Below are 54,889 nucleotides of genomic sequence, written 5' to 3' on the forward strand. Positions count from 1 at the left end.
GCGCCGTCACCGAAGATGATGCAGGTGGAGCGGTCCGTCCAGTCGATGAACTCGGAGAGCTTCTCGGCCCCGATCACGATGGCGTTGCGGCTGGCACCGGCCCGGATTGCATGATCGACCGTGCCGAGGGCGTACGAGAAACCGGAGCAGGCGGTGTTGAGGTCGAAGGCCCCCGGGGCCTGGATGCCCAGCTTGGCGGCTACCCGGCAGGCCACGTTCGGGCTGCGGTCGACCGAGGTGCAGGTGGCGACCACGACCAGATCGATGTCGGCGGCGGTCAGGCCGGAGTTCGCCAGCGCCTTGTCGGCGGCGGCGGCGGCCATGTCGGCGACCGTCTCGTCACCGGCGATGCGCCGACTGGCGATGCCGACCCGGTCGCGGATCCACTCGTCGTTGGTGTCGACCAACTGGGCGAGGTCGTCGTTGGTCACCACCTGGGACGGCTGGTAGTGACCCATTGAGATGATCCTGCTGCCGCTCATGCCGAACCCTCCGTGTGGTCGGTCTCGTCGCGAGACCCGTTCTGGCTGGCGGTCGTGCCATGCCGGGCGATCAGGTCCCTGGCGGCGGGCAGGTCGTCCGGGGTGTTCAGGGTGACGATCTCCGGGACGCCGGTGGCCTTGAGTTCCCGTTTGACCATGCCGGCGAGGGTGCCGGCGGGGGGCAATTCGATCACCGCGGTCACCCCCAGGTCGGCGAGGGTGGCCGTGCACAGGTCCCAGCGCACCGGGGCGGTGACCTGGCGGACCAGCCGTTGCAGGACCTCGCGGCCGTCGCGGACCGGACCGCCGTCGAGGTTGGACAACAGGATCCGGGCGGGGTCGTTCGGGGTGATCTCCTCCGCGACCGAGGTCAGCGCGGCCTCCGCCGGCGCCATGAACGGGGTGTGGAAGGCGCCGGCCACCTTGAGGCGGATGATCCGGGCCCGGGTCGGCGGCTCGGCGGCCAGCTTGTCCAACCCGGCGACCGAGCCGGCGGCCACGATCTGACCGGCGCCGTTGCGGTTGGCCGGGTACAGACCGTGTCCGTCGATCGCGGCGATCACCTCGTCCGGGTCGCCACCGAGCACGGCGGCCATCCCGGTCGGCTCCAGGGCGCAGGCCGCGGCCATCTCCCGGCCGCGTACCCCGGCCAGGGTGATCGCCGCCTGGGTCGGCAGGGTGCCGGCCAGCGCGGCGGCGGCGAGTTCCCCGACGCTGTGCCCGGCGGTCAGGGCCACCTCCGACAGCGGCAGGTGCTCGGCGGCCAGCAGCGCGGCGGCCACCAGCAGCGGCTGGGTGCGGGCGGTGTCGAGGATCTCGTCGGCGTCGGCCTCGGTGCCCAGCCACACCAGATCCACCCCGGCCAGTGTCGACCACTCCCGCAGCCGGGCCTCGGCGCCGGGCAGGTCGATCCAGGGGGTGAGGAAGCCGGGTTTCTGAGAACCCTGGCCGGGGCAGAGTACGGCTAGCACGTGTATGACTCTCCCGGATCGCCACTCGTAACGCTGTGTCGACTGACACCAAACCGCACTAGGACCTTTGGAGGAATCCTACAAAGGTTGGTGGTTGTCGTCGCTAGCCTGTGATCTTTTACCGGCGGCCGGGGGCATTGTCTGGGTGGGTACCACCGGGTCCAGCCGACCCACCGTCAGCGCCACCCGCAGGGCGAAGGCGTCCCGGGAGATCAGCGGGCTGAACCCGGTGACATCGGAGATCCGCCGCAGCCGGTAGCGCACCGTGTTCGGGTGCACGTACAGCGACCGGGCGGCGCTCTCCAGGGTGCCGCCCGCCGCGAAGAAGGCGTCCAGGGTCTCCAGCAGCTCACCGCCGGCCCGCACCAGGGTCGCGTACACGTCGTGACGCAGCCGCCGCCGGGCCTCCGCGTCACCGGCCAGGGCCCGCTCCGGCAGCAGGTCACCGGCGGGCACCGGGCGGGGGGCGGCCGGCCAGGCCGGGGCCGCGCGGTAACCGGCCAGAGCCGCCCGCGCCGACTCGGTGGCCTCGTCCAGGCTAGGCACCGCCGGACCCACCACCACCGGCCCCGGGCCGAAGGCGGTCAGCAGCTTGGCGGTGGCCGCCACCGGTTCGGCCGCGCCGCCGAGCACGATCACCAGCCGGTCGCCGTGCACCCCGCCGATCACCTCCACCCCGATGCGCCGCGCCTGGCGGTAGACGGTGTGCAGCACGGCGGCCACCTCGCCGCCGGGGGAGGTGCCGACCGCCACCGCCACCGGTGGCGCGTCCGTCCAGCCGAGGGCCGCGGCGCGACTGGCCAGCACGTCCGGGGAGTCACCGCGCAACAGGGCGTCCACCAGCAGGGCCTGCAACCGGGCGTCCCAGGAGCCACGGGACTCCGCCGCCCGCGCGTACACCCGGGCGGCGGCGAAGGCGATCTCCCGGGAGAAGCGCAGCACCGCCTCCCGTAGCTGCGGCTCCTCACCCGGGGCGGCGAGCTCGCTGACCTGCTCCTCGACCACGTCGATGGTGACCTTGATCAGGGCCACGGTCTGCTGGAGGGTGATCGAGCGGGCCAGCGCCTGCGGGGCGGTGGCGAACACCTCGTCGGAGACCTCCTGGGTGCCCTCCCCGGCACCGGCGCCCGAGCAGAGCCACTGCACCAGGGAGCGGACGCCGGCCTGGGCCACCAACATCACCCAGGAGCGCTGGTCGGCCGGCAACGCCCGGAACCAGGGCAGGGTCTCGTCCATTCGGGCCACGCTGGCGGTGGCCAGGGAGCCGGCCGCCCGCTCGATCCGGCGCAGTGTGGCCGACAGCTCCATCCCGCCCGATTCGCTCACCCGCCTAGCCTGACATGTCCTGAACTGGCCCTCTACGGCAGCCGCCGGCAGGCGTCCCGGCTGGTCAACCCGGTACGCGGTGCGTGGGCGGTCGGTATCGGCCAGTACGGTGTCAGGACACGTCGGGTGGGCACCGGCGTGCGGGCGAGAGGTGAGGAGAAGCCGATGGCGCAGGGGGACGCCGAACACGGCTGCGCTCAGGAGGAGCCGAGTCGACCGGGCACTCACGAACAGCCGATGACCGGCAAGCATCACCATCACCGCCGACCGACCGGTCTCACCCCGGCGGCCGAGCCGCACGCCGGCTGGACCCCGGAGCGCGGTGACGAGGAGCCGGGTGCCGTACGACCCGGCCCGGCCGAGCCGGTGGTGCCCCGGCAACGGGCCGCCGAACCGCCGGTTGAGCCGGTCGAGTCGGTCGAGTCGACCGTTGCCGGGTGCCTCAGCGAGCGGCCGGGCTGGGCCGGCGCCCACCGGCACGCCCCGGTACGCCCGGCCCGCCGCACCACCCGACGGGAACGCCCGCCCCGACGCTGGTGCTGATCACCTGGACGCTGCGGTCAGCGGGTGCGGCGGCGGACCAGCAGGGCGATGCCGGCCAGGCCGAAGGTGATCACGAGGACCACGGCGACGTTGAGCAGCAGGAGGCGGCGCAGATCGCCGAAGGCCTCGTTGAGGTCCTGCGCCGGGTTCAGGGCCTCCTCCGGGATGATCCGTTCGCCCCCGCCGATGCCCCCACTGACCGACTCGAATGTGCGCTCCAGCGGCACCCCGACGGCGCGCAGGGTCTCGGACATGCTGACCCGTCCGAGGAACCAGGCCGCGGTGGTCTTGCGGGAGTCCGGCTGCTTGGCCGGACGGAAGACCCGGGGCCCGCCGACCGCCTTCGGGTAGAGGTCGTAGGTCTGCTTGGGCACGTCACCGGCCAGCACCACGACGGTGTACTTCGGACCCAGGGTGGCCTTCTTCGGGCTGCTTGACTGGCGTACCAGCGCTCGGGGGCTCACCTGGTCGACGATGGCCTTGACCTGGTCGGGCTGTTGCTCGGCGCGCAGTCGCAACGGTTCGGCGAGACCGTCCCCGGTGATGTCCACCCCGGCCGGCGGCGACTTCGGTGCCGCCGGAGCCGGCTGTGCGACCGTGAGGGACAGCAGAAGCGCCGCCAACCCACCCACCGTCAGTACGGCCAGTCGCCTCATCCGTCGGACCATGCCGCCTCCTCGCCCCGTTCGATGGGTGGCTCCGCTGCAGGGGTCACTCGCCGGAAGCCGGCGGTGGTGACCGTGCCCGCAGGACGGGTACCCACCTAAAGACTCCGCCGAACGTCGATCGGTTGCAGCCGGTGGAACACTTATTTGGACTATCTGCGATCTCGACTCGGCATGGTAGCGGCCGTGGAGCAGTGGGCGGATTTACCGGTGCCGTGGCCGGTGATGCAGGCAGGATAACCCGTCCCGGCAACCCGGGGGGTGCCGGTGCCGGCTAGACCAGGCGCAACCGGGCGGCCCGCAACCGGGTCAGGGTGCGCTCGGCGCCCAGCACCTCAAGGGACTCGAACAGCGGCAGACCGACCGTGCGGCCGGTGACGGCCACCCGTACCGGCGCCTGGGCTTTGCCCAGCTTGAGGCCGCGTTCCGCACCGACGGCCTCCAAGGTGGCCTTGAGGGTTTCCGCGTCCCAGGAGTCGACCGCCTCGAAGGCCGCGATGCTCGCCTCCAGCAACTCCGCGGAGCCCTCCTTCATGGCCTTCGTCCAGGCCGCCTCGTCGATCATCGGGGTGGCCAGGAACAGGAAGTCGACATTCGGCACGATCTCGCTGAGCACCGCGATCCGGGTCTGGGCCAGGGGGGCCACCGCGGCGAAGACGGCCGGGTCGAACTCCTCGGGCTGCCAGGGCGGCGGCGCGATCGTGCCGGTGCCGGTCAGCCACGGCCGGCAGGCCTCGATGAACTCCTCGACCGGCAGCGCCCGGATGTACTCGCCGTTGAAGGCGCGCAGCTTCTTCTCGTCGAAGAAAGCCGGTGAGGGGTTCACCTCCGACAGGCGGAACTCCTCCTCGATCACCGACCAGGGCACGATCTCCCGGTCCCCGGAGGGTGCCCAACCCAGCAGCATCAGGTAGTTGCGCATTGCGGCGGCCAGGTAGCCCTCGTCCCGGTACGCCTCCAGGGCCACCTTGTCGCGGCGCTTGGACAGCTTCTGCCGCTTCTCGTTGACCACCACCGGGACGTGCGCCCAGACCGGCGGCTTGACCCCGAGGGCATCCCAGAGCAACTGCTGCTTGGGGGTGTTGGGCAGGTGCTCCTCGGCCCGGATCACATGGGTGATCCCCATGGTCATGTCGTCGACGACATTGGCCAGCAGGAAGACCGGCGAGCCGTCACCACGGGCGATGACGAAGTCCTCGATGAGCTTGTTCTCGAAGGTCGGCTCGCCCCGGATCAGGTCGACCACCACGGTCGTGCCCTCGTCCGGGGTGCGGAACCGCAGGGCCCGGCCCTCACCCGGCCCCAGGTCCCGGTCGCGGCAGTAGCCGTCGTAGCCGGTGTACTGGTTGCCGGTGCGGGCCTGCACCGCGTCCCGGGTGCAGTCGCAGTAGTACGCCCGGCCGGACTCGTACAGCCGGGCGGCGGCGGCGCGGTGCTCCTGAGCGTACGCGGACTGGAAGTAGGGGCCCTCGTAGCTGCCCCGGGAGATGCCGATCCAGTCCAGGGCCGACAGGATGCCCTCGGTCCACTCGGGCTTGTTGCGGGCCGCGTCGGTGTCCTCGATGCGCAGCACGAACACCCCGCCCTGCTGCTTGGCGTAGATCCAGTTCTGCAGTGCCGAGCGGGCACCGCCGACGTGGAACATACCGGTCGGGGATGGGGCGAAGCGCACACGTACCGTCACGACGACAGCCTACCGTCAGGGCACCGAGCGGATCTTCAGCACCAGCACGCTGCCGAGGACGGTCACTGCGGCCGTGATCGCGTACAGGGCCGGGTAGCCGCCCAGATAGACCACGATCGGGGCGGAGATGGCCGGTCCGAGCACCTGGGGTGCGGAGTTGGCGATGTTGACCACCCCCAGGTCCTTGGCACGGTCGGCGGCCTTCGGCAGCACCTGGGTGATCAGGGCGGCGTCGACCGACAGGTACACGCCGTAACCGGCACCGAGCAGGGGGGCGGCGGCCAGGGCCATCGGCCAGGTGGGCACGGCGGCCAGCAGCAGCGCCGCCACCGCCATCACCATCCCGGCGGCGATCACGAAGACCTTCCGTTTGCCGGAGCGGTCCGACAGCCGCCCGGCGACCACCGTGGTGGCCATCAGCCCGGCGGTGTAGAGCAGGATCAGGATCAGCAGGCCGCCGTCGGGATCGGCCAGCCGCACCTTGTCGGTGAGGAAGTACAGCAGGTAGAGGGTGCCCAGGGCGTTGCCGAGCTGCACCAGGAACCGGGTGATCCAGGCCCAACCGAAGTCGGGATGCTGGCGCGGCGAGACCCACATGCCGGCCAGCAGCCCTCGCAACGTCGGTCGACGCGTACGCGGGAGGGGATCGTCCGTGGTGCGCAGGGTGAACGGCACCGCGAGCAGCACCACGGCGGCGGCGATCGCCAGATAGCCGGCGGCGTTGCCGGTGACCACGGCGGTGACCAGCACCACCCCGAGCACCAACCCGAGGGCCTGGGGGATGCCTACCCAGCCGGAGACCCCGCCCCGCTGGGCCACCGGCACCCGATCCGGTACGGCGGCGGTCAGGCTGGCCAGCATCGCGTTGAAGCAGGTCTGCGCGGCGATCCAGCCGACGACCACGCCGAGCATGGTCTGCGCCTGGGCGAGCAGCACCAGGGACAACGCCCCGAGCAGGGCACCGCCGAGGGTCCAGACGTGTCGGCGACCGTACTCCCGGCGGCCGATCCGCAGGCAGGTCCGGTCCGACAGGGCTCCGGCCAGCGGGTTGGCCAGCACCGCGGCCAGCGCACCCAGCCCGGTGACCACCGCCAGCATGGTCTCCTTGTCGGTCGGCGTGATCTGCTCGATCTGCTGGGGCAGCAACACCTGGATGGGGGTGAAGAAGGCCATCCAGACGCCGAGGTTCGCGGCGAACAGCAGGGCGGTCCAGCCCCGCCGTACCGGCACGGTCGGCTCGGCCAGGGCGGCCGGCAGCGAGGCCGGGGTGGGGTCGATGGTGGTCACCGGGCGGGAGTCCGCTCGGCGGCCGCGATCACCTCACGCAGCCAGGCGTACGAGGACTTCGGGGTACGCCGCTGGGTGGGGTAGTCGACATGCACCAGACCGAAGCGTTTGGTGAAACCCTCGGCCCACTCCCAGTTGTCCAGCAGGGACCAGACGAAGTAGCCGGTGACCTCTACCCCGTCGTCGATCGCGGCGCGTACCGCCCGCAGGTGGGAGTCGAGGTAGGCGATCCGGTCCGGGTCGTGCACCCGCCCGTCGGCGTCGGGCAGGTCGTCGTAGGCGCAGCCGTTCTCGGTGATCTGGATCGGGGGCAGGTCGGCGCCGTAGCGACCGTGCAGCCAGCCGAGCAGTTCGCGCAGCCCTTCCGGGGCCACCGGCCAGTCGAAGGCGGTACGCGGGTAGCCCTGAAGCGGCACCAGGTCGAAGGGCAGGGGCGATCCCGGCTCGGCTGCCCGTACCGCCGTGGGGTTGTAGTAGTTGACCCCCAGCACGTCCAGGGGGGCGGCGATCACCGCCAGGTCCCCGTCGCGGACCGCGCTCTGGTCGAAGCCCAGTTCGGTCGGGTATCCGCGCCCGAGCAGGGGATCGGTGAACAGCCGGTTGTGCAGGGCCTCGTACGCGGCCACGGCGGCCAGGTCGGCCGGGGTGTCCCCGGCGGGGCGTATGGGGGAGTAGTTGTTGGCGATGGCGACCGGGGCGGCGGTCCGGGCGCGCAGGGCGGCTACCGCCAGACCGTGGCCGAGCAGTTGGTGGTGGGCCACCGGGAAGGCGTCGAAGAGCAGGGCCCGGCCGGGTGCGTGCTCGCCCGTGCCGTAGCCCAGGCTCATGTGGATGAAGGGCTCGTTCAGGGTGATCCAGAGTCTGACCCGGTCGCCCAGGCGGTCGGCCACCAGGTCGGCGTACTCGGCGAAGCGGTCAGCGGTGTCCCGGTTCAGCCACCCGCCGGTGTCCTCCAGGGCCTGCGGCAGGTCCCAGTGGAACAGGGTGGCTACCGGGTCGATGCCCCGGTCGAGCAGCCCGTCGACCAGCCGCTCGTAGAAGTCCAGTCCAGCGGGGTTGGCCGCGCCACTGCCGGTGGGCTGCACCCGGGGCCAGGCCACCGAGAACCGGTAGGCGCTCACCCCCAGGTCGGCCATCAGGGCGATGTCCTCGGGGTACCGGTGGTAGTGGTCGCAGGCGATCTCGCCGCTGCTGCCGTCGGCGATCCGTCCCGGGGTGTCCGCGAAAGTGTCCCAGATGGAGGGTCCGCGTCCGTCCGTGCCGGCGGCGCCCTCGATCTGGTACGCCGATGTGGACACCCCCCAGCGGAAGCCGGTGGGGAAGCTGGGCATAGCTGCAATCGACATGCGCCCTCCCGGAGAAACGCGAAACGTGTTCGGCACTCTAGGGCTCGACGGGGCGCGGGTCTATAGGCCGACGTGCATGGGAAAGCAATACCTTTCGGCGTGTCTTTTGCGAACACGTCCGCATACGTCCGATTTGACGCATAGAGTGCCGATATCGTGGGATGTCCTCACTGGAGGAAGACGGATAATGATCCTCGTGGAACGCAGCGCGCACGTGGCGGCGCCGGTCGAAGCGGTCTGGGATGTGGTGCAGCGGGCCGAGCAGTTGCCCGCCTGGTTGGCCGGGGTCCGGGCGGCCGAGGTCCTCTCCGGAGAGGGCTTCGGACGGCGGCAGTTGGTCCAGGCCGGCCGGGGTGCCGCGCATGAGGCCGAGGTGATCGCCTACCAGGAACCGACCCTGATCGGCTGGCGAGAACGCGCGAAGGGCGCCGGTGCCCGAGCGGAGGCGCGCACCGAGATATACGTCCAGCTCACCGCAGACGAGGAGGCGGGCGGCACCATCGTGCGGCTGATCGTCGTACGCTGGCCGGCCGGTCCGGTCAAAGCCGCCCTGCTGCGCCTCGGCCTGCGTCGGGTCGGCGCCGACCTGGAGGACTCGCTGGCCCGGCTGACCGACCTGGCCGCCGTCGGCTGACCGGCCACGTCCTGGCGTCACCCGCGACGGTGGCGGCCCCGGTGTTCCTGCCAGGTGCACCCGGGCCGCCACCGCTTTGCGGCCGGTACTCACACGACCACGGTGAAGGCGGCTACCCGTACCTCGTCGAGATGTCGGAACTCGAAGAACAGCCGGTAGGTGCCCGCCGAGGGCACGGTGATCCCGAAGGCCACCACCGAGCTGGGTTGGCTGGCCGCCGCCGGGTGCACATGCAGGTACGCCAGGTCCCCCTGGCGCAGCGCCACCAGATGCCCGTACGCCCCCAGGTGCAGTTGCAGGTCGTTGACCGGCTGCCCGTCGCGGCCCAGCCAGACCAGCACCTGGTTGGACTCGCCGGCCCGCAGGCCCCCGTCCAGGGTGATGGTGTAGCCGTCCACCAGCACGGTCTCCTCGGGCAGGGGAAGCTCCTCGGCGGCGTACCGACCGGGAACCGGCAGGTCGATGCCGAGGGTGGTGCCCGCCGCCGCCCCGACCGGCCAGAAGTCGGCGATCGCCCGTAACGGGCCGGGGGTGGCCGGGGTGACCGTGACCCGCCAGGTGCCGTCCGGCGACATCTCCGGATGCACGTGCTGATATCCGCCGAGGTCCCGGCCCACCAGGATCAGATGCAGCGGCCGGTCGTGGACCACCTGGAAGTCGGTGAGCGCGCCACCCTGCGAATCGGTGATCCGGAAGACCAGCTCACCCGGCTTGCCGGCGCGCAGCTTCGCCTGGTCCACGGTCAGGGTCCAGCCGTCCCGGGAGACCTCCAGCCCGCCGGGCCCATGATCAGCGTGGGCCAGGGCCCCGGCCGCCGCCGGCCGGGCCGGCCCGGTAGTACCGCCGGCCCGGCCCGCGAAGAAGCCGACCGCCAGGGTCAGGCCCAGCACCAGGACGGCGGCGGCGTACCGGCCGACCCGGCCCCCCGGTGCCTCCCCGGGACCGGGGCGCCCCGGCTGGGGCGCCCCGTCCACGATCTCGGCCAGGGTCGCCGACCGCTGATCGGTCGTGGTCACGACAACCGGGGCTGCAACACGAACAGCCCCTGCTCGATGCCGCTGACCACCACGATGCCGCTGGGGAAGTAGGGGTACACGCTCCACGCCCCGTTCATCGACGCGCTGTTGCTCGACGGGTAGATGTCGAAGTAACCCGCCTCGGTGGCCCGGCCGCTGGACACGTTAGCCAGGTCCAGGATGCGCAATCCGGCCCGGTAGTTGGCCTGGTAGCTGTACCTGCCCTTGACGTACTGGTTGTGGTCGGTGGCGGAGACCCCGCTGGGCGCGCTGTAGGTGCCGATGTGCCGGGGGGCGTCCAGGTCGGCCAGGTCCCAGATGTAGGTCTGGGTGGTCACCCCGCGCCGGGACTCGTCCAACTCGTCGTCGAGCAGGAAGTACCGCTGGTCCTCGGTGAACCAACCCTGATGGGTGTACGCCCGACCGGTGTAGCCGATGCGGGCCAGCTGCCGGGGAGCGGACTTGCTGGTCACGTCGACGACGGTCACCGTGTCCTCGTTGGAGCTGACACAGATCTCCCGACCGGTGTACGCGGTGTCCGTCCCCCGGTAGACGACACACTGGGTGTCGTGGGTGTAGCCGTCGTTGCTGACACAACCCGCCGAGACCGGGGACTTCGGGGTCCGGATGTCGACCATGTGCAGGCCGCCGCTGCAGGTGTTGGTGCCCACCGCGTACGCGTATCCGGTCTGCTCGTTGATCGCGATGTTGTGGGAGTTGCCGAAGCGGCTGTAGTGGACGTCCGCCGTCCAGGTCTGCGGGCTCGTCACCCCCCGGAGCCGGGTCAGGTCGAAGACCTGCATGCCGTGCCCGGAGACGTCCGCCACCACGTACGCGTGGTCGCGGTAGACCTTGATGTCCCGCCACACCGCGGTGCGATTCTGGTACGCGGGCAGGTTGCCCAGGTAGACCGGGGCGCTCGGGTTGGACACGTCCACGAAGGAGGTGCCGTTGCGCCGGCCGACCAGCGCGTACTCCTTGCGGGTCTGGGGGTCGGTCCAGCCCCAGATGTCGTTCGCCTGGCTGCCGCCGATGTTGGCCAGCGGCATGAACGACAACAGGTCCACGTTGCGGCAGGGGTAGCCCGCCGCCTGACCGTTGGTGCAGGCGGTCGCCGCGGCGGCGACCATCTGCTGGGTGGGTTCACGCTGGGCCATGAACTCCTGAGCCGAGGCCCGCCCCGCGGGGGTAGCGGGATCATGGGCTACCGAGGGTGAGCCCGGCCCCACCATCGACACCACCAGGGCGCCGACGGCCAGAGCCAGGCCGATCCGGACACTTCGCATGTGCACTCCCTCCCGTCGCGCCGAGGCGTCGGTGGCGTCCGGGCCGACGGTGAGACGGCGCGACGGAATGTCCACCGGACCGACCCCTGCCCAAGGAGAGCAACGCCTATCGATGAGTCTGAATCACCCGTGTTACAGACAACACCCACCTTCAATACCACCTACGTCATACCACCCCCTCTGGCTGCACCCCCCAACCCACCCCTCTGAACCCCGTTGATCATGAGCTTGGCGGCACCGTGGAGATCAACAACTGCCGCCAACCTCATGATCAACGGGGGTTCAGCGGGGTGGGTTGGGGGGAAAAGGGGCGGGCCCGGCGCGGAGCGCCGGGCCCGGGGTGGGTTGGGGTGGGTCAGGTGTCGCCGCCGGTTTCGCCTACGGGGGCGGCGTTGACGTCCTCGATGGCGTACTTCTTGGCGGCCTCGGCGGGGACGTGGGCGGGTACCGCTCCGCGTAGGGCGAGCTGGCGCAGGGTCGCGACCGTGACCGACTCGGCGTCGACGTGGAAGTGTCGGCGCAGGGCGTGGCGGGTGTCGGACAGGCCGAAGCCGTCCGTGCCCAGGGAGGTCCAGTCACCCGGTACCCAGCGGGAGATCAGGTCCGGCACCGCGCGCATCCAGTCGCTGACCGCGACCTTCGGGCCCTCGGTGTCGGCCAGCTTCTGCTGGATGTACGGCACCCGCTGCTCCGCGCCCGGGTGTACGAGGTTGTACTCCTCGCACTGGATGGCGTCGCGGCGCAGCTCGGTCCAGGAGGTCACCGACCAGACGTCCGCGGCCACCCCCCAGTCCTGGGCCAGCAGTTGCTGCGCCTTGAGCGCCCACTGCATGCCGGTACCGGAGGCCAGCAGGTTCGCCCGAGGGGCGTCCCCCTCCAGCGACGGGGCGGCCGAGTAGCGGTAGATGCCCTTGAGGATGCCCTCGACGTCCACCCCCTCCGGCTCGGCCGGCTGCTGGATCGGCTCGTTGTAGACGGTGAGGTAGTAGAAGATGTTCTCCTGCTGCTCGCCGTACATGCGGTGCAGGCCGTTCTCCATGATGTGCGCGATCTCGAACGCGAAGGCCGGATCGTACGCCACGACCGCCGGGTTGGTGGCCGCGAGCAGGTGGGAGTGGCCGTCCTCGTGTTGCAGGCCTTCACCGTTGAGGGTGGTGCGGCCGGCGGTGGCCCCGAGCACGAAACCGCGCACCATCTGGTCGGCGGCGGCCCAGAAGCCGTCACCGGTGCGCTGGAACCCGAACATCGAGTAGAAGATGTACATCGGGATCATCGGCTCGTCGTGGGTGGCGTACGAGGAGCCGGCGGCGGTGAAGGAGGCGACCGAACCGGCCTCGTTGATCCCCTCGTGCAGGATCTGCCCGACGGTGGACTCCTTGTACGACAGGAACAGCTCCCGGTCGACCGCGGTGTACCGCTGACCGTGCGGCGAGTAGATCTTCGCGGTCGGGAAGATCGAGTCCAGACCGAAGGTACGCGCCTCGTCCGGGATGATCGGCACCCAGCGCTTGCCGAACTGCTTGTCCTTCATCAGGTCCTTGAGCAGGCGGACGAAGGCCATCGTGGTGGCGACCTTCTGCTTGCCGGAACCGCGCTTGATGTCGGCGAACCGCTCGCTGCCCGGGATCGGCAGGGACTTGGCCCTGGTACGCCGCGAGGGCAGGTAGCCGCCGAGCTGCTGGCGCCGCTCGTGCAGGTACTGCATCTCGGCGGACTTCTCCTCCGGACGGTAGTACGGCGGCAGGTAGGGGTTGTCCTCCAGCGCCGAGTCCGGGATGTCCAGGTAGAGCCGGTCGCGGAAGGTCTTCAGGTCCTCCAGCGTCAGCTTCTTCATCTGGTGGGTCGCGTTGCGGCCCTCGAAGTGCGAGCCGAGGGTCCAGCCCTTGATCGTCTTGGCCAGGATCACCGTCGGCTGACCGGTGTGCTCCGTGGCCGCCTTGTAGGCCGCGTAGAGCTTGCGGTAGTCGTGCCCGCCCCGCTTGAGGTTCCAGATCTCGTCGTCGCTGAGACCCTCGACCATCTTGCGGGTCCGCGGGTCACGGCCGAAGAAGTGCTCCCGCACGTACGCCCCGGACTCCGCCTTGTAGGTCTGGTAGTCGCCGTCGGGAGTGGTGTTCATGAGGTTGACCAGCGCACCGTCGGTGTCGGCGGCGAGCAGTGGGTCCCACTCCCGGCCCCAGACCACCTTGATCACGTTCCAGCCGGCACCCCGGAAGAAGGCCTCCAGCTCCTGCATCACCTTGCCGTTGCCCCGCACCGGCCCGTCGAGCCGCTGAAGGTTGCAGTTGATCACGAAGGTGAGGTTGTCCAGCTCCTCGCGGGCGGCCACCCCGATCGCGCCGAGGGTCTCCGGCTCATCCATCTCACCGTCGCCGAGGAACGCCCAGACGTGCTGGTCGGAGGTGTCCTTGATGCCCCGGTGCTGCAGGTACCGGTTGAACCGGGCCTGGTAGATGGCGTTCAGCCCACCCAGCCCCATGGACACCGTGGGGAACTCCCAGAAGTCCGGCATCAGCCGCGGGTGCGGGTACGACGGCAGGCCGCCGCCGGGGTGCGACAGCTCCTGCCGGAAGCCGTCTAGCTGGTTCTCGCTGAGCCGGCCCTCCAGGAACGCCCGGGCGTACATGCCGGGGGAGGCGTGACCCTGGTAGAAGATGTGGTCGCCGCCGCCCGGGTGGTTCTTGCCCCGGAAGAAGTGGTTGAAGCCCACCTCGTACAGCGAGGCGGAGCTGGCGAAGGTGGAGATGTGGCCGCCGACACCGATCTCCGGCCGCTGGGCGCGGTGCACCAGCATCGCCGCGTTCCACCGCACGTAGGCCCGGATGCGCCGCTCGACGTGCTCGTCGCCGGGGAACCACGGTTCCCGCTCCGGCGGGATGGTGTTGATGTAGTCGGTGGTGGTCAGCGACGGCACCCCGACCTGGCGCTCACGAGCGCGCTCCAGCAGACGCAGCATCACGTAGCGGGCCCGCTTGGCGCCGCGCTCGTCGATGACACCGTCAAGCGACTCGACCCACTCGCTGGTCTCTTCGGGGTCGATGTCCGGAAGCTGGCTAGGCAGGCCGGCCGTGATCACCGGGCGCTTGCGTTCCGTAGCCACAGGCGTTCCCTCGGTTGTGTGTGGGATAGGTCTCTAGCGCCATCCTGCCCCGTCACGGCACGTGTCGTCACGTCCACCCGTGTCAAGGGCGACGCGCGACACAGGTACTCATTAGTAACATTGTCGTTTCCGGACTTACCGCCTCCGAGCTGTGGCCCGAGCGGCTGACCAGCCGATCCGACCTGTTGGCGAAGATCATCGTCGGTGGGAGCGCCGGTCGGCCGATTGCGGCAGAATGCGAAGCATGCGTAGTGAGGTGATCACCGTCCGGACCGGCTCCCGGCCCACCGTGCAGGACATCACCGTCGAGGCGGAACAGTTCGTCGCCGGACAGGGTGACGGGCTGCTGCACGTGTTCGTGCCGCACGCCACCGCCGGGCTGGCCATCATCGAGACCGGCGCCGGCTCGGACGACGACCTGCTCACCGCGCTGGACGCGGTGCTGCCCACGGACAACCGCTGGCGGCACCGGCACGGCTCCCCGGGCCACGGGCGCGATCACGTACTGCCCGCCTTCATCGCCCCGTACGCGACCCTGCCGGTGCTCGACGGTCGGCTGGCCCTGGGCACCTGGCAGTCGATCTGCCTGGTGGACACCAACGGCGACAACACCACCCGCCAGGTCCGGTTCTCCTTCCTACCGGGCTGAGGCATCCGTCGATCGGGTCGACCGGTGAACCCGAGCGGGGTTCGAGTGGGCGAGGTGTGCTCCGGTCGGTAATGCTGTCGGACGTGACCACCCCGCAGGATCTTGACGACCGACTCCGGGAGTCCCTGGCCGCGCTGACCGCGCCGCGGCACCGTACCGACCCGGCCCGACCGGTGGCCGAGGGCGCGACCTTGACCGGCGCCCAACTGCTGGAACTCTTCGACGCGCAGGTCACCAGCCGGCAGCTCGACCTGGCCGGGCGTTGGCTGCGCAGCTTCGGCGAGGGGTACCACACGATCAGCTCGGCGGGCCACGAGGGCAACGCCGCGGTCGCGGCCGCCCTGCGCCCCACCGACCCGGCGCTGCTGCACTACCGCTCGGGCGCCTTCTACTGCGTCCGCGCTGCCCAGGCCGCCGACCCCGCCGCCGGGTCGGTGTTGCTGACGGCCGACGACGACCCGGACGGTACGCCGACACCCCCGACCGCCCCCACCGACCCGGCCGACGGAGGCGACTCGGCCGACGGAGCCGATTCGCCCGATCCCACCGACCCGGGTGACCTGTCCGACTCGGCCGACTCGGCCGGAGATTCGCCGACAGTGCTGGACACCGACCCGACCGATGACGGGGGTGACGGTCGGGCTCGGTTGGCTGTGGTGCGGCGGCCGGTGGCGGCGGCGTACCTCGAGGCGGCGCGGGACGCCCTGCGGGGGATGGTGGCCTCCGGCCAGGATCCGATCGCCGGTGGCCGGCAGAAGGTCTTCGGCCGTGCCGACCTGGCCGTGGTGCCGACCACCTCCACGGCGGCCTCGCACCTGCCCCGGGCGGTGGGCATGGGGTTGGCGGTGGAACGGCTGCGTCGACTGGACGCCCGAGGGGCCCCGACGCAGGCCGACCCGAGTTTCCGGGCCTCCTGGGCGCCGGACGCGATCGTGGTCTGCTCCTTCGGCGACGCCGCGATCAACCATGCCAGCGCCACGGCCGCGTTCAACACCGCCGGCTGGTACGACCACACCGGCCTGCGGATTCCGGTGCTGTTCGTCTGCGAGGACAACGGCCTGGGCGGCAGCCTGCGATCCCCGCAGGGCTGGGTGGCGACCGCCCTGCGGTCCAAGCCGGGCATCCGCTACTTCGCCGCGGACGGTGCCGACCTGGTGGAGGCGTACCAGGCGGCGCGCGAGGCGGCGGCCTGGGTACGGCGACACCGCCGCCCGGCCGTGCTGCACCTGAGCACCGTCCGGCTGCTGGGCCACGTCGGGGCGGAGGCCGAGAGCGCATACCGGGACGCCGAGGAGATCGCCGCCGACCTGGCCGCCGACCCGGTGGTCGCCACCGCGCGGCGGCTGGTCGAGGCGGGCCTGGCCGGTGGCGGCGAACTGCTCGACCGGTACGACGAGATCGGCTGGCAGATCCGTAGACTCGCCGAACAGGTGCTCGACGAGCCGAAACTGGGCAGCGCGGCCGAGGTGGTGGCCCCGCTGGCCCCACGCCGTCCGGTCCGGGTGACCCAGGCGGTGGCCGACGCGGGCCTGTACGCGGCCGGGCCGGGTGCCGGGGCCCGCCTGGAGGCCTTCGGCGGCAAGCCGCCGGAACTGTCCGGCCCCCTGACCCTCGCGCAGAGCATCAACGCCGCCCTCACCGACGGGCTGCTGGCGTACCCCCAGATGGCCGTCTTCGGCGAGGACGTCGCCGCCAAGGGCGGACGGTACGGGGTGACCGGCGGGTTGCGTGACCGGTTCGGTCCGGCCCGGGTGTTCGACACCCTGCTGGACGAGACCTCGGTGCTCGGTCTGGGGCTCGGCGCGGGACTGGCCGGGCTGCTGCCGGTGCCGGAGATCCAGTATCTGGCGTACCTGCACAGCGCCGAGGACCAGGTCCGCGGCGAGGCGGCCACGATGGGGTTCTTCTCCCAGGGTGCGCTGCGTAACCCGATGGTGGTGCGGGTGGCCGGCCTGGCGTACCAGGAGGGCCTGGGCGGGCACTTCCACAACGACAACTCGGTGGCCTTCCTGCGGGACGTACCCGGACTGGTGGTCGCCGTGCCGGCCCGGCCGGACGACGCCGCGGCGATGCTGCGTACCTGCCTGGCCAGCGCGGTGGTGGACGGCAGCGTCTGCGTGTTCCTGGAGCCGATCGCCCTCTACCACGCCCGCGACCTCTACGGCGACGGTGACGGTGAGTGGCTGGCCGGCTATGCCGAGCCGGGGACCTGGGCGGCCGGGCACGTCCCGGTCGGGCGGGCGCGGGTGTACGGCGTCGGCTCGGCCGAGGACCTCACCATCGTGACCTTCGGCAACGGCGTACGGATGGCTCTGCGGGTGGCCTCGGCCCTGGCGGACGAGGGCATCGGCAGCCGGGTGGTGGATCTGCGCTGGCTTGCCCCGCTGCCGGTGGCCGACCTGATCCGGGAGGCCGCCGCCACCGGGCGGGTGCTGGTGGTGGACGAGACCCGGCGCTCGGGCGGGGTCGGCGAAGGGGTGATCGCCGCGCTGGTCGACGCCGGATATGTCGGGGCCGTACGCCGAGTGGCGGCCGTTGACTCTTTCGTGCCTCTGGGTCCGGCTGCCCGGCAGGTCCTGGTCTCCGAGGAAGCAATCACCCAGGGTGCCCGTACGCTGCTGGCACGGTAAATTTCGTTCCACCCGGTGCGCCACTTGCGCGGGACGGCACAACTGTGTGGACTTGCCTGACGGCACCGACCGGGTGCCGTGAGCTTGGACGAGATGAGGAGGCACGCGACAGTGAGCGCGACCGCTGGTCAGGCTGCCGACGGGGTACGCAGCCTGGCGGACCGGTTCGGCATCGAACCGGGCATGGTCGTCATGGAGATGGGCTACGACGACGACGTCGACTCAGATCTCCGGGACGCCCTGACCGACCGTTGTGGAGAGCTGGTCGACGAGGACACCGATGAAGTGGTCGACGCGGTGCTCGTGTGGTACCGCGACGGAGACGGTGACCTGTTCGAGCTTCTCGTCGACGCCCTCGGCCCACTGGCCGACAACGGGGTCGTGTGGCTGCTGACGCCCAAGGCCGGCCGCGACGGCCACGTCGAGCCGAGCGAGATCGCCGAGTCCGCTCCCACCGCCGGCCTTCAGCAGACCTCGACGGTCAACGCCGGCAAGGACTGGAGCGGTGCCCGTCTCGTTCTGCGTCGCGGCGCAAAGGGCAAGAAGTAGTCTGCCGCAGAACGTGACAGGCTGTTGCCTCTAGACTCGATCCAAGGAGTTCACATGCCCATCGAGGTTGGCGCCGAGGCGCCCGACTTCGTCCTCAAGGACCAGAACAACCAGGAAGTCCGACTCTCGGACTTCCGGGGTCAGCGTACGGTCCTGCTGGTCTTCTACCCGCTGGCCTTCACCGGCGTGTGCCAGGGCGAGCTGTGCGAGGTGCGGGACAACCTCAACGAGTACGTCAGCGACGACGTCCAGGTGCTGACCGTGAGCGTCGACTCGGTCTACGCCCACAAGGTCTGGGCGGACCGGGAGGGCTACCAGTTCCCGCTGCTGGCCGACTTCTGGCCGCACGGCGCGGTCGCGCAGGCGTACGGGGTCTTCAACGACACCGCCGGTATCGCCAACCGGGGCACCTTCGTCATCGACAAGGCCGGTGTCGTCCGCTTCGCCGAGATGAACATGCCGGGCGAGCCGCGCGACCAGCAGGGCTGGCGCAAGGCTCTGGCGGAGGCCACCGCCTGACCCGATCCCAACGGGTGCGACCGTCCGGCAGGGCCGGTGCGCGGCAGGGTAAGCTGCCAACCGCCGGTCCGCCGTACGGCGTTTCCGGGCGCGTAGCTCAGTGGGAGAGCACTCGCCTTACAAGCGAGGGGTCGCAGGTTCGAAACCTGCCGCGCCCACCAGTACTGACCACGACTTGGAGCGCAGATCTCCGGGTGCCCTCACCGTTACGGCGAAACGGCGGGGTCCAGGCGAGCCGGAAGCCGCCATTACGGCGTAATGGAGTTGATCACCTAGCGAAAGTCGATGCTGCCGGACGGCGTCAGGCGAGGTCGTAGGGATTCCGGGCGGCCAGTGCCTCAGCCTCTGACAACCCGAGGTGGCCGGCTGCCCGTCGCCGCATCCGGACCTGGGCGCTGGTCCGGGGCCGGAACTTTGGTTGTCGCGAGCATCCGCAGGTCTCGAAGCCCTCGTAGCGCAGTCCTGCGCCGAGCACTGCCGCAACTGCGGCCCACCCGGAGTCGTTCCGTCGACGAGGGGCGGCGAAGTCATGCCCGGCGAAGATCATCGGTTGTCGGCACGACGTGCAGAGGTGCTTCTCGCCGTCCCAGGCGTACTTGTGACTACGACGGCACGGCACGCAGACGTAGTGGACCTTGTAGGGGATCTCGGCGTACCGGCACATGCCCGCATGTTAGTGGCGTGGCCACGCGCCGTGGGATCGGATTTCCAGCGGCGACGGCGGTGACGGGAGACGGCCGCCGACCTGCCTGGTGCCGGCTGTCGCCCTTCTCGGCGGTCAGGTGACCGTGGCGGCGGTGAGGAAGAAGGTGACCGCGTAGGTGAACCGGCGGGTGCTGACGGCCTGGTCGAACTGGTCTTCGAAGGCGCGGGCTTCGCCGGGGGCCAAGGCGCCGCGCTGAGCTGCGGTGGCGGCCCAACTGCGCAGACCGAGGACGTTGTCGACGGCGGTCGGGTCTCTGACGACAAGCGTTCGAGGTACGACCGTGATGTCGACCAGGCCGTGTGCGGCGAGGATACCGGCGTGTTGGTGTGCCAGGGTGCCGTTGCGGAGGAGGACATCGGCCCGGAACCTCAGCACCCGCCGGGCCAGGTCCTGGTCGGCGATGTCGAGCACCTGAGTGTCGTAGTCGGGGTCGGCCAGGACGATGCGACCACCTGGGCGTACGACCCTGACGAGGTCGGTGACCGCGGCCCGGGGATCGGCGAGATGTTGGACGGTGCGATCGGCCCATGCCCCGTCGAAGGCGTCGGTGCGAAAGGGCAGGTGATGGGCGTCGGCGACGGCGCATCGGGTGAGGCCGCGAGCGCGCATGGCAGCAGCCATGGTCAGCGAGCGGTCCACGGTTGCCACGCTGACGTCGTGTGCATCTCTCAGCTGGGCCGCGCTTGCTCCGGTCCCGGCACCGACTTCGAGGTAGCGACGGCCGGGAGTCGGATGGAGCAGCTCGCGGAGCCGCTGCTGGTACGCCCGGTAGAAGGGCTCCTCGGCGAGACGGTCGAGTACCCCGACCCACGAGGCCGGGTCCGGCTGGCAGTCGACGTCGGTGAACCCGTGCACGATCGGCAGCCTATTGCGGTAGCGCCGCTGCCGGCCGCGCCATGCTCGACCGTGGGGCACCGGAGGGGCGGGGTCAGCGGGGGGAGAGCATGCAGAACTCGTTGCCTTCCGGGTCGGCGAAGACCTTCCAGTGGACGTCCTCGTCCAGGCCGATGGCGGTGGCACCGAGGGCCCGCAGCCTGGCCGCCTCGGCCTCCATGTCGTCACCGGGGTACGGGCGGACGTCGAGGTGGACGCGGTTCCACCCCGTCTTCACGTCCGGGTTACGGACGAACCGCAGGTAGGGGCCGACGTCCTTGGCGGAGCGCAGCAGCGCGTGCTGGTTGGTGACCTCGTGCACGGTCCAGTCCATGGCGTTGCCCCAGAATTCGACCATGGCCCGGGGGTCCGTGCAGTCCGCCACTATCGCCGCGATCGGCCCGGTGTCCCGGGGCGAGGTGCGCCAGTCCAGCACGCAGAACTCGTTGCCCTCCGGGTCGGCCATGACCGTCCACGGCACGTCGCCCTGGCCGATGTCGGCGGGGGTCGCCCCGAGTTCCGTCAGGCGGGCGATCAGTTCCGCATGATGGGCCGCCGAGGTGGTGGCGAGGTCGACATGCACGCGGTTCTTCACCGTCTTGGGGTCGTCCGGGTAGGCGACGAGGTCGATGCAGACGGCAGCGGGGTCGGGGTAGTCCAAGCCCTCCGGTTCGAGGTTGGTCACCCTCGGCCCCTCGCTGGAGATTCCCCACCCGAGCACCTGCGCCCAGAAGTGGCCCAGCGCCTCGTCGTCCAGAGCCTTCATATTGATCTGCACCAGCCGAGTCGCCATGCCCCCGATGCTAGTTCCCACCACCGACAAGAGCACCCCCACCGCGCACCGGGTCTGTCGTGGTGGCAACTTCCGGGATGTTGCTGCCTCGGCACCCGGGTCGGGCAGCAACATCCCGGAAGTTGCCGGGCGGGCGAGGGCGAGGGCGAGGGCGGCGGTCATCGGGTGTAGTGCAGGAGGACGACGCCGCGACCGGCGGGGGTGGTGTCCACCAGGGTCAGGTGTTGTGGCGTGAAGGGGTGGTCGACCAGGGGGATGCCGCTGCCGGCGACGACGGGGTTGACCTTGACCAGCCATTCGTCCACTTCGGAGACGAGTTGACCGGCGAGCCGGCCGCCGCCGCAGAGCCAGATGTCGGCTCCCGGGCGTCCCTTGAGGTCGCGGACGAAGGTCACCGGATCGCCGGAGACGATCTCCACCGCCGGGTCGTCGGAGGGGCGTAGCGAGCGGGCGAAGACGTACTGCTTGAGGTGGGCGTACGGGCTGGTGACGCCGAGGCGCAGGGCGGGCTCGTAGGTGGCCCGGCCCATCAGGACCGTGTCGAATCGGCCCTGCGGTCGGTCGATGCCGAGCTGCTGGTGAGCGAAGGTCGGGAAGGTCTGCGGCCACCGCGTGACCAGGGGCCCGGTCGGGTCGGGCTGCAGGTCGAAGAAGTCGTACGACCCGTCGGGGGCGGCGATGAAACCGTCGATGCTGCTGGCCACGTAGTAGACGAGCTTGCGCAAGGGGTACTCCAATCACTACGGATGTTGTGGTTGTGTCAACGTACAACAGATGTTGTGGTTGCTGTTAGGGTTTTCCAGTGGCACGCAACCTGGAGCGGCGGGCGGCCCTGGCGGACGCCGGGCTGCGGGTGCTGGCCGCCCACGGGGCCCGAGGGCTGACCCACCGGGCCGTGGATGCCGAGGCGGGGGTGCCGACCGGCACCGCCGTCAACTACTTCCGCTCCCGGGACGCCCTGCTCGGGGCCCTCGGGGAGCGGATCTTCGAGCGGTTCGCCCCGGACGACACCGTCGTGGCCGAACTGGCCGCCCGCCCGCCCTCCTCGGCCCTGCTAGCGGACTATGTCCGGTACATCGTCGAGCGGACCACCCGGCACCCCGAACTCACCCGTGCCCTGATCGAACTACGCCTGGAGTCGGTCCGCCGCCCCGACCTGGCCCGCATCCTCGGCGACACCCTGCGCCGGGGCTACCGCGCCGACGTCGCGTACCACCTGGCGGCCGGCCTGCCCGGCGGCGCGTTCGAGGTGGCCCTGCTGCGCTACGCCGTGGACGGGCTCCTGCTCGACCTGCTCACCACCTCGATCGACACCGGATTCGACCCGGATGAGGTCGTCGCCGCCCTGGTGTCCCGCCTGGCCGGGGGAGTCCCGCCCGGAGGCTGAACCAGCCACCCCGGCCGGAGGCGATGACTGTTCGGCGGTGCAGCGGGGAAACCTCGATCCGACGCACCTGGGGAGGAGCGACGGATGACGCGTGGCGGACTGACCATCGGCGTGCTCGGCTCATACGGCGGCCGCAACCTCGGCGACGAGGCCATCCTCACCGGCCTGCTGACCGACCTGCGTCAGCAGGAGCCCAACGCTCGGATCATCGTCTTCTCGCGCGATCCCGCACACACCAAGGTCGCCCACCCCTATGTGGAGGCCGTGCCCTGGGAAGGGGTCAGCCGCACCGACTCCGCCCTCGTACTGTCCCAGCTAGACCTGCTCATTCTCGGCGGTGGCGGGATCCTCTACGACAAGGAGGCCCGCCGGTACCTGCGGGTCGTCCGGGTAGCGCAGGAACGAGGATTGCCGGTGCTGACCTACGCGGTGGGGGTCGGGCCCCTGAGCGACATCGTGGACACCGGCATGGTGCGCGAGACCCTGGCCGGGGCCACCCAGGTGACCGTACGCGACCAGGAATCGCGGATGGTGCTGGAAGAGGCCGGGCTGCTCAACCCGATCACCGTCACCGCCGACCCGGCGTTCCTGCTGCAACCGGAGGAGTTCCCGGCGGAACTGCTGCGCGAGGAAGGGGTACCGGCCGGCAAGCGGCTGGTCGGGATGAGTGTGCGGGAGCCGGGCCGGGCCGCGGAACGACTCGACGTGGACGGCTACCACCGCCTGCTCGCCCAGATCGGTGACTTCCTGGTGCACCGCATCGACGCGCACGTGTTGTTCGTGCCGATGGAACGCGACGACATCCGGCACTCCCACGGGGTGCTGTCGCACATGATCGCCGCCGAGCGGGGCCGGATCCTGCACGGCACCTACAGCCCGCAGCAGGTGGTCGGCCTGATGCGCCACCTGGACCTGGCGGTCGGGATGCGACTGCACTTCCTGATCTTCGCCGCGACGATGGGTACGCCGTTCCTCCCCCTGCCGTACGCCGGCAAGGTCTTCGACCTGGCCCAGCGACTGGGGGTGCCGGCCCTGCGCGGGGTGGAGCGGGAGGTGGAGGGCCCGCTGCTGGCCGAGGTCGACCAACTGTGGGACGAACGTGAACAGCGCGCCGAGACCACCGCCCAGCGGGTGGCCCGGGTCTGCGACGAGGCCCGGGGTACCTCTCAGGTGACCCGGGCGGTGCTGGACAGCCTGCGCCACCGCTCCCTGGTCAAGGTCGACGCCTGAGCCGCCCTCGCGTGGGCCGCTCCTGACGGGGGCGTGGTCAGACGGCCGGGCCGCGCCAGCGGTAACACCACTGCCCGGCCTCGGCATCGACCATTTCGAGCTCGTAGATGTCCGCCTCGGCCAGGCCGCCCGACCCCAGGTGATGGTGGGTCAACGGGGGCCGGTTGTTCGGATCCAACTCGACGGTGACGTGCTGGCCGTCTGCCGAACCGCCCACCAGCGGGATCTCAACCGTTGCTGCCATGCGCCCATCCTGCCCCGTACGCCGCCTCGCCGCAGCGGATACACCTCGGCGCACGGCTCGCTCGTTGGCCGGCCGAGGCCGGGGATAGCGTGTCGACATGACGGAGATCCCGATCGACCCGACCCTCGGCCCCGTGGTGAACCGGACCGCCGGGGAACGGGAGATCCTCGAATCCTTCCTGGATTTCCACCGGGCGGTCCTGCTGCGCAAGGTCCAAGGGCTTGCCGACGCTGACGCGGCCCGCCGGCTGCTGCCCTCGGCGACCACCCTCGCCGGGCTGGTCAAACACCTGGCCGAGATCGAGTACAACTGGTTCCACATCCTGCTGGAACCCTCCCCGGGGGAGACCTTCCCGACCACCGAGGAGTCCGCGCTGGCCAGCTTCACCCTCGCCGAGGACGACACCGTGGAGCGCCTGGCCGCCGACTACCAGCAGGTCTGTGCGCGGTCCCGGGAGATCGTGGCGCGCTACGACCTCGATCATGTCGTGCCACATCCGCAGCTCGGCGAGGTGTCGGTGCGCTGGATTCTGGTGCACCTGATCGAGGAGACCGCCCGACACGTCGGGCACGCCGACATCCTCCGGGAACTCACCGACGGCGCCACCGGCGCACTCTGACGGACGTGCCCTTGGACGTCTTCACCGGCGTGCCCGCAGACAGCCCATCGGACGTGGCCGCTGGCACGCCGGCAGGCCCGTGTTCGCTGTCGCGCCATCGGGACCGGGTCGCGCCGGTAGGCAGTTCATGATCGCGCTCGATGTAGGTTCAAGTGGCCTTGTAAGCGCGGATAGGCACTCGATCCCGGATCGAGCGCGATCATGCAATCCCGCTCGCGGCAACGGCGTGGCCAGGGGGCACGGGGTGAGGGGTGAGGGGCGAGCCCGCAACCACAGTGTGGGGGGCAGGGGCGGGCTGCGGGGGTCAGGGAGGGGGGAGGAGACCGGGCGGGTACTCCATGCCGTCATGGGTGCAGGCTGCGGCGGCGACCCGGGCCGCGTACCCGGCGGCCTCCGCCCAGGTCGCGCCGCGTAGGCGGGCGGCGATGACGCCGGCCGCGAAGGCGTCACCGGCGCCGTTGGTGTCCACCACGGGACCGGGCGGCGTGGCCGCTGGGATCCGGGTGATGTCGCCGTCGAGGTGCAGATCCGCGCCGTCGGCCCCCCAGGTCACCAGCACCGGCCGCCCCGCCACCGCCGTCGCGGAATCGCCCGCCCTGCCGGGCACCGCCACCGCCGGGCCGCCCGCCGTGACAGGTTGCGTCCTAGCCGGGCCGCCCGCCGGGACGGGTACCGCCGGCGCGGAAGGGCTCAAGGCGGCGGGGAGTGCGGTTGTCCGGTCGCCCAGGGCTACCCCGCTGACCAGCACCAACTCGGCGACCTCGGCGAAGGGACGATGGTACGGGTTGTGCCCGTCCCAGTCGTGCAGGTCGGTGGAGCTGCGTCCGCCCTCGCCCAGCAGGATGCCGAGGTCGGGCAGCAGGTCCCGTACCCAATTCATGATCGACAGGTGGACGTGCCGGGACTGCCGGATCAACTCCGCCACCTGGGCCATCGCGAAGGGTGCGGTCTCCTCGGAGGGGCGAGGGTCGTACAGCGACATTCGCCGCCCGACGGGATCGACCAGGTTGACCGAGCGGCGGGTACCGCCGGGCGCCTCGGCCAGCACGGTCTGCACCTCGGTACGGGACAGGGCGGCCCGCACCACCTCACCGGCCGGGTCCGCGCCGAGGGTGTCGATCACCGCCACCCGCAACCCCAGGGCGTGCGCGGCCAGCGCCACCCCGGCGCCGGTGTTGCCGATCCGCAGGTCGATCGGTTCGACGGTGAGGGAGTCGACCACCGGCAGGGGCAGGGCGGGCACCCGGACCCGTATGTCCACCCCGAGGCCACCGAGCACCAGTAGGTCGTACATGGCGTCGACGGTAGTCGGCCGGCTCCGCCTATCCTGACCCAGGTGTTAAGCGGGGTCCCCTGCTCTACCGGAGGCGTTAAGAAGGGGCCCTTCCTTTCAGCGAGGGGGAGTGTGGGTGCTGGTCGTCCACGGGATGTGGTTGCCGGGCCGAGGGCTCGCCGTCTGGGGCGAGGACAGCACCTTGGCGCCGCGTGCCCCCCGACGCCCCGGTAGAGCCCCCCGGGAGCGTCCGCACCCCTTCGCCGCCGCTCATCCCACCCTGGTAGCCGTGTCCGGGGAGGTCGCCGAGCCGACCGATCTCGGTACCGCGCTGCTGCGCCTGCCCACCCGATCCGGCTCGCCGGTCGACTCCCCGGAACTGGTCCGGACCACCGTCGTGGAACCGGCCCGCGGCCCGGTCACTCTCGCCGGGTGGCGGGTGCCCATCCTGGCGTACGCCCCGGACGCGGCCCTGCCCTTGCTGCGTGCCCTCGACGAGTTGGCTGCCGTACCCGGTGCGACCCTGCGGCACCTGGCGGAGTTGGCCACCTTCGCCGCCGACCTGGCCACCCGGGGCCGGGTCCTGCCTGGCCTGACCCTCCTCCCCGACCCGAGGGTTCCTGCGGCCACCCGCACGGCGGCCCCTGGCCGGGCGGCTCGCACCCCTTCCGGTCCAGGGTCTCGGGGTGCGGCCTCCGCACGCCCCGCCACCGCTGGTCGGGGCACCGAGGGCGAGGCCCGGGCGCTGTGGCGACCCCTGCTCACCGGCACGGACGCCGCCTGGGCCCGGGCGCTGGTGCTGGCCCTACCACCGGCCGCCCGCGCGGTGATCGAGGTGGACCTGCCCACGATGCCGCTCGCGGCGGAGCCACCCGGACTGCCAGCCCAACCGAGCCCGCCCGTGACGCAGGCAGGCGTGCCTGCGGGGACGGCCGGGGCCAGCGGGCGGGTGGGGTCCCGGCAGGGGGATCCGGGGCCGGGGCTGCTGGTGGGGGATGCGCTCGATGCGCTCACCGACGCGGCGGTGCGGGCGGCGCTGCCGCAGACCACCCTGACCCGGGGGGCCCGCCGTGAGGGGGCGGTGACGGCCTGGCTCGGCGCGCTCACCGGCCCCCAGCGTGAGTTCACCGCCGAACCGGCGGGATTGCAGGTCCTGTGCGACGAGTTGGAGACCTGGCAGCGGGACGCGGCCGGTGGGGCGGTACGGGCCAGCTTCCGGCTCGTCGAACCGGCCGACGAGGAGATGAACGGACCGGCCGACCCGAACGCAATCGTGGCGACCGAGGAGACCTGGCGGGTGGAGTTCGGGCTCCGCGCGGCCGACGACTCGGGCACCCATGTCGACGCCGCCCAGATCTGGCGGGGTGCGGCCATGCCCATGGTGGACAGCCCGCAGGAGACCCTGCTGGCCGAGTTGGGTCGGGCCAGCCGGCTGTGGCCGCAGGTGGATGCGGCCCTGCGGACGGCCACCCCGCAGGCGCTGGAGTTGGACGCCGAAGGGGCCCACCGGTTCCTGCGCGAGGGTGCCCCGATGCTGCACGCGGCCGGGTTCACCGTGCTGCTGCCCTCGTGGTGGCGGCGGCCCTCGGCGCGGCTCGGCGCGCGGCTGCGGGCCAGTTCCCGCACCGCACCGGGCACGGTGACCGGCGCCGGTGAGCGGGTCGGGTTGACGGCGCTGGTCGACTACCGGTGGGAGATCGCCCTGGGCGATCAGCCGCTGACCGCGGAGGAGTTGGCCCACCTGGCCGAGCTGAAGACCCCCCTGGTACGGCTGCGCGGGCGCTGGGTGGAACTGGACCCCAAGCGGCTCGCCGCCGGTCTGCGGCTGCTGCGTTCCACCGGTGAGTTGACCGTCGCCGACCTGCTGCGGCTGGGCCTGGCCGACGCCGAACAGCCGGACGCCCTGCCGGTGCTGGAGGTCAGCGCCGACGGGGCGTTGGGGGATCTGCTGGCCGGGTCGGTGGAGCAGCGGCTGGCCCCGCTGACCGAGCCGCCCTCGTTCGCCGGCACCCTGCGGCCGTACCAACGTCGGGGTCTTTCCTGGTTGACCTTCCTCCAGTCGCTCGGCCTCGGCGGGGTGCTCGCCGACGACATGGGCCTGGGTAAGACGGTGCAGCTGTTGGCGCTGTTCGCGGCCGACCCGCCGCAGGCCGGGCCGACCCTGCTGGTGTGTCCGATGTCGCTGGTCGGCAACTGGCAGCGGGAGGCGGCCCGGTTCACCCCGCAGCTGCGGGTGCATGTGCACCACGGCGCGCAGCGGGCCCGGGGCGCCGAGTTCGGCGACGCCGTGCGGGCTGCGGATCTGGTGCTCACCACCTATCCGACGGCGGCCCGGGACGCGGCGGACCTGGCCGGGATCGACTGGCACCGGGTGGTGCTCGACGAGGCGCAGGCGGTGAAGAACGCCGCCACCCGGCAGGCCGAGGCGGTCCGTACGCTGCCCGCCCGGCACCGGATCGCGGTGACCGGTACCCCGGTGGAGAACCGGCTGGCCGATCTGTGGTCCATCATGCAGTTCGCCAACCCGGGACTGCTCGGCCCGGCGGCGACCTTCCGGAAGCGCTTCGCCGAGCCGATCGAGCGGCACGGCGACACCGAGACCGCCGAGCGGCTGCGCCGGATCACCGGCCCGTTCGTGCTGCGCCGACTCAAGACCGACTCGTCGATCATCTCGGATCTGCCGGAGAAGCTGGAGATGGAGGTCGTCTGCAACCTGACCGCCGAGCAGGCGGCGCTCTACCAGGTGGTGGTCGACGACATGATGGCCCGGATCGAGGCCAGTGAGGGCATCGAGCGACGTGGCCTGGTGCTGGCCACGATGACCCGGCTCAAGCAGGTCTGCAACCATCCCGCCCAGTTGCTGCGCGACGGTTCGGCGTTGGACGGGCGGTCCGGCAAGCTGGCCCGGCTGGAGGAGATCCTCGACGAGGTCCTCGCGGCGGGGGAGAAGGCCCTGATGTTCACCCAGTACGCGGAGTTCGGCGGGATGCTGCGCGGCCACCTGTCGGCCCGCTTCGGCCGGGAGGTGCTGTTCCTGCACGGCGGCCTCGGCAAGGCCGACCGGGACGAGATGGTGACCCGGTTCCAGTCCGACGACGGCCCGGCCCTGTTCGTGCTCTCCCTCAAGGCCGGTGGCACCGGGCTGACCCTGACCGCCGCCAACCATGTCGTGCATGTCGACCGGTGGTGGAACCCGGCCGTGGAGGACCAGGCCACCGACCGGGCCTTCCGGATCGGTCAACGCCGCCGGGTGCAGGTCCGCAAGTTCGTCTGCGCCGGGACGGTGGAGGAGAAGGTAGCCGCCCTGATCGCGGACAAACGCGGGCTGGCCGCCTCCGTGGTCGGCACCGGCGAACAGTGGATCACCGAACTCTCCAGCGGCCAACTGCGCGAGTTGTTCCAGCTGGAGGCCGGGGCGGTGGCGCAGTGAGCCCGACCGGCCGGTTCGCCGACTACGGGCGGCCCCGCCGGGTCGAGGGCGGGCTGCGGGCCCGCAGCGCCCGGGGTGCCATCGGGGTGTCCTGGTGGTCGCGGCGGTTCCTGGAGGTGCTGGAGTCCTTCGCCCTCGGCACCCGGCTGACCCGGGGCCGCGCCTACGCCCGCGCCGGCCAGGTGGTACGCCTAGACATCGCCCCCGGTATGGTGAGCGCGTCGGTGCAGGGCTCCCGACCCCGGCCGTACCAGGTCCACATCGCCCTGCCGCCGTTTCCGGACCCCATGTGGCAGCGGATCGAGGCCCAACTGGCCGGGCAGGCGTTCTTCAGCGCCCGGCTGCTGGCCGGTGATCTGCCGGCCGAGCTGGAGGAGCTGTTCGCCGCAGCCGGTGCGCCCCTGTTCCCGGCCACCGTGACCGAGCTGGAGCAACGCTGCTCCTGCCCGGACGGGGCAATCCCCTGCAAACACCTGGCGGCCACCTTCTACCTGTTGGCCGAGGCCTTCGACGCCGATCCCTTCGCCCTGCTGCACTGGCGCGGCCGCAGCCGCCAGGACCTGCTCGACCGGCTCCGCGCGCTGCGCAGCCTCAACACCGAGCCGGACCTCACCCGCCCACCAGCCACCGAGCCGGACCCCACCCGCCCACCAGCCGCCGAGTCCGGTGTGGGTCGTCCGGCGGCCGGGGCGGTGCCAGCCCTTGCCGACCTGCCGGTAGCGCCCCTGACGGAGACCCTTGACCGGTTCTGGCTGCCGCCGGTGCCCCTGCCGGATCGCCCGCCCAGTCTGGCGAGCCGTCCGGATCTGTTGTTGCGGCAGCTCGGTGCGCCCGCACCGGCGATCGGTGGACCGGGCCTGCTGGAGCGGCTGCGTCAGGCGTACCGCCAGCTTGGTGAGTGAGCGATCCGGTCGAGCGGTGTTCAGAGCCAGCGTCGACGGAACCGCCACATGAGTGCCGCATTGGTCAGCAGCACCGCAGCGAAGATGGCCCCGGTCAGTCGGCCGAAGGCCACGGTGGTAGCCGGCAGCGCCGCCCACAGCAGGATGGTCAACAGCAGCAGCCACCGCCCACGTCGTCCCCGGGCCCGATTGTCCAGCCGGGCGAAGAACGCCGGGTCACTCTCCCGCAGATTGCGGGTGATCTGATCGAACCTGCGCTGATCCTCTTTGCTGAGCATGTGCCTTCCCCTCACGCGTTCAGCAACGGCGAGGCGGAATACCCACTGGGGTCACGGCTCACGCGCTTCTCCTGCTGCTACTTTCCCCGGCAGCTCAGGGCCGCCCGCAGTCGGCCTGGTCGTACGGTTTGCCCCCGTTGCAGCCGGAAAGGGCAGGAGGTCCCGGGGCCGGTCACAGCCAGCGCATCGGCCGGTGGGTGGTAGCGGGGCGGGTGCCGAGGGGTCTGGGTGAGCCGGGGCGGGCCCCCGGCGGGCGGGTGGCGGCCCACCGTCGGCCGGGTCGGTGCCGCCGTGGCGGCTCGGCACCGTTCGGGTGGTGTGTGGTGTCGTCCGTGGACATCGCCGATCCCCGCTCCCGGCACTGACGCGCCGTCGTGGTGTTCAACGACCGGCGTACGGGTGGCGTCGCTGTCGGGGCGGACGACCGGTCATCGGCCCCGGCGGGGCAGCGGCAGATGACCGGGTACCAGCGCCGGCACCAGGGTGACCCCGGTGGCCCGCAGGGCACCGATCAAGGTGTTCTGCACCAGGTAGGAGTCGGGCAGTTGCCAGCGGGCCTGTTCCGGAGCCACCACCCAGCGGACCTGACCCTCGGGCAGTCGGGTGGGGGGTGCGGCGATCCAGGAGCCGGGACCGTGTCGTACCACCTGTAGACAGTGTTCCAACTCGGGACGCAGGGGGTCCCCCGGGCGGACCAGGAACATCCACCGTCCGGTCGGGGTGATCAGCACCGGTCCGCGTACGCCCGGACCGGCCGGGTGGGCGCGGACCGCTTCCAGGACGCGACGGCCCAGGTCGGCGGAGACCTCCAGCACGTCGAAGGAGTGCCCGGTGGGCAGCAGTACGCTGTGCGGCCGGGCCCGCCACCAGTTCGCCACCCGGGCCGGATCGGCGCTCGCGGCGTGCTCCCAGTTCTCCAGGGCCGGATGGCAGCCGACCGTCGGGCAGCCGGCCCGCCCGCAGACGAAGCGGCTGCGCGCCAGGCAGGCACCCGGGGTCACCTCCCAGCCGTGCATCGCGTACCGCACCGCAACCCGGCGCAGTCGTACCCGTTCCAACGGCGACAGATGTGCCACCCGAGGTCCGACGTTCCCCCACATTGGTGCCATCTCCCCTCGCCGGACCGGCCGGCAACTGTCATGTAGAGCACCGTCACTGTCATCGTTGACGATCGTTGGCCTGACGAGTGGCTGGTGCAACTTGCACGAAAGCTATGAGGACTGGCCGTACGGATGACGTACAACCAGTGCGACCAGCGGAAACCTGAAGACGGACGGCTCACCACGCCCGCGAAACGGCCTACGGCGATCGGCCGAGGCTCCATCTAGGAAGGACTGGGGAGATGGACGAACTACCCATCGGGCGGCGGGTGGCCTACTGGCGAGGGCGACGACGAATGTCGCAGCAGGTCTTCGCCGACCGGTTGGGCAAGTCGAAGAGCTGGGTCGACAAGATCGAACGCGGGGTGCGTCGGCTCGACAAGTTCTCCGTCCTCCACGAGATCGCCGACATCCTTCAGATGGACGTGCAACTGCTGCTCGGCAAGGACCCGGAACGGCGCAACGAGACCCTGCACTGCATCGAGCCGTTCGAGGTGGAGGAGATCCGGGCGGCCCTGGAGCGGTACGACGCGGTCAGCGCGTACTTCGACGCCGTACCCTGTCCGCCCACCCTGGCGGACCTGGGCAAGGCGGTCACCCACGCCTGGCTGACCTACCAGTACGGCCGCTACGGCCTGCTGATCCGGGCCCTGCCCAAGCTGGTGCGCGACGCCCAGGCGGCCGACGCCGCCTACGGCGGTGATCAGGCGCAACGGGCCGCCGACCTGCTCGCGCAGGTCTACCAGATCGCCTCCTCGGTGCTACGCAAGCTGGGGGAGTGTGAGCTCGCCTGGCTGGCCGCGGACCGGTCCATCGCGGTCGCCCAGCGGGCCGACGACCTGCTGCTCGCGGGGGTCGCCACCACCCGGGTGTGCAACGCCCTGGCCTCCCTGGGGCGCCCTCGTCCCGCGCTGGAACTGAACGTCCGGATCGCCAACCAACTGGCTCCCGGCGGGCAGAACGACGCCAGCCCGCAACGGCTCTCGGTCTACGGGATGCTGCTGCTCCAGGGGGCCATGGCCGCCGCCCGCATCGGTGACTCCGCCACCGTCGAGGACCTGCTCCGGGGCGCCGAGGAGGCGGCCCGGGAACTCGGCGGTGACCAGAACCACTACTGGACCTCCTTCGGTCCCACCAATGTCATCCTGCACCGGGCGGCCGCCGCCGTGGAGCTGGGCGACGGGGGTCAGGCGGTCGAGCTGCATCTGGCGAAGCTCCAGACCCCGGCCTTCGACGCCCTGCTGCCGGAACGCCGGGCCCATCACCTGCTGGACCTGGCCCGGGGCTACGCCCAGATCGGTGACCTGGCCAACGCCGGGGAGATGCTGCTGCGCGGTGACCGGCTGGCGCCCTCCGAGATCCGGTGCCGGCCGATCGCCCATGAGGTCATGTCGAACGTGCTGCGTCGCACACGGGGTGCGCCGCCTTCCTTGATCGCAGAGTTGGCTGAGCACATGGGAGTAGGAGTATGACTTCGGGGCCGGTCTGATGACCGGTTCGCACCGCCATGACGGGCACCGTGAGGTGCTGTACATCATCGCCTGCGGTTCGCCGTTGGCCCGAGACGTGGGTCGGCTCGTCGAGCTGGCCCAGCAGGACGGCTGGGACGTCTGCGTGGTCACCACGCCGGACGGCGCCAAGTTCGTCGACCGCGCCGCGTTGGCCCGACAGACCGGCCATCCGGTGCGTACGCACTACAAGAACCCGGGTGATCCGGACGTGTTGCCCTCGGCCGACGCCATCGTCGTCTGCCCGGCCACGGTCAACACGGTGAACAAGTGGGCGGCCGGCATCGCCGACACCCTGGCCCTCGGCCTGCTGGTCGAGGCCCAGGGTCTGGGCGTACCCCTGGTCGCCGTCCCGTACACCAACGCCGCGATGGCCGCCCACCCCGCCTTCCGGGCGGCCCTCGACCGCCTGACCGAATGGGGGGTACGGGTGATCTTCGGCGAGGAGGTCATCCCGCTGCACCCACCCGGCACCGGGGAACGGCACCAACACGCCTTTCCCTGGCCGCTCGCCCTCACCGCCCTCCACGACCACCTGATCCACTCCGCGTGAAAGGAAGGGCCCCTTGTTAACGCCTCCGGTAGTACAAGGGGCCCCTATTAACACCTCGCCACCGGCCGGTCCGGCCTCGGCCGGGTGAGGTCCCGTCCCGCCACCGACGCCGGTAAGCTGGCCCGTCGTGAGCCCAACCGCAGCCGTGCCGACCGTCGCCGAGGTGGTGGCCGAGCTGGAGCGGCGCTACCCGCCGAGCTGGGCCGAGGAGTGGGACCGGGTCGGCCTGGTCCTCGGCGAGCCGAGCGCCCCCGTACGCCGGATCCTCTGCGTTGTCGACGTGGTCCCCGAAACGGTCGCCGAAGCCCTGGCCGCCGAGGTCGACATGATCGTCGCTCACCATCCGCTGCTGCTGCGCGGCGTCTCCTCGGTGGCCCCGACGACGTACAAGGGCCGGATCATCCACCAACTGATCAAGGCCGATGTCGCCCTGTACGTGGCGCACACCAACGCCGACGTGGCCGTCCCCGGCGTCTCCGACGCCCTGGCCCACCGGCTGGGGCTGACCGACCTGCGTCCCCTGCAACCGGCCCGCCCCGGCACCCCGGCCGCCGGTGAGGGTCGAGGGGCGGGCCGCATCGGCCGGCTACCCCAACCGATGAGCCTGGCCGAGCTGGCCCGGCACGCCGCCGCCGTGCTACCCCCCACCGCCGTCGGGGTACGCGCCGCCGGAGCCCCGGACCGGGTCGTGCGTACCCTCGCGGTGTGCGGTGGATCCGGGGACAGCTTCCTGGCCGACGCGACCGCAGCCGGCGTGGACGCCTACCTCACCGCCGACCTGCGCCACCACCCGGCCGGCGAGCACCTAGCCACCGACGGGCCGGCGTTGCTCGACGCCACCCACTGGGCGACCGAGCGACCCTGGCTGGACGACCTGGCCGCGCTGCTGCGGAGCACCCCGGGGGTGCAGACCCTGGTGTCCGACCTGGACACCAGCCCGTGGACCGTACACGCAGCCCCACCCTCAGCGGGCGGACCCGCAGTGGCCGAACCCGCAGACAAGGAGCCCGATCGTGAAGGCTGACCCCCAGGTCCAGCGCCGCCTGCTCGACCTCCAGGCCATCGACACCGCCCTGGCCCAGCTCGCCCACCGGCGGCGGTCGCTGCCGGAGCGGGTCGAGCTGGAGGCCCTGGCCCGGGAGCTGTCCGCCCTGGAGGACGAGCGGGTCCGCGCCCAGGTGGCCGTCGACGACCTGGACCGGGACATCGCCCGGATGGAGAAGGACGTCGACCAGGTACGGGCGCGTAAGGCCAAGAACGAGGACCGGCTGGCCGCCGGCACCGGCCCGGCCCGCGAGCTGGAGGCCCTGCAACACGAACTGGCCTCGCTGAACCGTCGGCAGGGCGACCTGGAGGACGCCGAACTGGAGCTGATGGAGCAGCGCGAGACCGCCCAGGCCGTGCTGGAGGGGGTGGAGCAGCGACTGGCCGAGGTCCGCGAGCGGCGGGCTGCCACCGAGCAGCGACGCGACGAGAGCCTAGCCGAGATCAGCCGGGAGGAGGAGTTCAAGCGGTCCGCCCGCCAGCCGCTGGCCAACGACCTCCCCGCCGACCTGGTGCAGCTCTACGAACGCATCCGCACCGACACCGGGCTCGGCGCCGCCCTGCTCTACGCGGGTCGCTGCGGTGGCTGTCGGCTGGACATCTCCGGTGCCGACCTGGCCCGCATCCGTAAGATCGACCCGGACGAGGTGGTCCGCTGCGAGGACTGCCGACGGATCATGGTCCGCACCAACGAGTCCGGGCTGTAGCCGGTGGCACCGCGTACCGTCCTGATCGAGGCCGACGGCGGCGCCCGGGGCAACCCGGGCCCGGCCGGGTACGGCGCGGTGCTGCGCGACCCGGCCACCGGCGAGGTGCTGGCCGAGCGCAGTGCCGCCATCGGCACCGCCACCAACAACGTCGCCGAATACCAGGGCCTGCTCGCCGGTCTGACCGCCGCGGTCGAGCTGGGGGCCACCGAGGTCGAGGTCCGGATGGACTCCAAGCTGGTGGTCGAGCAGATGTCCGGCCGCTGGCAGATCAAGCATCCCGGGCTGCGTCCCCTCGCCGCCCAGGCCGCCCAACTGGTCGGCCGCATCGGCACGGTCCGCTTCACCTGGATCCCCCGGGACCGCAACGCCCACGCCGACGCCCTGGCCAACGCCGCCATGGACGCCGCCGCGACCTCCGGGGTAGCCGTACCCTCCGTCGCGCCGCCCCGCCTGGTCGAGCCGCCCCGGAAACTCGGCGGTGCCCAGCCCGCCGGTGGCGACGCCGCCGAGGCCCCCGGTGCCGACCTGACCACCGCGCCGGTCTCCTGGGAGCCACGGCCCAGCTTCACCGCCACCCGGCTGATCCTGGTCCGGCACGGCGAGACCGAGTACACCGAACAGGGCCGCTACTCCGGGCGCGGCGATGTCGCCCTGTCGGCCAAGGGCCAGGCCCAGGTGCGGGCCACCGCCGCCCGGGTCGCCGCCCTGGCCCCGGACACCGCCGCCGTGGTCAGCTCACCCCTGTCCAGGTGTACGACGACCGCCACCGCGATCGCCGCCGCCCTGGGCGACCTGCCGGTACGCCCCGACGAGGACCTGATCGAGTGCGACTTCGGTGCCTGGGAGGGGCGCACCTTCGCCGAGGTACGCGAACAATGGGCGGGCGAGTTGGACGCCTGGCTGTCCTCCACCCGCATCGCCCCGCCGGACGGCGAATCCTTCGCCGAGGTGGCCGAACGCTGTGCCCGGGTGACCGAGCGCCTGACCTCGGCGTACCCCGGTCAGACCGTGGTGGTGGTCTCGCACGTCTCGCCGATCAAGCTGATGCTGCGCGACGCCCTGGCCGCCAGCGACACCTTCCTGCACCGGCTCTACCTGGACGCCGCCGGCATCTCCGTGCTGGACCGCTGGCCGGACGGCGGAATCGCCGTCCGCACCGTCAACGACACCGCCCACCTCGCTTCGCTGGAGTAAGGAAGGGCACCTTGTTAACGCCTGGCGTTGTACAGGGGACCCTTCCTAACACTCAGCCCTTCGGGGGCGCGAGCGCCGGTCAGCGGAACGACCGCCACAGCAGGTACAGCCCGATCGTGGTGCCGAAGACCACGATGATCGCCTTCAGTAGCCCCGACGGCAGCCGACGGACCAGCCGGGCACCCGCGTACCCGCCGACCAGGGTGGCCGGCGCCAGCAGCGCCACCCCCACCCAGTTCACCGGCCCGGCGAGCGTGAACACGGCCACCCCGGTCAGGCCGATGATCGCCGAGAGCAGGTTCTTGATCGCACTCACCCGGGCCATGGAGGCGTCCAGCACCAAGGCCAGCGCGGCGACCAACATCACCCCTACGGCCGCGCCGAAATAGCCGCCGTACACCGCAGCCAGGGCCACCACGACCTGGATCATCAGACCCCGCCGCCGCGGCGACAGATGACTTGGATGCCCCACCAGCCGCCGAAGCGGATCCTGAAACGCCAGCACCGCGGTAGCCCCGAGCACCAGAAACGGTACGACCACCTCGAAGGCCCGCGCCGGGGTGACCAGCAGCAGCCCCGCACCCGCCAGCGCGCCGAGAATCGTGGTCGGCACCAGGCTGGCCAGCAGCCGCCCCCGGGGCAGATCCATCCAACTGCCCGCCACCGCGGCCCCGTACCCCGGGAACACCGACACCGAGTTGGTGACATTCGCCGGCACCGGCGGCAACCCCACCGCCAGCAGCGCCGGGAAGGTGATCAGCGAACCACCCCCGGCCACCGCGTTGACCGTACCGGCGGCCAGCCCGGCCCCGAGCAACAACGCGGCGTCGGCAAACTCCATGATCCCGAGGCTAGTACCACCCCTACCCCGCCCCGCAGCCCGCCCGCGCCGGGCGGTCAGGGGCCGCGCAACTTCGGGGAAGTTGTCGGGTCCAGCGGGTCTGGAGGCCACAACATCCCCGAAGTTGCGCGCCCAGCGGTGGTGCAGGGCGGAAATCGGGTGGGCTGACACGTCGTTAGGATGAGTACGCGACGGACGAGTCGACCGGGCGGTCGCGTCGGCGGGCAGCAGCTCGCCGCCGAGGAACGTCCGGACTCCACAGGGCAGGGTGGTTGCTAACGGCAACCCGGGGCGACCCGCGGGACAGTGCCACAGAAAACAGACCGCCGACCCCATCGGGGACGGTAAGGGTGAAACGGTGGGGTAAGAGCCCACCAGCACCCCGGGTGACCGGGGTGGCTCGGTAAACCCCACCCGGAGCAAGGCCAAGAAAGGGCCGTCACCGCAAGATGACGACCCGCGCAGACGCTTGAGGGCTGCCCGCCCGATGTCTGCGGGTAGGCCGCACGAGCCTGTCGGCAACGGCAGGCCGAGATGGATGGCCGCCGCCGGCGCAAACCCCTCAGGGGTACGCGTCGCGCACAGAATCCGGCGTACAGGTCGACTCGTCCGTCGCCCACCAGCTCAGAGCTTGGATCATGGCTCTGAGCTGGTCCTATTTCCGGGTGTCGATGGCCGTTCATGGTCAACATTGGGCGGCGTTTGACGTCCTGACGACCCGTGACGCCCCGAGGACCGGCTCAGTTGACCCCACCTCAGGTCGGGCTGGCTGTGCCGTCGTGAGCCGCCTCCGGGCCTGTGCTCGATGGTTCCGGAGTGGGGCTGCGGCTGCGGGAGAGGGTCGGTGTCGGGCACGTCCTGGCGGTGGAGCTGGTGCCGTGACCCTGCAACACGGTGGCAAGCCAGTCCCGGGTTGGACTGGCGCGGCAGCCGGAAGCCCCGACGCACGACCAGCATTCGTGGGTGAGGTGGAACGAGTGCGTGCCGGAGCTGCTGGAGCACCTGGGGAAGATGGGCCTGGTCGGGCTGGTCAAGATTGACGGGGAGCGGGAGCACAAGCCCTGGACGGTGGTGATCTCGGGTCAGCGCTCGATGGTGCGTCGATCAGGGTCGACGGCCACAGCCTCGACTACTGCCTGAAGCATGCCGTCGCCGCGCTTCACGAGCGCTTCCCGGACGACCTCGCGCTGAGCTGACATCAGACTGTGGGCGGTGTCCCGGCGGCTGTCGGTGGCTCACCGCCCCGGCGCCGTAGGCGGCCGGGGCGGCTTGCCGCTGGCCGGGCTTGCCGCCCCGCATTGCGCGGAGCGCGGTGACTTGATTCAGAACAGAGAAAATCGGCAACGTCGCAGTAGTCTGCGGTCTACTCGTAAGCCGCTCTTTGGTCTTCGTGGCAGGTTGATTCGTCGATTAGAAGCGCTACAAGATCCTTGAGAATGATCAGGTCGCAGTGGCGCGCGCCTGAATCGGGATCTTGAAGTACATGTGTCAGGCCATGATAGGAGCGCTGAGACGTATTCTCTGGGAGGAGGAGGGAGGTGACGGCGAACTTCTCGCGCCACTGCGAGCCCATCTCCCAGGCGACGCATAAATCTATGTCTTTTAGATTCTTCTCCTGTGCGTCCAAATCATTGATCAAGCCGTCTAGTGAGTACTTGTACTCCAGCACCTTCGGCTTGGTTCTTCTTCCCAAGAGGCCGTCAAGTATCTCTGCGTCGATCCCAAGAGGATTGCTGTTTGAGTCAAATTCGAACAGTTCTCGATCGTGGTCGAAATTTATCCGGAACAAACCGTCATAGGTAAATCGCTCGTTAGTTGACATGATCGCTAAACCGCGAACCACGCCGCCCGAGATGATCTCGTGAAAGAGTGCTATGACATCTTGTTCCCGAGTGGGCGTAGAGGTTATGCTAATTCGTTTTGTTGGAGCAAAGAAGTGGTCTGAGGAAAGTGTGAGCGGTGAATTGGCTTCATGTGCAATCATTTGCTCCTTCCATGCATCTAGTTTGAGTTCTCGATCTAAATCTGGGACCGTCCCAGAGTCTCGCTTCATGTTGGGCCTGAGTCGCGTTATCGGCCCTTGGACAATCGCACTGGCAACATCCGTGGCGAAGTCAACAAGAGGCTTGGCGAACCCTTTCCTGCCAAGGTCTGGAGTGTAGTTCTCAAAATGGATAAGGAAGTGCACTTGATTCTGTCGGCCAGTGTATCTGGTTAGAGGCACCTGAAGGACATCACCCTGCGGCATCATGTTAGCGGCCAGTTGTATTCCAGCGCGCAGAACCTGCATGTTACTCCGAATGCCCAGCTTTTCGTTGAACCTCTTCCAGAGTTTCGTGGTATACCCGTATTCGACCTTAATGGTTGGCTTGTGTTTCGCAATTACCTCTTCGTGTTCGGCGAGCGCTTCGGGTGTAAGGAGTTCTTTGCATGATTCCCAGTGGTACTCCTCATACAGGAAATCCAACTTGCGGTGGGCGTTCGGCGGCGGCTTCGTAGTACCGTACTTCTTAAACTGTTCCTGTGCTTTCGCCGCAACTTCACTGATGCGGGCTGACTTGCATTTGTCATTATGAAGCCAGAGGTAAGAAACCTCGAAAATTGTTGCCGTTGTCGACTCTCCGCCTGCAATGCACGTGACTTCGATCGTTTTGTCCGTGCTTGGCTCGACCGCCCCGATACCGGTCTTAACTCGTAGGATGGTGAGCCATGTTTCGGCGTCCTTCGCCGCAAGCCAGGAGAGCTTCTTGGGGTGCGTGTATTCATCGAAGCGGACCGTTACGGTGGTCCCGCGTTCGACTTTTTCGAATTCTTCATCAATATCTGCAGAAGAGTCCGGCTCGACAAGTGGAGGATCTCCGTCTGCTGATCCCGCCAGCCAAGTTCTCCCGTTCAATATCCTTCCGCAAGCATCGTATCCGGGCGACCTCGTGTGCACTCGCAGATAGTTGAATCCATATGCGAGGTAGGTGGCACCAACACCTTTGTGCCCTCGGGAGTTGACCTCCTCCTTGAAGGAGAAGTTGGGTGCCAGGAATCGCTTGAACTCCTCGTATGTCATTCCGCAACCATTGTCGGAGACTGTGAGCTGATTTCTATCCAGGTCAACGATGACCCGTAGTCGCTGCTCGAAATCTGAAATGGTTCCTGCCGCGATTTCGGCCCGGCTTCGCGCCTCTAATGCGTCTAGCCCGTTCTGAATTAACTCGCAGAACGGATCGTACCAGCCGACGTACGAACTCAAGATGTTGTTTATTTCGCGTCGCACAGCGCGCTGCGCTGCGAGGCTGTTCTCTAGCCTTCCCTTAACTTGCAGGGGGTCGAAGGCTGCAAAAGGCGGGTTCATGGGTGCATCCTAGGCGACGTCTGTCGACAAGGGAAACGATCTTCACCGGCGGGCAGCACGCATTCTGAGTGACTCTCATCCTCCGTCAGAAGATCGAGCCTTTCCAACCTGATCTTGCAGGTCGGGCTGGTAGCTGGGGACCGCCGATCGATGAGGGCGAGGCTCCAGGTAAGACAGCAAATCTGTGAGTGTGGTTTGTCAAGTGGTTGTGGTCGTGGTGGTCTGCATGAGTCGGAAGAGTTGGCAGGCGGTGTAGCGCTTGAGACAGCGCAGGATTTCCTTCGGGGTGAGTCCTTGCGCGGTGCGGCGCACGAACAGCTCTCTGCGAGCTACGGCGTCGCCCTTGTTGTCGAGTTGGTAGCCGTCGAGCCACGTCCAGCCGTCGTACGTGGGCAGCTCCGTACGAACCTTGATAAGGCGAAAGAGGATCGGCCGTACGAACTGCGGGCTTGCCGCGCGGGTCAGATGCAACACGTCACCGGCCTTCACGCCGGCTCTCCCTGTCTCTCCAGAGGCGTAGGGCTTCGCCGGCTGCCGTCAGGCGTGGGCACCCGTCGTCAGAGCACTTCGAGCAGACCGAACGGTGATGAAAGTCGATCACGTAGCCAGCCATCAGGACGGGGAATGGGGGTTCTGGCTGCGGCTGGGGGTTCAGCATGGGTCACCCTGGTCGAGTCGCTTGACGGCCTTCCACTTACGCCAGGCAGCGGCCATGGTCATCGGCTGCTCCGGGACCGGGACGGCGGCCCGGCCGATCCACCTCTGCGGCTCTGTGCGGTGCTTGGACCGGACCGGCTCACCTGATATGTAGTCCACCGGCTGATCAGGGCGTTGGTACCACTTGCGCCTAGTCATGCGTCAAGAGTAAACGACTAGAGCCCGAGACTACTAGGCCTCTATCAACTTGACGATTGCCTAGTCGGCGTGTGCCTAGCGTCAGTGCCATGGGTAAGAAGCTGCGGTTGGTGGGTTCGGGCGAGATCCGAACCATGCTCGGCGGCGTCTCCCGACAGCGCGTCTACCAGATCACCAATCGGCGCGACTTCCCGGAGCCTGTGGCCACGCTCCAGATGGGCAACGTCTGGCTTGCCGAGGACGTTGAGGCGTGGATCGCTTCCAGGCGCGGGGACCTGGACTAGCTCGCAGTCGCCCGTAGTGGTGGGCGCCTGGCCCCGACCCGGGGTGACGAGAATCCGAGTAGCGTTTTTGGCGTTTACGGCTCAAGCTGGCGAGCATGAGTGGGGAACTCCTGACCAGTGGCCAGGTAGCCAAGCTGCTGGGCTGCTCGCGTCAGCAGGTGGTCAACCTGTGCGAACGTGGGGACCTGCCCTTCGTGCGGGTGGGCGCGCACCGCAGAGTCAGGCGGGAGCACGTTGAGGCGATGCTGCGACCGAGGCAGCCGTTGACCCGCGATCAGCTCAAGTCGCTGTGGCTGCATCAAGCGGTGGCGGGCTGCCTGGTCGTCGACCCGGACGATGTGTTGGGTAAGGCATCGGAGAACCTTGATCGGCTGCTCCGGCAACATCGGGGGACCATGAGCGAGGTCTGGCTCAGACGCTGGCAGGACAAGATCAACGAAGGGGTCGGGTCGGTCCTTTGGGCGCTGACCTCGGAAGATCCGGAGGCGGTCGAGTTGCGGCAGAACTCGCCCTTCGCCGGCGTGCTCTCTCAGTCGCAGCGCCGGAAGGTTCTTGACTCCTTCAAGCGCCGGGGCTGAGACCGGGCGGCATGAAGCATGCAGAGTCGACGCATGTCCTGATCTCGGTCCAGGAGGCGCGGTCAACTGCGCGACGATGTCCATGCGGTGATGCCTCAGCCTCGCGACCCGACAGCCCCGCTCATGGAACCCGCCCTTACCCGACTCGATCAGTGCTGCCGAACTCGTGGACCACCTCGATCTGGCCGACGATGTGGTTGTTGAACTCGTCCAGCTCCTCGGCGGGTACCCACAGCTCAAGGATGGTGTCGCCGCCGACCTGGCGGACCGGGTAGCGGCTGAGGAAGTCCGTCTCGACCTGGAAGCGGGTCACGTACCCGGCGCCGGAGGCGGGTACGTTCCAGTCCCGGGCGATCTTGATGGCGTACTCCTCGTTCAGCACGGGGTAGAAGATCGGCTGGTCGGGCAGGCGCGGGGGCCACCTCCGCCACCCGGAGGCGCGGACCAGCTCCAGTTCCCGGGGCCCGGTCGGGCGCCACAACACCGTCGTACGCTTGCCGTCGCTCATGCTGACCCCGCCACCTCCGTGATGAGCCCGGACGGTATCGGGTCACCAGCGACGGACACCACCGCATTCAGCCGGTCACTGCGACGGGGTGGCCTCGTGTCCGGCCCGGCCGTGGGTACGGCGTCGTTGTTTCATCTCCGCCTCGTAGATGTGCCGCCGGCCGTCGGCCAGGGTGTCCCGGGCGTACCGTTCGATCTCCTGGAAGGTGGCGTAGTAGCCGTCGTCGAACTCTTCCACGATCTGGAAGGTCCAGCGGCCGGGTAGCACGTTGCGGCCCAGCAGTTCGTGTTCCACCCGGTCGGCTACGGCCTCGTGTCCGGCCTCGCGCAGCAGGGCCACCACCCGGTCCAGGGTGAGGTCCGCGCCGCCGACCAGTTGGTGGGCGGAGTACAGATGTCCGCGTACCCGGTGGATGGCTTCCAGGGCTTTGCTCAGTTCACCCAGCGCCTCGATCGTGGTGTCGTCGACACCGGCGGGGCGGGAGTGCTCCTCGTCCACCGATCTTTTGTCACCTGACATGGCCGCTCAGTACCCAGCCTCGGGCCCCCCACGCACCCCGGCAGACACCGAGCGCACCGCCGTCGCGCAGCCAGGACACCGGAGACCGGCTGGCGTACGCGAGGGCGGTGCGCCCGGGGTCAGCGGGTCGGCGCGGTGCTGATCTGGGCGAGCAGGGCGGTCAGGCGGTCCGCCACCGGTGGGGCGTGCAGGTGCAGCCGGGCCACATTGATCGCGTCGGTGCCGACCACGGAGAGCAGGGCCTGGCTGCCCACCGCGTACACCGAGAAGTAGCCGCCGTTGTTGCGGACGGTGGACTGGCGGAACTCGCCCTGGCCCAGACGGTGGCTGACCTGGCGGCCCAGGCCGAAGGTGGCCGCCGCCATCGCGGCCAGGTCGTCCGGGCTCAGCTCGGCCGGCAGGTCGTGGGCGATGCGCAGCCCGTCCACCCCGCCGAGGACACTGCCCTGCACCCCGGGGATCTGTAGGCGCAGCTCGGTCAACTCGGTCCCGATCGCCGGGTACGGCAGTGACGGGTTGCCGGCCAGGGACGGCGGGAGCTTGGGCGGTGGCGGGCCGGATGGCTGGGCGGTGCGGCGGGGCAGGACCGTGTCGCTGTTGTTCACAGTTCCAGCTGCTCCTCGATGGTGCGCAGTTGGTGTCGGGCCAGAGCCAGGTTGGCTCGGCTCTTGCTGAGCATCAGGTACAGGAACAGGCCCTTGCCGGTGTGCCCGGTCAGCGGCCGGATGATGTGGTACTGACCGCCGAGGGTGATGAGCATGTCCTCGATGTCGTCGTTGAGCTTGAGCATCTCGATGGTGCGCATCTTGGCGCGTACCACGTCGGTGTTGCCGGCCGCCGCGACGGTCAGGTCGATCTCCGGGGTGCCGCCGGCCACGCCGAGGGTCATTCCGCTGGTGTAGTCGACGAGCGCGACGCCGATCGCGCCATCGATGCTCATGGCGTCCTTGAGTGCGGTGTCGAGGGTGGCCACGCTTCCTCCAGGTCCGACTGACGCGGGTACCCACGCCAGCGCAAGGTCTTCCGACAGTGTCGATGCCGGCGAGAAAATCTCGCACGAGGGTGGCATACCTTTCGTCACCTCTGCACCTCGACCAGCACTAACGGCCTGAGTGGGCGATTGCGGGTGGCCGCCGGGCCCAGCGAGATCGTCGCTGCGGCGGATGGCTGCCGACTCACCTCGCTGCTACCTGTTCCGTTCGTGAGCTGGTATGCCAGCCAGCGATGGTCTGCTATCGGACGCAGGCACGGTAACACGGGATCTTCGGCGCTGGACCCGACCCGACCGGGCACCGCATGTCGGGTCGGCGAGTCCGCCGCGACCATAGCGTGGGTCGCATCAAGGGAGGGAGACCTGGCGTGCTGGAGCGGCTCAACCAGGCTTTGGACCACCTGGAACAGCGGCTCGACCAGCCGGTCGAGATCGCCGATCTGGCGCGGATCGCAGTCACCTCGGAGTACCACTTCCGGCGGCTGTTCTCCGCACTGGCCGGCATTCCGCTGTCCGAGTACGTGCGCCGTCGACGGCTGACCATGGCGGCGGCGGAGGTGGTCGCGGGGGAGCGCACCCTGCTGGACATCGCGGTCCGCTGGGGGTACGGCTCGGCCGAGGCCTTCGCCCGTGCGTTCAAGGCCATGCACGGGACAGGCCCGGGCGAGGCCCGGCGTACGAAGTGCGCCCTGCACGCCCAGCCACGGGTCTCCTTCCGGCTCATCGTCGAAGGGAGCAGCAGTATGCGATACCGCATCGTGAGTAAGGACGCCTTCCAGTTGGCCGGCCGCAAGGCCCGGGTGCCGCTGGTGCACGAGGGCATGAACCCGGCGATCGTCGCCTTCATCAAGAGCATCGACCCGGCGACCCGGGAACGCATCGAGGCCCTGTCCGACCAGGAACCGGCGGGGATCGTCAACGTCAGCGACGGCCTGACCGGCAACCGGGCCGAGGGCACCGAGCTGGATTACTGGTACGGGGTGGTCACCGGCGCCGAGGTGCCGGCCGATCTCGAGGTGTTGCCGGTGCCGGCGGGGGACTGGGCGGTGTTCGAGGTGTCCGGGCCGTTCCCCGCGGCGGTGCAGCACCTGTGGCGGGACGTCTTCACCCAGTGGTTCCCGTCCAACCCCTACCGTTCCCGCCCCGGGCCGGAGATCTCGCGTACCACGGTCTCCGCCGACGGCACCCAGGCCGAGGCGCAACTGTGGATCCCGGTGGAGCCGGTAGCCGCCTGAGCCCACCGGCCGGCAGTGGAAACAGAGGTTGAGGCACTCGCACCGGTCCCCGTTCGGGTACCGGTGCGGGTGCGACACCGCGCTGCTGAGCCGCAGCGGCTCGACCCGCAGGCCGGCCTCCTCCCACACCTCACGCACCACCGCAGTGGCCGGCTGTTCGCCCGGCTCGACGAAACCGCTAGGCACCGCCCAGCGCCCGTCGTCGGCGCGCTGGCCCAGCAGCGGCTCACCGGCATCGTTGCAGACCACCGCGCTGACGCTCGGCAGCCAGAGCAGGTCATGTCCGACGTGCTCACGCAGCCGCAGGATGTAATCCGGTACCCCCACCCCGGCGACCCTAGCCCCGGCCGCCGGCCCCCGCTCCGGGCCCGACCCGCGTCTCCCGCCCGGGCGGAGGCATCCGGGCGGCGAATCTCCCGGTTCCGGCCCGCCATCACCGCACCCGGATCTACTGTGGAAGTCTCCGAGGACTTGCGCTGTTCTGGTGGCGAGTGGCCGCTTGTCGGTGCACAGTGATTCCCATGAGCGACAGCGACCCCCGGCGCTACTACTGGTGCACCCGACACCACCGAGTCGAGACCGGAACCGAGGTCTGTGCGGCCCGGCACGTGCTCGGCCCGTACGCCTCCGCCGCCGACGCGGAGAACGCCCTCCAGAAGGTGCGGGAGCGTAACGAGGCGTGGGAGGCCGAGGACGCCCGTCGGGCCGAGGAGGAGGGCAGGGAGTACAGGGAGTAGACGACGCGGGGGTCTCCCGGGTCGAGAGCACCGCGTGCGCCGCCGGGGCGGTGACACGTCCCCGAGGAGGCAACCGAGATGGCCGAAGCACAACAGGCCACCCCACCGGCCGCGAAGCGTACGCCCGCGAGGAGAACCGCCGCCAAGAAGGCGCCCGCCCGTAAGGGCACGACGAAGGCGAAGTAGGCCGGGGCGTACGGCGGCGGGATCCTGCCGACTGAGGGGGGCGTACCCCCGTCGGTCGGGGGAGGGCGTTTCCGACCCGGCGCTGTCAGGATGGGCCCATGGTCATCCGACGCGTCCTAGCACCGCGCATCGACTTCGGGGCCCTGCGCCGCGAGTTGGGGCTGCCCGACGACTACCCGCAGGCCGCGCTGCGGGAGGCCGAGGAGGCCGCCGCCGCGCCACCCCGGCCCGCGGTCGACCGCACGGACATCCCGCTGGTCACCCTGGACCCGCCCGGGTCGCGGGACCTGGACCAGGCGATGCACCTGAGCCGCCGCGCCGGTGGCGGCTTCCGGGTGCGGTACGCGATAGCCGACGTGGCCGCCCACGTACGCCCGGGTGGTGCCCTGGAGGAGGAGACCTGGCGGCGCGGGCAGACCGTCTACCTGCCGGACGGCAATGTGCCCCTGCACCCGCACAGCCTCGGTGAGGGCGCGGCCAGTCTGCTGCCGGAGGTGGACCGGGCGGCCGTGCTGTGGACCATCGACCTGGACCCCGAGGGGGCCACCACGTCGGTGCATCTGGAACGGGCGCTGGTCCGCAGCCGGGCCCAGTTGGACTACCCCGGGGTGCAGGCCGACGCCGAGGCGGGTCGGCTGCCGGAGCCGATCGCCCTGCTGCCGGAGATCGGGGCCCTGCTCACCGCCCGGGGACTGCGTCGCGGGGCGATCAACCTGCCGATCCCCGAGCAGGATGTGGAGGCCGACGGCGAGGGGTGGCGGCTGGTGCTGCGGGCCCCGGTGCCGATGGAGGAACACAACGCCCAGATCTCCCTGCTCACCGGGATGGCCGCCGCCGATCTGATGCTGGCCGGCAGGATCGGTCTGCTGCGCACTATGCCGGCGCCGAAGCCGGAGGCGGTGCAGCGGTTGCGGGCCGCCGCCGCGCCGCTGGGGGTGCACTGGCCGGACGAGGTAGGCGTCGGTGAGCTGCTGCTGGGGTTGGATCCGGGGCAGCCCCGGGCCGCCGCCTTCGTCGACCAGGCGGCCGAGCTGATGCGGTCGGCGGCGTACACCGCCTTCGACGGCGAGGTGCCCGAGCAGCCGACCCACGGTGGGGTGGCGGCCGCGTACGCCCATGTCACGGCCCCGTTGCGTCGACTGGCCGACCGGTACGCCACGGAGGTCTGCCTGGCCCTGCACGAGGGTCGGACGGTGCCGGACTGGGCCCGGGAGGCGTTGCCCCGGTTGCCGGCGGCGATGGCGGCCACCGACCGGGTCGCCTCGGCGGCCAACCGGGGTGCGATCGATCTGGCCGAGGCGGTGCTGTTGCAGCACCGGGTGGGGGAGACCTTCGAGGCTGCCGTGCTGGACGTGACCGCCCCCGCGAACGGCCGGTCGAGTCGGCCGCCCGGCGGTACGGTCGCCCTGGACGATCCGCCGGTACGCGCCCGCTGCCTGGGTGAGCTGACCCTGGGCACCCGGATGCGGGTCCGGTTGGTGACCGCCGACCCGGCCACCCGGGCGGTCGCCTTCGAAGTCGCCTGACCGCAACCGGCAGCGGGGATTGTCACAGGGGTAGTCGCCGTTGTCGGGTCGGTGTGGCTGGAAGGATGACGACCATGGCATACGATCCGAGCGACCTGCCCGACGTCTCCGGGCTCACGGTCGGCATCATCGGCGGCACCGGCGACCAGGGTCGGGGGTTGGCCTACCGGTTCGCCCGGGCCGGTCAGACCGTGTTGATCGGCTCCCGTTCCGCCTCCCGGGCCGCCCAGTCGGCCGAGGAGATCGCCGCCCTGCCCGGGGTCGCGGCCGGTGGCAGCGTCACCGGGGCGGACAACGACGAGGTGGCCCGGCGCAGCGATGTGGTGATCATCGCGGTGCCCTGGGAGGGGCACGCCGCTACCCTTACCGACCTGGCCGAGCCCCTGGCCGGCAAGATCGTGGTCGACTGTGTCAATCCCCTCGGCTTCGACAAGCAGGGCCCGTACCCCCTGCCGGTGCCCGAGGGCAGCGCGGTTCAGCAGGCCGCCGCCCTGCTGCCGGACTCCCGGGTCTGCGCGGCCTTCAACCACGTCAGCGCACCGCTGCTGGCCGACCCGGAGATCGACCGGATCGAGCTGGACGTGCTGATCTGCACCGAGGAGCGGGAGCTGGTCGATGTCGTCGCCGCCCTGGCCGCCCGGATTCCCGGGATGCGGGGGGTGTACGCGGGACGGCTGCGCAACGCCCACCAGATCGAGGCGTTCACCGCCAACCTGATCGCGATCAACCGCCGGTACAAGACCCACGCCGGAGTGCGGGTCACCGATCTCTGACAACGGTGTGGCCCGGCCGTGGGGCCGGGCCACACCGTTGCGACGGTCAGAAGTTGATGTCCACGCCGGTTTCCTTGCAGACCGCGGTGAGGTTCGTGGCGGTCTTCTGGAAGGCGGCGGCGTCCCCGGCGGCGACCGGGTCGGAGGACTCGGCAGCCTCCTCCACCTGGGCCTGGAACTCCTTCACCGCGTTGGCCACCTTGCTGTCCGTGCTGGCGGCCTCGGCGGCCTTGCCGAGCGCCGCGGCCATGTCGGTGTAGGTCTCCGACAGCATCTCGGCCGTCGGCTCCTTACCGGCCTGGAGCGCGTCGAACAGTACTTCCTTCGACTCGTCTCCGGCCTTCTGCACAGCCTCACAGACCTTCTTGTCGTCCTCACCGGCGGCGGCGGCCGGTGCGGAGGTCTGCGGGGTGGCGGCGGCGCTGGCGGGGGCCGAGGCGGAGGTCGCCGGGGCCTCGGTGTCCTCCCCGCCGCAGGCGGTGAGGGCGAAGACGGTGACTCCGGCCAGGGCTAGTGCAAAGAGTTGATCACGTTTCACGGCTGCGAAGCGTAGTGCGCCCTGTCCAGTCATTCCGCCCTCGGGCATCCCGGTACCGGATCCTGGGGTGTGAAGCATCGCCGCACCCCAGGATCCGGCGAGGGTCAGAAGGTGTGCTCGGCGGCCGGGAACTCGCCGCCGCGTACCTCCTCGGCGAAGCGGCGGGTGGCCGCGTCCAGGGTGCCGGCCAGGTCGGCGTAGCGCTTGACGAACCGGGGGGCCCGTCCGGTCCGCAGACCGGCCATGTCCTGCCAGACCAGCACCTGGGCATCCGTCTCCGGGCCGGCACCGATGCCCACCGTGGGGATGGTCAGCTCGGCGGTGATCCGCTTGGCGACCGTCCCGGGCACCATCTCCAGCACCACCGCGAAGGCCCCGGCCGCGGCGACCGCCCGCGCGTCGGCGATCACCTCCTCGGCGGCGTCACCCCGGCCCTGCACCCGGTAGCCGCCGAGGTTGTGCTCGCTCTGCGGGGTGAAGCCGATGTGCGCCATCACCGGGATGCCGGCGCCGACGATGGCGGCGATCTGGTCGGCACAGCGCCGACCACCCTCCAGCTTCACCGCGTGAGCGCCGCCCTCCTTCATGAACCGTACGGCCGTACGCAGGGCCTGGGTCGGCCCCTCCTCGTACGAGCCGAACGGCAGGTCACCGACGACCAGGGTCTGCCGGGTGGCCCGGACCACCGCCCGGACCAGGGGCAGCAGATCCTCCGCGGTCACCGGCAGGGTGGTCTCGTAGCCGAACACGTTGTTCGCCGCCGAGTCGCCGACCAGCAGCACCGGAATGCCGGCCGCGTCGAAGATCGAGGCGGTGTACTGGTCGTACGAGGTGAGCATGGCCCACTTCTCGCCGCGCTCCTTGGCGGCGATCAGATCGCGGGTACGGACCCGGCGGGTGGCCGGGCCGCCGTAGAGGGCGGTCACCTCGGCCGGAGTGGACTCCACCATGACTGTCTCCTTTCCTCGAGGCCGCGTACGCGGTCCCCGGGCTCTGCCGCGATCGTCGCACCGGTGGGCCTGGTGGCGGCAGGTCGCAGTGGAGGATGTCACTCCGGCCGGGGCCGGTGGTGGGGTCAGCCGTCCTCCCGCCACCGGTTGGTGATCGGCAGCCGTCGGTCCCGGCCGAACGCCTTCATGGAGATCTTCGTGCCGGGGGCGGACTGGCGGCGCTTGTACTCGGCGGTATCCACCATCCGCAGCACCTTGTCCACGATCGCCGGGTCATGGCCGGAGGCCACCAGGCCATCCCGGCCCAGGTCCCCGTCGACGTAGCCGATCAGGATCGGGTCCAGCACGTCGTAGTCGGGCAGGGTGTCGCTGTCCAACTGACCCGGGCTCAGCTCGGCGCTCGGCGGCTTGCCGATCGAGTTCTCCGGGATCGGCGGGGTGTGGCCCAGCCGGGTGGCCTCGGCGTTGCGCCACTTGGCCAGCCGCCACACCAGGGTCTTCCACACGTCCTTGATCGGGTTGAAGCCGCCGACCGAGTCGCCGTAGAGGGTGGAGTAGCCGACCGCCAGTTCGCTCTTGTTGCCGGTGGTGAGCACCAGCGGGCCCTCCTGGTTCGACAGGGCCATCAGGATCACCCCCCGCACCCGGGCCTGGAGGTTCTCCACGGCCACTCCGGACAGGGACAGGTTGGCCAGGAAGGCGTCCACCATCGGCTGGATCGGCTCGATCCGGTAGTCCAGCCCGGTGCGCTTGGCCAGGTCGGCCGCGTCCTCCCGGCTGTGCTCGGAGGAGTGCTGACTGGGCAGGGAGACCCCGACCACCCGGTCGGGGCCGAGGGCGTCCACCGCGATGGCCGCCACCACGGCCGAGTCGATGCCGCCGGAGAGGCCGAGCACCACCGAGGGGAAGCGGTTCTTGTTCACATAGTCGCGCAGCCCTAGCACCAGGGCCTGCCACACCTCGGCCTCGTCGGCGACCGGCTCGATGACCCCGCCGTGCGCCGCCGGGCCGTCCGGGGCGGGCGGAAGGCCCTCGACCGTACGACGGACCAGCCGCAACCCGTCGCCCACCGGGCCGCCGTCGGCGATCCCGCCCGCCTCGGTGGTCGACGGCACGGACACGTCGTGCACGAGCAGGTGCTCGACGAACTGCGGGGCCCGGGCCAGCAGGGTCCCGTCCGGCCCGACGATCATCGAGTCGCCCTCGAAGACCAGCTCGTCCTGGCCGCCGACCATGTTGACGTAGGCGATGGTGGCCTCGGCCTCGGCGGCCCGGCGGCGGACCACCGGCAGCCGCAGGTCGTCCTTGTTCAGCTCGTACGGCGAGCCGTTGATGCTGACCACGAGCCCGACCCCGGCCTGTCGGGCGGCGGCGAACGGCCCCCCGGCCTGCCACAGGTCCTCGCAGATGGTCAGCGCCACGTCCACCCCGCCGAGCCGGACCACCGTCAGGGTGTCTCCGGGCACGAAGTAGCGGTCCTCGTCGAAGACCCCGTAGTTGGGCAGGTGGTGCTTGAAGTAGGTGGCCTGCACCTGGCCCTGGTGCAGCAGGGCGGCGGCGTTGCGGGCCCCGCGACCCGGCTCGGCGTCGCCGCTGAACTGCGGCGGACCGTCGGCGTCCAGATAGCCCACCACGATCGGCACCTCACCCAGGCCGTCGGCGGCCAGGTCGGCGGCGAGCCGGTCCAGGGCGGCCTTGGAGGCGGCGACGAAGGACCGCCGGAAGACCAGATCCTCCACCGGGTAGCCGGTCAGCACCATCTCCGGGAAGAGCACCAACTGGGCGCCGGCCTCGGCGGCCCGGCGGGACCAGGCGCGGACTAGGTCGGCGTTGCCGGTGAGATCGCCGACGCTGGGGTTGACCTGGCACAGAGCGAGACGCAGGGTGGGCATGTCCTCATCTTGCCCCAGCCCGATGAGGTCGACACGTGGGCGTGGCTGCCGACCCCCCCGCAGCGGGCCGGTGACCGCCGGTCGGGACTGCACGGGACGCGGTGACGGCTGTTCGCGTAACGTCTGCGTAATCGGGCCGGTGAAGACTGGTCGGACAGGTCGGGCAAAGCCCGGTCGAAGGCGGACATAGAGTCGCGGAAGGTTGAGGCAGTGGACCGACAGCAGGAGTTCGTTCTTCGTACGCTGGAAGAGCGGGACATCCGCTTCGTCCGGCTCTGGTTCACCGACGTGCTCGGCACCCTCAAGAGCGTCTCGGTCGCCCCGGCCGAGCTGGAGGCCGCCTTCGACGAGGGCATCGGGTTCGACGGCTCGGCGATCGAGGGCTTCGCCCGGGTCTTCGAGTCGGACATGGTGGCCATGCCGGACCCGACGACCTTCCAGGTGTTCCCCTTCGAGGGCGGGGTCAGCGGCGAGAGCGCCCGGATGTTCTGCGACATCCTGCTGCCCGACGGCAGCCCCTCCTGGGCCGACCCCCGGCATGTGCTGCGCCGGGCGTTGTCCCGGGCGGCCGAGAAGGGCTTCACCTTCTATACCCACCCCGAGATCGAGTTCTTCCTGCTGGAGAACGGCCCGGCGGACGGTTCGGTACCGATCCCGGTGGACACCGGCGGCTACTTCGAGCACACCACCCACGCGGTGGCCCGGGACTTCCGCCGCCAGGCGGTGCTGGCCCTGGAGCGGATCGGCATCTCGGTGGAGTACAGCCACCACGAGGTCGCCCCCGGCCAGCAGGAGATCGACCTGCGCTACGCCGACGCCCTGACCACGGCCGACAACATCATGACCTTCCGGCACGTGGTGAAGGAGGTGGCCCTCTCCACCGGGGTGCAGGCCACCTTCATGCCCAAGCCCTTCACCGACCAGCCGGGCAGCGGCATGCACACCCACCTGTCGCTGTTCGAGGGGGAGCGCAACGCCTTCCACGACGCCAGCGACCCGATGAAGCTGTCCAAGGTGGCCCGGGCCTTCATCGCCGGGCTGCTGGTGCACGCCCGGGAGTACACCGCGGTCACCAACCAGTGGGTGAACTCCTACAAGCGGCTGTTCCCGCAGGCCCTGCCGGACCGGGTCACCGAGAGCCCGGCGTACGTCTGCTGGGGGCACCTGAACCGGTCCGCCCTGGTCCGGGTCCCGGCGTACGGCAAGCCCAACTCGGCCCGGGTGGAGATCCGCTCGCCCGACTCGGCCGCCAACCCGTATCTGGCCTTCGCGGTGCTGCTCGGTGCCGGGATGAAGGGCATCGAGCAGGGGTACGAGCTGCCGCCGGGTGCGGAGGACGACGTCTGGGCCCTGACCAGTGGCGAACGGCGGGCGATGGGTTACGAGCCGTTGCCGGAGAACCTGGCCGAGGCGATCGACGTGATGGCCGGCTCGGAACTGGTCGCCGAGGTGCTCGGCGAACACGTCTTCGACTTCTTCCTGCGCAACAAGCGCTCGGAGTGGGAGCAGTACCGCCGCGAGGTCACCCCGTACGAGCGCCAGCACTACCTGTCGCTGTAACCCGACCGCCGCTGTCGGCCGTTGCGGGCTGCCGCTATCGTCTCGATCACCGTGCCGGCGCCCTGCCGGTCGGAGATGACAGTCGGGGAGGCAGTCGGTGTTGGAGGATCTGCTCAGCGGAGCCTGGCAGAGCGTGGTGTTCGGGATCGTCGGCGTCGGTCTGATGGCCGCCGGCTTCGGGCTGGTCGACCTGCTCACCCCCGGCAAGCTGCGGGACCTGATCTGGGTACGCCGTAACGCCAACGCCGGGTTGCTGCTCGCCGCCAACCAGCTCGGTGTCGCCGGGATCGTGTTCACCGCGATCCTGACCAGCTACCACGACTTCGCCAAGGGTCTGGCCTCGACCCTGCTGTTCGGACTGATCGGTCTGGGCATCATGGCGCTGGCCTTCGTCGTGCTGGACCTGCTCACCCCGGGCAAGCTCGGCGAGGTGGTCTGCTCCGACGAGCCCCACCCGGTCGCAAAGGTCAGCGCCGCCAGCCACTTCGGCGCCGCCCTGATCGTCTGCGCCTGCATCGCCTAACCCCCACCCCACCCCGCCCCACCCCACCCCGCCCCACCCCACCCCGCCCCAGCGGGGTTGATCATGAGGTTGGCGGCACTCTGTAGATCGACGAGTGCCGCCAACCTCATGATCGACGGGGTGGGGCGTCGGGGTTACTTGGTGGTGGGACGGGGGGCGGGGCCGAAGACGCCGGCTTCGGCGGCTGCGGTGATCGCGTCGGCCTGCTCCTGGGTGAGCTTGCCCTCCTCGACCGCCTCGGCGAGGCGCTCGGCCATGGCCTCCTGGCGGTCCTCCGGGGAACCCTTCGGCCCACGGTCGCCGCCACCCTTGTGGTCGCCACCGCGCTTGTGGTCGCCGCCGCGACCCTCGGGGCGCTCACCATCCGGCTTGTGCTGCTCGCGGAGCTTCTCCAGGGCCTCGGTCACCTTGTCGGCGGGCACACCCAGCTCCTCGGCCAACGCCTCGGCGAACGCCTGCTGGCGCTCCCCACGCTCCGGCCGCTGGCCGTCCTTGTGGTCCTCCGCACTTGCGCTG

56 protein-coding genes, 1 tRNA gene, 1 other RNA gene and 1 pseudogene (2 of these 59 running past the window's edge) are annotated in these 54,889 nt (G+C 70.4%); 27 read left to right on the forward strand and 32 right to left on the reverse strand.

Annotated features, from left to right (window positions below):
- The 3 genes from ABZ795_RS19630 to ABZ795_RS19640 form a co-directional block, all read right to left on the reverse strand.
- A protein-coding gene (locus ABZ795_RS19630) for a beta-ketoacyl-ACP synthase III (protein WP_357531378.1) crosses the window boundary here: on the reverse strand, nucleotides 1–482 show its 5' portion. It extends 463 nt beyond the left edge of the window; 482 of the gene's 945 nt are visible here — the first part of the coding sequence; the start codon lies at nucleotides 480–482; its stop codon lies beyond the left edge, outside the window.
- A complete protein-coding gene (locus ABZ795_RS19635) occupies nucleotides 479–1,453 on the reverse strand; it encodes an ACP S-malonyltransferase (protein WP_357531379.1) in 975 nt (324 codons plus the stop codon). Before ABZ795_RS19635 ends, ABZ795_RS19630 begins: the two co-directional genes overlap by 4 nt.
- A 78-nt stretch (nucleotides 1,454–1,531) precedes the next feature.
- Nucleotides 1,532–2,761, reverse strand: a complete 1,230-nt coding sequence (locus ABZ795_RS19640) for a helix-turn-helix domain-containing protein (RefSeq protein WP_357531443.1) — start codon at nucleotides 2,759–2,761, stop codon at nucleotides 1,532–1,534.
- A 183-nt stretch (nucleotides 2,762–2,944) separates the two neighbouring features.
- Here ABZ795_RS19640 and ABZ795_RS19645 point away from each other — a divergent pair, with 183 nt between their 5' ends.
- Nucleotides 2,945–3,322, forward strand: coding sequence for a hypothetical protein (locus tag ABZ795_RS19645; protein WP_357531380.1), 378 nt, complete (start codon nucleotides 2,945–2,947; stop codon nucleotides 3,320–3,322).
- A gap of 17 nt (nucleotides 3,323–3,339) precedes the next feature.
- Here ABZ795_RS19645 and ABZ795_RS19650 read toward each other — a convergent pair whose 3' ends face one another.
- The 4 genes from ABZ795_RS19650 to ABZ795_RS19665 form a co-directional block, all read right to left on the reverse strand.
- Nucleotides 3,340–3,990, reverse strand: a complete 651-nt coding sequence (locus ABZ795_RS19650) for a hypothetical protein (RefSeq protein ID WP_357531381.1) — start codon at nucleotides 3,988–3,990, stop codon at nucleotides 3,340–3,342.
- A 271-nt stretch (nucleotides 3,991–4,261) separates the two neighbouring features.
- Nucleotides 4,262–5,671, reverse strand: coding sequence for a glutamate--tRNA ligase (gene gltX / locus ABZ795_RS19655; RefSeq protein WP_327024639.1), 1,410 nt, complete (start codon nucleotides 5,669–5,671; stop codon nucleotides 4,262–4,264).
- Between the two features lie 15 nt (nucleotides 5,672–5,686).
- A complete protein-coding gene (locus ABZ795_RS19660; RefSeq protein WP_357531382.1) occupies nucleotides 5,687–6,958 on the reverse strand; it encodes an MFS transporter in 1,272 nt (423 codons plus the stop codon).
- Nucleotides 6,955–8,304, reverse strand: coding sequence for a GH1 family beta-glucosidase (locus tag ABZ795_RS19665; protein WP_357531383.1), 1,350 nt, complete (start codon nucleotides 8,302–8,304; stop codon nucleotides 6,955–6,957). Before ABZ795_RS19665 ends, ABZ795_RS19660 begins: the two co-directional genes overlap by 4 nt.
- A 187-nt stretch (nucleotides 8,305–8,491) precedes the next feature.
- Here ABZ795_RS19665 and ABZ795_RS19670 point away from each other — a divergent pair, with 187 nt between their 5' ends.
- On the forward strand, nucleotides 8,492–8,938 hold the full coding sequence (locus ABZ795_RS19670; protein WP_327024643.1) for an SRPBCC family protein: 447 nt from the start codon (nucleotides 8,492–8,494) through the stop codon (nucleotides 8,936–8,938).
- A gap of 89 nt (nucleotides 8,939–9,027) precedes the next feature.
- Here the strand turns inward: ABZ795_RS19670 and ABZ795_RS19675 are convergent, their stop codons facing one another.
- From ABZ795_RS19675 to aceE, 3 genes are all read right to left on the reverse strand, one after another.
- Nucleotides 9,028–9,954, reverse strand: coding sequence for a hypothetical protein (locus ABZ795_RS19675; protein WP_357531384.1), 927 nt, complete (start codon nucleotides 9,952–9,954; stop codon nucleotides 9,028–9,030).
- Nucleotides 9,951–11,240, reverse strand: a complete 1,290-nt coding sequence (locus tag ABZ795_RS19680) for a choice-of-anchor B family protein (RefSeq protein ID WP_357531385.1) — start codon at nucleotides 11,238–11,240, stop codon at nucleotides 9,951–9,953. Before ABZ795_RS19680 ends, ABZ795_RS19675 begins: the two co-directional genes overlap by 4 nt.
- A 355-nt stretch (nucleotides 11,241–11,595) precedes the next feature.
- On the reverse strand, nucleotides 11,596–14,340 hold the full coding sequence (gene aceE / locus ABZ795_RS19685; protein ID WP_357531386.1) for a pyruvate dehydrogenase (acetyl-transferring), homodimeric type: 2,745 nt from the start codon (nucleotides 14,338–14,340) through the stop codon (nucleotides 11,596–11,598).
- A gap of 244 nt (nucleotides 14,341–14,584) precedes the next feature.
- On the opposite strand from aceE, the gene ABZ795_RS19690 reads away from it, so the two are divergent.
- The 5 genes from ABZ795_RS19690 to ABZ795_RS19710 all read left to right on the forward strand — a co-directional run bounded on the left by ABZ795_RS19690 (nucleotide 14,585) and on the right by ABZ795_RS19710 (nucleotide 18,848).
- A complete protein-coding gene (locus ABZ795_RS19690; RefSeq protein WP_327024647.1) occupies nucleotides 14,585–14,989 on the forward strand; it encodes a secondary thiamine-phosphate synthase enzyme YjbQ in 405 nt (134 codons plus the stop codon).
- Nucleotides 14,990–15,060: 71 nt separating this feature from the next.
- Entirely contained in the window at nucleotides 15,061–17,619 is a 2,559-nt protein-coding gene (locus ABZ795_RS19695; RefSeq protein WP_357531387.1) for a transketolase C-terminal domain-containing protein, read from the forward strand.
- A 111-nt stretch (nucleotides 17,620–17,730) separates the two neighbouring features.
- Complete coding sequence (locus ABZ795_RS19700; RefSeq protein WP_327024649.1) at nucleotides 17,731–18,168, forward strand: DUF3052 domain-containing protein; 438 nt, start codon at nucleotides 17,731–17,733, stop codon at nucleotides 18,166–18,168.
- 54 nt (nucleotides 18,169–18,222) lie between these two features.
- Nucleotides 18,223–18,687 carry a peroxiredoxin gene (locus tag ABZ795_RS19705; RefSeq protein WP_327024650.1) on the forward strand — a complete coding sequence of 155 codons (465 nt, stop codon included), beginning with the start codon at nucleotides 18,223–18,225 and terminating at the stop codon, nucleotides 18,685–18,687.
- 86 nt (nucleotides 18,688–18,773) lie between these two features.
- Nucleotides 18,774–18,848 (forward strand) — tRNA-Val (locus tag ABZ795_RS19710).
- A 140-nt stretch (nucleotides 18,849–18,988) separates the two neighbouring features.
- Here the strand turns inward: ABZ795_RS19710 and ABZ795_RS19715 are convergent.
- The 4 genes from ABZ795_RS19715 to ABZ795_RS19730 form a co-directional block, all read right to left on the reverse strand.
- Complete coding sequence (locus ABZ795_RS19715) at nucleotides 18,989–19,351, reverse strand: hypothetical protein (protein WP_357531388.1); 363 nt, start codon at nucleotides 19,349–19,351, stop codon at nucleotides 18,989–18,991.
- A gap of 114 nt (nucleotides 19,352–19,465) precedes the next feature.
- Nucleotides 19,466–20,248, reverse strand: coding sequence for a methyltransferase domain-containing protein (locus tag ABZ795_RS19720; protein WP_357531389.1), 783 nt, complete (start codon nucleotides 20,246–20,248; stop codon nucleotides 19,466–19,468).
- Between the two features lie 73 nt (nucleotides 20,249–20,321).
- Entirely contained in the window at nucleotides 20,322–21,059 is a 738-nt protein-coding gene (locus ABZ795_RS19725) for a VOC family protein (protein WP_357531390.1), read from the reverse strand.
- A gap of 158 nt (nucleotides 21,060–21,217) precedes the next feature.
- A complete protein-coding gene (locus ABZ795_RS19730) occupies nucleotides 21,218–21,784 on the reverse strand; it encodes a dihydrofolate reductase family protein (protein WP_357531391.1) in 567 nt (188 codons plus the stop codon).
- Between the two features lie 77 nt (nucleotides 21,785–21,861).
- Here ABZ795_RS19730 and ABZ795_RS19735 point away from each other — a divergent pair, with 77 nt between their 5' ends.
- The gene (locus ABZ795_RS19735) at nucleotides 21,862–22,446 is read left to right on the forward strand and encodes a TetR family transcriptional regulator (protein WP_327024654.1); all 585 of its coding nucleotides are present in this window, start codon (nucleotides 21,862–21,864) and stop codon (nucleotides 22,444–22,446) included.
- Between the two features lie 84 nt (nucleotides 22,447–22,530).
- Entirely contained in the window at nucleotides 22,531–23,676 is a 1,146-nt protein-coding gene (locus ABZ795_RS19740; RefSeq protein WP_327024655.1) for a polysaccharide pyruvyl transferase family protein, read from the forward strand.
- Between the two features lie 37 nt (nucleotides 23,677–23,713).
- Here ABZ795_RS19740 and ABZ795_RS19745 read toward each other — a convergent pair whose 3' ends face one another.
- On the reverse strand, nucleotides 23,714–23,920 hold the full coding sequence (locus ABZ795_RS19745; RefSeq protein WP_327024656.1) for a hypothetical protein: 207 nt from the start codon (nucleotides 23,918–23,920) through the stop codon (nucleotides 23,714–23,716).
- A gap of 97 nt (nucleotides 23,921–24,017) precedes the next feature.
- Between ABZ795_RS19745 and ABZ795_RS19750 the strand changes: the two genes are divergently transcribed.
- The gene (locus ABZ795_RS19750) at nucleotides 24,018–24,539 is read left to right on the forward strand and encodes a DinB family protein (RefSeq protein ID WP_357531392.1); all 522 of its coding nucleotides are present in this window, start codon (nucleotides 24,018–24,020) and stop codon (nucleotides 24,537–24,539) included.
- A 304-nt stretch (nucleotides 24,540–24,843) separates the two neighbouring features.
- Here the strand turns inward: ABZ795_RS19750 and ABZ795_RS19755 are convergent, their stop codons facing one another.
- Nucleotides 24,844–25,833 carry a PfkB family carbohydrate kinase gene (locus ABZ795_RS19755; RefSeq protein ID WP_357531393.1) on the reverse strand — a complete coding sequence of 330 codons (990 nt, stop codon included), beginning with the start codon at nucleotides 25,831–25,833 and terminating at the stop codon, nucleotides 24,844–24,846.
- A 115-nt stretch (nucleotides 25,834–25,948) separates the two neighbouring features.
- Between ABZ795_RS19755 and ABZ795_RS19760 the strand changes: the two genes are divergently transcribed.
- Together ABZ795_RS19760 and ABZ795_RS19765 are read left to right on the forward strand one after the other, a co-directional pair.
- A complete protein-coding gene (locus ABZ795_RS19760) occupies nucleotides 25,949–29,242 on the forward strand; it encodes an SNF2-related protein (protein WP_357531394.1) in 3,294 nt (1,097 codons plus the stop codon).
- Entirely contained in the window at nucleotides 29,239–30,144 is a 906-nt protein-coding gene (locus tag ABZ795_RS19765; RefSeq protein WP_357531395.1) for an SWIM zinc finger family protein, read from the forward strand. The genes ABZ795_RS19760 and ABZ795_RS19765 overlap by 4 nt, the downstream gene beginning before the upstream one ends.
- Nucleotides 30,145–30,164: 20 nt before the next feature.
- On the opposite strand, the gene ABZ795_RS19770 is transcribed toward ABZ795_RS19765, so the two are convergent.
- The 3 genes from ABZ795_RS19770 to ABZ795_RS19780 all read right to left on the reverse strand — a co-directional run bounded on the left by ABZ795_RS19770 (nucleotide 30,165) and on the right by ABZ795_RS19780 (nucleotide 31,522).
- Nucleotides 30,165–30,422: a DUF3040 domain-containing protein gene (locus ABZ795_RS19770; protein ID WP_327024661.1), complete on the reverse strand. Its 258-nt coding sequence runs from the start codon at nucleotides 30,420–30,422 to the stop codon at nucleotides 30,165–30,167.
- A gap of 172 nt (nucleotides 30,423–30,594) precedes the next feature.
- Complete coding sequence (locus tag ABZ795_RS19775; protein WP_327024662.1) at nucleotides 30,595–30,762, reverse strand: hypothetical protein; 168 nt, start codon at nucleotides 30,760–30,762, stop codon at nucleotides 30,595–30,597.
- An 88-nt stretch (nucleotides 30,763–30,850) separates the two neighbouring features.
- On the reverse strand, nucleotides 30,851–31,522 hold the full coding sequence (locus tag ABZ795_RS19780; protein WP_357531444.1) for a bifunctional DNA primase/polymerase: 672 nt from the start codon (nucleotides 31,520–31,522) through the stop codon (nucleotides 30,851–30,853).
- 242 nt (nucleotides 31,523–31,764) lie between these two features.
- Here ABZ795_RS19780 and ABZ795_RS19785 point away from each other — a divergent pair, with 242 nt between their 5' ends.
- The 5 genes from ABZ795_RS19785 to ABZ795_RS19805 all read left to right on the forward strand — a co-directional run bounded on the left by ABZ795_RS19785 (nucleotide 31,765) and on the right by ABZ795_RS19805 (nucleotide 36,531).
- Complete coding sequence (locus ABZ795_RS19785) at nucleotides 31,765–32,994, forward strand: helix-turn-helix domain-containing protein (RefSeq protein WP_357531396.1); 1,230 nt, start codon at nucleotides 31,765–31,767, stop codon at nucleotides 32,992–32,994.
- Between the two features lie 16 nt (nucleotides 32,995–33,010).
- Nucleotides 33,011–33,583 carry a flavoprotein gene (locus ABZ795_RS19790; protein WP_327024664.1) on the forward strand — a complete coding sequence of 191 codons (573 nt, stop codon included), beginning with the start codon at nucleotides 33,011–33,013 and terminating at the stop codon, nucleotides 33,581–33,583.
- 163 nt (nucleotides 33,584–33,746) lie between these two features.
- A complete protein-coding gene (locus ABZ795_RS19795; RefSeq protein WP_357531445.1) occupies nucleotides 33,747–34,607 on the forward strand; it encodes a Nif3-like dinuclear metal center hexameric protein in 861 nt (286 codons plus the stop codon).
- The gene (locus tag ABZ795_RS19800; RefSeq protein WP_357531397.1) at nucleotides 34,597–35,334 is read left to right on the forward strand and encodes a C4-type zinc ribbon domain-containing protein; all 738 of its coding nucleotides are present in this window, start codon (nucleotides 34,597–34,599) and stop codon (nucleotides 35,332–35,334) included. Before ABZ795_RS19795 ends, ABZ795_RS19800 begins: the two co-directional genes overlap by 11 nt.
- 3 nt (nucleotides 35,335–35,337) lie before the next feature.
- Nucleotides 35,338–36,531: a bifunctional RNase H/acid phosphatase gene (locus tag ABZ795_RS19805; RefSeq protein WP_357531398.1), complete on the forward strand. Its 1,194-nt coding sequence runs from the start codon at nucleotides 35,338–35,340 to the stop codon at nucleotides 36,529–36,531.
- 79 nt (nucleotides 36,532–36,610) lie between these two features.
- Here the strand turns inward: ABZ795_RS19805 and ABZ795_RS19810 are convergent, their stop codons facing one another.
- Nucleotides 36,611–37,372 carry a sulfite exporter TauE/SafE family protein gene (locus tag ABZ795_RS19810; RefSeq protein ID WP_357531399.1) on the reverse strand — a complete coding sequence of 254 codons (762 nt, stop codon included), beginning with the start codon at nucleotides 37,370–37,372 and terminating at the stop codon, nucleotides 36,611–36,613.
- A 196-nt stretch (nucleotides 37,373–37,568) separates the two neighbouring features.
- Here ABZ795_RS19810 and rnpB point away from each other — a divergent pair.
- Together rnpB and ABZ795_RS19820 are read left to right on the forward strand one after the other, a co-directional pair.
- An RNA gene (gene rnpB, locus ABZ795_RS19815) (RNase P RNA component class A) lies at nucleotides 37,569–37,984 on the forward strand.
- 351 nt (nucleotides 37,985–38,335) lie between these two features.
- Complete coding sequence (locus tag ABZ795_RS19820) at nucleotides 38,336–38,512, forward strand: hypothetical protein (RefSeq protein ID WP_357531400.1); 177 nt, start codon at nucleotides 38,336–38,338, stop codon at nucleotides 38,510–38,512.
- A 223-nt stretch (nucleotides 38,513–38,735) separates the two neighbouring features.
- Here the strand turns inward: ABZ795_RS19820 and ABZ795_RS19825 are convergent, their stop codons facing one another.
- From ABZ795_RS19825 to ABZ795_RS19835, 3 genes are all read right to left on the reverse strand, one after another.
- On the reverse strand, nucleotides 38,736–40,718 hold the full coding sequence (locus ABZ795_RS19825; RefSeq protein ID WP_357531401.1) for a hypothetical protein: 1,983 nt from the start codon (nucleotides 40,716–40,718) through the stop codon (nucleotides 38,736–38,738).
- A gap of 198 nt (nucleotides 40,719–40,916) precedes the next feature.
- Nucleotides 40,917–41,207, reverse strand: coding sequence for a hypothetical protein (locus ABZ795_RS19830; RefSeq protein WP_357531402.1), 291 nt, complete (start codon nucleotides 41,205–41,207; stop codon nucleotides 40,917–40,919).
- A 162-nt stretch (nucleotides 41,208–41,369) separates the two neighbouring features.
- Nucleotides 41,370–41,573 (reverse strand): hypothetical protein, encoded by a 204-nt coding sequence (locus ABZ795_RS19835; RefSeq protein ID WP_357531403.1) that lies wholly within the window; start codon nucleotides 41,571–41,573, stop codon nucleotides 41,370–41,372.
- 89 nt (nucleotides 41,574–41,662) lie between these two features.
- Here ABZ795_RS19835 and ABZ795_RS19840 point away from each other — a divergent pair, with 89 nt between their 5' ends.
- Together ABZ795_RS19840 and ABZ795_RS19845 are read left to right on the forward strand one after the other, a co-directional pair.
- The gene (locus ABZ795_RS19840) at nucleotides 41,663–41,857 is read left to right on the forward strand and encodes an AlpA family phage regulatory protein (RefSeq protein WP_357531404.1); all 195 of its coding nucleotides are present in this window, start codon (nucleotides 41,663–41,665) and stop codon (nucleotides 41,855–41,857) included.
- Between the two features lie 95 nt (nucleotides 41,858–41,952).
- Entirely contained in the window at nucleotides 41,953–42,435 is a 483-nt protein-coding gene (locus ABZ795_RS19845; RefSeq protein WP_357531405.1) for a helix-turn-helix domain-containing protein, read from the forward strand.
- Nucleotides 42,436–42,571: 136 nt separating this feature from the next.
- Here the strand turns inward: ABZ795_RS19845 and ABZ795_RS19850 are convergent, their stop codons facing one another.
- From ABZ795_RS19850 to ABZ795_RS19865, 4 genes are all read right to left on the reverse strand, one after another.
- Entirely contained in the window at nucleotides 42,572–42,943 is a 372-nt protein-coding gene (locus ABZ795_RS19850; protein ID WP_357531406.1) for a hypothetical protein, read from the reverse strand.
- A 75-nt stretch (nucleotides 42,944–43,018) separates the two neighbouring features.
- On the reverse strand, nucleotides 43,019–43,462 hold the full coding sequence (locus ABZ795_RS19855) for a hypothetical protein (RefSeq protein ID WP_357531407.1): 444 nt from the start codon (nucleotides 43,460–43,462) through the stop codon (nucleotides 43,019–43,021).
- Nucleotides 43,463–43,581: 119 nt separating this feature from the next.
- Nucleotides 43,582–44,067 (reverse strand): roadblock/LC7 domain-containing protein, encoded by a 486-nt coding sequence (locus tag ABZ795_RS19860; RefSeq protein ID WP_357531408.1) that lies wholly within the window; start codon nucleotides 44,065–44,067, stop codon nucleotides 43,582–43,584.
- Complete coding sequence (locus ABZ795_RS19865; protein WP_357531409.1) at nucleotides 44,064–44,435, reverse strand: hypothetical protein; 372 nt, start codon at nucleotides 44,433–44,435, stop codon at nucleotides 44,064–44,066. The genes ABZ795_RS19860 and ABZ795_RS19865 overlap by 4 nt, the downstream gene beginning before the upstream one ends.
- A gap of 386 nt (nucleotides 44,436–44,821) precedes the next feature.
- On the opposite strand from ABZ795_RS19865, the gene ABZ795_RS19870 reads away from it, so the two are divergent.
- Nucleotides 44,822–45,688: an AraC family transcriptional regulator gene (locus tag ABZ795_RS19870; protein WP_357531410.1), complete on the forward strand. Its 867-nt coding sequence runs from the start codon at nucleotides 44,822–44,824 to the stop codon at nucleotides 45,686–45,688.
- 30 nt (nucleotides 45,689–45,718) lie between these two features.
- Here ABZ795_RS19870 and ABZ795_RS19875 read toward each other — a convergent pair.
- A pseudogene (locus ABZ795_RS19875) lies at nucleotides 45,719–46,015 on the reverse strand (NUDIX domain-containing protein); the annotation flags it as partial.
- A gap of 194 nt (nucleotides 46,016–46,209) precedes the next feature.
- Between ABZ795_RS19875 and ABZ795_RS19880 the strand changes: the two are divergent.
- From ABZ795_RS19880 to npdG, 3 genes are all read left to right on the forward strand, one after another.
- Entirely contained in the window at nucleotides 46,210–46,425 is a 216-nt protein-coding gene (locus tag ABZ795_RS19880; RefSeq protein WP_357531411.1) for a hypothetical protein, read from the forward strand.
- Nucleotides 46,426–46,709: 284 nt separating this feature from the next.
- Nucleotides 46,710–48,137, forward strand: a complete 1,428-nt coding sequence (locus ABZ795_RS19885; protein ID WP_357531412.1) for an RNB domain-containing ribonuclease — start codon at nucleotides 46,710–46,712, stop codon at nucleotides 48,135–48,137.
- Nucleotides 48,138–48,211: 74 nt separating this feature from the next.
- Nucleotides 48,212–48,910, forward strand: a complete 699-nt coding sequence (gene npdG, locus ABZ795_RS19890) for an NADPH-dependent F420 reductase (protein ID WP_357531413.1) — start codon at nucleotides 48,212–48,214, stop codon at nucleotides 48,908–48,910.
- Between the two features lie 46 nt (nucleotides 48,911–48,956).
- Here npdG and ABZ795_RS19895 read toward each other — a convergent pair whose 3' ends face one another.
- The 3 genes from ABZ795_RS19895 to ABZ795_RS19905 form a co-directional block, all read right to left on the reverse strand.
- Entirely contained in the window at nucleotides 48,957–49,448 is a 492-nt protein-coding gene (locus ABZ795_RS19895) for a hypothetical protein (protein ID WP_357531414.1), read from the reverse strand.
- A 104-nt stretch (nucleotides 49,449–49,552) separates the two neighbouring features.
- The gene (gene panB, locus ABZ795_RS19900) at nucleotides 49,553–50,398 is read right to left on the reverse strand and encodes a 3-methyl-2-oxobutanoate hydroxymethyltransferase (protein WP_357531415.1); all 846 of its coding nucleotides are present in this window, start codon (nucleotides 50,396–50,398) and stop codon (nucleotides 49,553–49,555) included.
- Nucleotides 50,399–50,523: 125 nt separating this feature from the next.
- On the reverse strand, nucleotides 50,524–52,290 hold the full coding sequence (locus tag ABZ795_RS19905) for an NAD+ synthase (protein WP_357531416.1): 1,767 nt from the start codon (nucleotides 52,288–52,290) through the stop codon (nucleotides 50,524–50,526).
- A 210-nt stretch (nucleotides 52,291–52,500) separates the two neighbouring features.
- Between ABZ795_RS19905 and glnA the strand changes: the two genes are divergently transcribed.
- Both glnA and ABZ795_RS19915 read left to right on the forward strand, forming a co-directional pair.
- A complete protein-coding gene (glnA, locus tag ABZ795_RS19910) occupies nucleotides 52,501–53,850 on the forward strand; it encodes a type I glutamate--ammonia ligase (RefSeq protein WP_327024714.1) in 1,350 nt (449 codons plus the stop codon).
- A gap of 97 nt (nucleotides 53,851–53,947) precedes the next feature.
- Nucleotides 53,948–54,373, forward strand: a complete 426-nt coding sequence (locus ABZ795_RS19915; protein WP_357531417.1) for a DUF350 domain-containing protein — start codon at nucleotides 53,948–53,950, stop codon at nucleotides 54,371–54,373.
- Nucleotides 54,374–54,507: 134 nt separating this feature from the next.
- Here ABZ795_RS19915 and ABZ795_RS19920 read toward each other — a convergent pair whose 3' ends face one another.
- Nucleotides 54,508–54,889 carry the 3' portion of a hypothetical protein gene (locus ABZ795_RS19920; protein ID WP_357531418.1) on the reverse strand. Its footprint extends 125 nt past the window's final position, so 382 of the gene's 507 nt are visible here — the last part of the coding sequence; the start codon falls outside the window, past its right edge — the gene reads right to left on this strand; it ends in the stop codon at nucleotides 54,508–54,510.

This window comes from Micromonospora sp. NPDC047134, assembly GCF_040643455.1.
Taxonomy (GTDB): Bacteria; Actinomycetota; Actinomycetes; order Mycobacteriales; family Micromonosporaceae; genus Micromonospora.

Bases quoted from the DNA above. Each gene is read 5' to 3' on its own strand.
- ABZ795_RS19850 (WP_357531406.1), bottom strand. From the start codon at position 42,943: ATGAGCGACGGCAAGCGTACGACGGTGTTGTGGCGCCCGACCGGGCCC.
- ABZ795_RS19840 (WP_357531404.1), top strand. From the start codon at position 41,663: ATGGGTAAGAAGCTGCGGTTGGTGGGTTCGGGCGAGATCCGAACCATG.
- ABZ795_RS19665 (WP_357531383.1), bottom strand. From the start codon at position 8,304: ATGTCGATTGCAGCTATGCCCAGCTTCCCCACCGGCTTCCGCTGGGGG.
- ABZ795_RS19680 (WP_357531385.1), bottom strand. From the start codon at position 11,240: ATGCGAAGTGTCCGGATCGGCCTGGCTCTGGCCGTCGGCGCCCTGGTG.
- ABZ795_RS19885 (WP_357531412.1), top strand. From the start codon at position 46,710: ATGGTCATCCGACGCGTCCTAGCACCGCGCATCGACTTCGGGGCCCTG.
- ABZ795_RS19810 (WP_357531399.1), bottom strand. From the start codon at position 37,372: ATGGAGTTTGCCGACGCCGCGTTGTTGCTCGGGGCCGGGCTGGCCGCC.
- ABZ795_RS19790 (WP_327024664.1), top strand. From the start codon at position 33,011: ATGACCGGTTCGCACCGCCATGACGGGCACCGTGAGGTGCTGTACATC.
- ABZ795_RS19725 (WP_357531390.1), bottom strand. From the start codon at position 21,059: ATGGCGACTCGGCTGGTGCAGATCAATATGAAGGCTCTGGACGACGAG.
- ABZ795_RS19770 (WP_327024661.1), bottom strand. From the start codon at position 30,422: ATGCTCAGCAAAGAGGATCAGCGCAGGTTCGATCAGATCACCCGCAAT.
- ABZ795_RS19690 (WP_327024647.1), top strand. From the start codon at position 14,585: ATGCGTAGTGAGGTGATCACCGTCCGGACCGGCTCCCGGCCCACCGTG.
- panB (WP_357531415.1), bottom strand. From the start codon at position 50,398: ATGGTGGAGTCCACTCCGGCCGAGGTGACCGCCCTCTACGGCGGCCCG.
- ABZ795_RS19775 (WP_327024662.1), bottom strand. From the start codon at position 30,762: ATGTCCACGGACGACACCACACACCACCCGAACGGTGCCGAGCCGCCA.
- ABZ795_RS19755 (WP_357531393.1), bottom strand. From the start codon at position 25,833: ATGTACGACCTACTGGTGCTCGGTGGCCTCGGGGTGGACATACGGGTC.
- ABZ795_RS19750 (WP_357531392.1), top strand. From the start codon at position 24,018: ATGACGGAGATCCCGATCGACCCGACCCTCGGCCCCGTGGTGAACCGG.
- npdG (WP_357531413.1), top strand. From the start codon at position 48,212: ATGGCATACGATCCGAGCGACCTGCCCGACGTCTCCGGGCTCACGGTC.
- ABZ795_RS19695 (WP_357531387.1), top strand. From the start codon at position 15,061: ATGCTGTCGGACGTGACCACCCCGCAGGATCTTGACGACCGACTCCGG.
- ABZ795_RS19715 (WP_357531388.1), bottom strand. From the start codon at position 19,351: ATGTGCCGGTACGCCGAGATCCCCTACAAGGTCCACTACGTCTGCGTG.
- ABZ795_RS19740 (WP_327024655.1), top strand. From the start codon at position 22,531: ATGACGCGTGGCGGACTGACCATCGGCGTGCTCGGCTCATACGGCGGC.
- ABZ795_RS19855 (WP_357531407.1), bottom strand. From the start codon at position 43,462: ATGTCAGGTGACAAAAGATCGGTGGACGAGGAGCACTCCCGCCCCGCC.
- ABZ795_RS19835 (WP_357531403.1), bottom strand. From the start codon at position 41,573: ATGACTAGGCGCAAGTGGTACCAACGCCCTGATCAGCCGGTGGACTAC.
- ABZ795_RS19705 (WP_327024650.1), top strand. From the start codon at position 18,223: ATGCCCATCGAGGTTGGCGCCGAGGCGCCCGACTTCGTCCTCAAGGAC.
- ABZ795_RS19645 (WP_357531380.1), top strand. From the start codon at position 2,945: ATGGCGCAGGGGGACGCCGAACACGGCTGCGCTCAGGAGGAGCCGAGT.
- ABZ795_RS19670 (WP_327024643.1), top strand. From the start codon at position 8,492: ATGATCCTCGTGGAACGCAGCGCGCACGTGGCGGCGCCGGTCGAAGCG.
- ABZ795_RS19640 (WP_357531443.1), bottom strand. From the start codon at position 2,761: ATGGAGCTGTCGGCCACACTGCGCCGGATCGAGCGGGCGGCCGGCTCC.
- ABZ795_RS19825 (WP_357531401.1), bottom strand. From the start codon at position 40,718: ATGAACCCGCCTTTTGCAGCCTTCGACCCCCTGCAAGTTAAGGGAAGG.
- ABZ795_RS19745 (WP_327024656.1), bottom strand. From the start codon at position 23,920: ATGGCAGCAACGGTTGAGATCCCGCTGGTGGGCGGTTCGGCAGACGGC.
- ABZ795_RS19650 (WP_357531381.1), bottom strand. From the start codon at position 3,990: ATGGTCCGACGGATGAGGCGACTGGCCGTACTGACGGTGGGTGGGTTG.
- ABZ795_RS19845 (WP_357531405.1), top strand. From the start codon at position 41,953: ATGAGTGGGGAACTCCTGACCAGTGGCCAGGTAGCCAAGCTGCTGGGC.
- ABZ795_RS19785 (WP_357531396.1), top strand. From the start codon at position 31,765: ATGGACGAACTACCCATCGGGCGGCGGGTGGCCTACTGGCGAGGGCGA.
- ABZ795_RS19780 (WP_357531444.1), bottom strand. From the start codon at position 31,522: ATGTGGGGGAACGTCGGACCTCGGGTGGCACATCTGTCGCCGTTGGAA.
- ABZ795_RS19880 (WP_357531411.1), top strand. From the start codon at position 46,210: ATGAGCGACAGCGACCCCCGGCGCTACTACTGGTGCACCCGACACCAC.
- ABZ795_RS19905 (WP_357531416.1), bottom strand. From the start codon at position 52,290: ATGCCCACCCTGCGTCTCGCTCTGTGCCAGGTCAACCCCAGCGTCGGC.